The sequence below is a fragment of the Myxococcus dinghuensis genome (assembly GCF_024198235.1).
Lineage (GTDB): Bacteria > Myxococcota > Myxococcia > Myxococcales > Myxococcaceae > Myxococcus > Myxococcus dinghuensis.
In genome coordinates, this window is sequence record NZ_JAKCFB010000027.1 from 1 (window position 1) to 57,172 (window position 57,172).

General features: G+C 71.4%; 50 protein-coding genes (1 of these 50 cut by a window edge). 34 read left to right on the plus strand and 16 right to left on the minus strand.

Annotated features, from left to right (window positions below):
• Nucleotides 1-443 (plus strand): TIGR02266 family protein (locus LZ198_RS28740; protein WP_253975288.1); only part of this gene is annotated, 443 nt, incomplete at its 5' end.
• A 271-nt stretch (nt 444-714) separates the two neighbouring features.
• Nucleotides 715-2,346: a sensor histidine kinase gene (locus tag LZ198_RS28745; protein ID WP_253975289.1), complete on the plus strand. Its 1,632-nt coding sequence runs from the start codon at nt 715-717 to the stop codon at nt 2,344-2,346.
• Here the strand turns inward: LZ198_RS28745 and LZ198_RS28750 are convergent.
• Nucleotides 2,324-3,214 carry a ferredoxin reductase domain-containing protein gene (locus LZ198_RS28750; protein WP_253975290.1) on the minus strand — a complete coding sequence of 297 codons (891 nt, stop codon included), beginning with the start codon at nt 3,212-3,214 and terminating at the stop codon, nt 2,324-2,326. The two genes, LZ198_RS28745 and LZ198_RS28750, sit on opposite strands and share 23 nt — an antisense overlap.
• Before the next feature lie 315 nt (nt 3,215-3,529).
• On the opposite strand from LZ198_RS28750, the gene LZ198_RS28755 reads away from it, so the two are divergent.
• The 22 genes from LZ198_RS28755 (at nt 3,530) to LZ198_RS28860 (ending at nt 28,337) form a co-directional block, all read left to right on the plus strand.
• Nucleotides 3,530-4,279: a lysophospholipid acyltransferase family protein gene (locus LZ198_RS28755; RefSeq protein WP_253975291.1), complete on the plus strand. Its 750-nt coding sequence runs from the start codon at nt 3,530-3,532 to the stop codon at nt 4,277-4,279.
• Nucleotides 4,280-4,335: 56 nt separating this feature from the next.
• Complete coding sequence (locus tag LZ198_RS28760) at nt 4,336-5,472, plus strand: THUMP domain-containing class I SAM-dependent RNA methyltransferase (RefSeq protein ID WP_407667478.1); 1,137 nt, start codon at nt 4,336-4,338, stop codon at nt 5,470-5,472.
• Nucleotides 5,473-5,685: 213 nt separating this feature from the next.
• On the plus strand, nt 5,686-7,008 hold the full coding sequence (locus LZ198_RS28765) for a DUF418 domain-containing protein (RefSeq protein ID WP_253975292.1): 1,323 nt from the start codon (nt 5,686-5,688) through the stop codon (nt 7,006-7,008).
• A gap of 155 nt (nt 7,009-7,163) precedes the next feature.
• Nucleotides 7,164-7,907, plus strand: a complete 744-nt coding sequence (locus LZ198_RS28770) for an ABC transporter ATP-binding protein (RefSeq protein ID WP_253975293.1) — start codon at nt 7,164-7,166, stop codon at nt 7,905-7,907.
• Nucleotides 7,904-9,298 carry an ABC transporter permease gene (locus tag LZ198_RS28775; RefSeq protein ID WP_253975294.1) on the plus strand — a complete coding sequence of 465 codons (1,395 nt, stop codon included), beginning with the start codon at nt 7,904-7,906 and terminating at the stop codon, nt 9,296-9,298. The genes LZ198_RS28770 and LZ198_RS28775 overlap by 4 nt, the downstream gene beginning before the upstream one ends.
• The gene (locus LZ198_RS28780) at nt 9,291-10,073 is read left to right on the plus strand and encodes an outer membrane lipoprotein-sorting protein (protein WP_253975295.1); all 783 of its coding nucleotides are present in this window, start codon (nt 9,291-9,293) and stop codon (nt 10,071-10,073) included. The genes LZ198_RS28775 and LZ198_RS28780 overlap by 8 nt, the downstream gene beginning before the upstream one ends.
• An 8-nt stretch (nt 10,074-10,081) precedes the next feature.
• Nucleotides 10,082-11,728, plus strand: coding sequence for a hypothetical protein (locus tag LZ198_RS28785; protein WP_253975296.1), 1,647 nt, complete (start codon nt 10,082-10,084; stop codon nt 11,726-11,728).
• A 33-nt stretch (nt 11,729-11,761) separates the two neighbouring features.
• Nucleotides 11,762-12,688: a beta-ketoacyl-[acyl-carrier-protein] synthase family protein gene (locus LZ198_RS28790; protein WP_253975297.1), complete on the plus strand. Its 927-nt coding sequence runs from the start codon at nt 11,762-11,764 to the stop codon at nt 12,686-12,688.
• A complete protein-coding gene (locus LZ198_RS28795) occupies nt 12,685-13,347 on the plus strand; it encodes a GNAT family protein (RefSeq protein ID WP_253975298.1) in 663 nt (220 codons plus the stop codon). Before LZ198_RS28790 ends, LZ198_RS28795 begins: the two co-directional genes overlap by 4 nt.
• Entirely contained in the window at nt 13,340-14,329 is a 990-nt protein-coding gene (locus tag LZ198_RS28800; protein ID WP_253975299.1) for a beta-ketoacyl-[acyl-carrier-protein] synthase family protein, read from the plus strand. The genes LZ198_RS28795 and LZ198_RS28800 overlap by 8 nt, the downstream gene beginning before the upstream one ends.
• On the plus strand, nt 14,326-15,417 hold the full coding sequence (locus tag LZ198_RS28805; RefSeq protein ID WP_253975300.1) for a hypothetical protein: 1,092 nt from the start codon (nt 14,326-14,328) through the stop codon (nt 15,415-15,417). The genes LZ198_RS28800 and LZ198_RS28805 overlap by 4 nt, the downstream gene beginning before the upstream one ends.
• A complete protein-coding gene (locus LZ198_RS28810) occupies nt 15,414-16,667 on the plus strand; it encodes an ATP-grasp domain-containing protein (RefSeq protein ID WP_253975301.1) in 1,254 nt (417 codons plus the stop codon). Before LZ198_RS28805 ends, LZ198_RS28810 begins: the two co-directional genes overlap by 4 nt.
• Nucleotides 16,664-16,951 (plus strand): phosphopantetheine-binding protein, encoded by a 288-nt coding sequence (locus tag LZ198_RS28815; protein ID WP_253975302.1) that lies wholly within the window; start codon nt 16,664-16,666, stop codon nt 16,949-16,951. Before LZ198_RS28810 ends, LZ198_RS28815 begins: the two co-directional genes overlap by 4 nt.
• Nucleotides 16,941-18,056: a hypothetical protein gene (locus LZ198_RS28820; protein ID WP_253975303.1), complete on the plus strand. Its 1,116-nt coding sequence runs from the start codon at nt 16,941-16,943 to the stop codon at nt 18,054-18,056. The genes LZ198_RS28815 and LZ198_RS28820 overlap by 11 nt, the downstream gene beginning before the upstream one ends.
• Nucleotides 18,053-19,456: an MATE family efflux transporter gene (locus tag LZ198_RS28825; protein ID WP_253975304.1), complete on the plus strand. Its 1,404-nt coding sequence runs from the start codon at nt 18,053-18,055 to the stop codon at nt 19,454-19,456. The genes LZ198_RS28820 and LZ198_RS28825 overlap by 4 nt, the downstream gene beginning before the upstream one ends.
• Nucleotides 19,453-19,755, plus strand: a complete 303-nt coding sequence (locus LZ198_RS28830; RefSeq protein ID WP_253975305.1) for a pentapeptide repeat-containing protein — start codon at nt 19,453-19,455, stop codon at nt 19,753-19,755. Before LZ198_RS28825 ends, LZ198_RS28830 begins: the two co-directional genes overlap by 4 nt.
• Nucleotides 19,752-20,933 carry an acyl-CoA dehydrogenase family protein gene (locus LZ198_RS28835; RefSeq protein ID WP_253975306.1) on the plus strand — a complete coding sequence of 394 codons (1,182 nt, stop codon included), beginning with the start codon at nt 19,752-19,754 and terminating at the stop codon, nt 20,931-20,933. The genes LZ198_RS28830 and LZ198_RS28835 overlap by 4 nt, the downstream gene beginning before the upstream one ends.
• A 44-nt stretch (nt 20,934-20,977) precedes the next feature.
• Nucleotides 20,978-21,958, plus strand: coding sequence for an acyl-CoA dehydrogenase family protein (locus tag LZ198_RS28840; RefSeq protein ID WP_253975307.1), 981 nt, complete (start codon nt 20,978-20,980; stop codon nt 21,956-21,958).
• A gap of 18 nt (nt 21,959-21,976) precedes the next feature.
• On the plus strand, nt 21,977-23,632 hold the full coding sequence (locus LZ198_RS28845) for an acyl-CoA ligase (AMP-forming), exosortase A system-associated (protein WP_253975308.1): 1,656 nt from the start codon (nt 21,977-21,979) through the stop codon (nt 23,630-23,632).
• A gap of 42 nt (nt 23,633-23,674) precedes the next feature.
• On the plus strand, nt 23,675-24,925 hold the full coding sequence (locus tag LZ198_RS28850) for a pyridoxal-dependent decarboxylase, exosortase A system-associated (protein WP_253975309.1): 1,251 nt from the start codon (nt 23,675-23,677) through the stop codon (nt 24,923-24,925).
• A 125-nt stretch (nt 24,926-25,050) separates the two neighbouring features.
• Entirely contained in the window at nt 25,051-26,328 is a 1,278-nt protein-coding gene (locus LZ198_RS28855; RefSeq protein ID WP_253975310.1) for an APC family permease, read from the plus strand.
• Between the two features lie 83 nt (nt 26,329-26,411).
• On the plus strand, nt 26,412-28,337 hold the full coding sequence (locus LZ198_RS28860) for a pseudouridine synthase (protein WP_253975311.1): 1,926 nt from the start codon (nt 26,412-26,414) through the stop codon (nt 28,335-28,337).
• Nucleotides 28,338-28,349: 12 nt separating this feature from the next.
• On the opposite strand, the gene LZ198_RS28865 is transcribed toward LZ198_RS28860, so the two are convergent.
• From LZ198_RS28865 to LZ198_RS28875, 3 genes are all read right to left on the minus strand, one after another.
• Complete coding sequence (locus tag LZ198_RS28865) at nt 28,350-28,946, minus strand: 5' nucleotidase, NT5C type (protein ID WP_253975312.1); 597 nt, start codon at nt 28,944-28,946, stop codon at nt 28,350-28,352.
• A 48-nt stretch (nt 28,947-28,994) separates the two neighbouring features.
• A complete protein-coding gene (locus tag LZ198_RS28870; protein ID WP_256559990.1) occupies nt 28,995-29,792 on the minus strand; it encodes a class I SAM-dependent methyltransferase in 798 nt (265 codons plus the stop codon).
• Nucleotides 29,793-29,905: 113 nt separating this feature from the next.
• Nucleotides 29,906-30,469 (minus strand): NifU family protein, encoded by a 564-nt coding sequence (locus tag LZ198_RS28875; protein WP_253975314.1) that lies wholly within the window; start codon nt 30,467-30,469, stop codon nt 29,906-29,908.
• Between the two features lie 200 nt (nt 30,470-30,669).
• Here LZ198_RS28875 and LZ198_RS28880 point away from each other — a divergent pair, with 200 nt between their 5' ends.
• The 5 genes from LZ198_RS28880 to clpA all read left to right on the plus strand — a co-directional run bounded on the left by LZ198_RS28880 (nt 30,670) and on the right by clpA (nt 35,633).
• The gene (locus tag LZ198_RS28880; RefSeq protein ID WP_253975315.1) at nt 30,670-31,239 is read left to right on the plus strand and encodes a DUF2378 family protein; all 570 of its coding nucleotides are present in this window, start codon (nt 30,670-30,672) and stop codon (nt 31,237-31,239) included.
• 47 nt (nt 31,240-31,286) lie between these two features.
• Complete coding sequence (locus tag LZ198_RS28885) at nt 31,287-31,727, plus strand: hypothetical protein (RefSeq protein WP_253975316.1); 441 nt, start codon at nt 31,287-31,289, stop codon at nt 31,725-31,727.
• 74 nt (nt 31,728-31,801) lie between these two features.
• Complete coding sequence (locus LZ198_RS28890) at nt 31,802-32,962, plus strand: GNAT family N-acetyltransferase (protein ID WP_253975317.1); 1,161 nt, start codon at nt 31,802-31,804, stop codon at nt 32,960-32,962.
• A 43-nt stretch (nt 32,963-33,005) separates the two neighbouring features.
• A complete protein-coding gene (locus LZ198_RS28895) occupies nt 33,006-33,329 on the plus strand; it encodes an ATP-dependent Clp protease adaptor ClpS (RefSeq protein ID WP_234069039.1) in 324 nt (107 codons plus the stop codon).
• 3 nt (nt 33,330-33,332) lie between these two features.
• Nucleotides 33,333-35,633 (plus strand): ATP-dependent Clp protease ATP-binding subunit ClpA, encoded by a 2,301-nt coding sequence (gene clpA, locus LZ198_RS28900; protein WP_253975318.1) that lies wholly within the window; start codon nt 33,333-33,335, stop codon nt 35,631-35,633.
• 103 nt (nt 35,634-35,736) lie between these two features.
• On the opposite strand, the gene LZ198_RS28905 is transcribed toward clpA, so the two are convergent.
• The 8 genes from LZ198_RS28905 to fabI all read right to left on the minus strand — a co-directional run bounded on the left by LZ198_RS28905 (nt 35,737) and on the right by fabI (nt 44,679).
• Nucleotides 35,737-37,353, minus strand: coding sequence for a methyl-accepting chemotaxis protein (locus tag LZ198_RS28905; RefSeq protein ID WP_253975319.1), 1,617 nt, complete (start codon nt 37,351-37,353; stop codon nt 35,737-35,739).
• Nucleotides 37,354-37,426: 73 nt separating this feature from the next.
• Nucleotides 37,427-38,497: a chemotaxis protein CheB gene (locus tag LZ198_RS28910; RefSeq protein ID WP_253975320.1), complete on the minus strand. Its 1,071-nt coding sequence runs from the start codon at nt 38,495-38,497 to the stop codon at nt 37,427-37,429.
• Nucleotides 38,494-40,668: a hybrid sensor histidine kinase/response regulator gene (locus tag LZ198_RS28915; RefSeq protein WP_253975321.1), complete on the minus strand. Its 2,175-nt coding sequence runs from the start codon at nt 40,666-40,668 to the stop codon at nt 38,494-38,496. Before LZ198_RS28915 ends, LZ198_RS28910 begins: the two co-directional genes overlap by 4 nt.
• Nucleotides 40,658-41,203 carry a chemotaxis protein CheW gene (locus LZ198_RS28920; RefSeq protein ID WP_253975322.1) on the minus strand — a complete coding sequence of 182 codons (546 nt, stop codon included), beginning with the start codon at nt 41,201-41,203 and terminating at the stop codon, nt 40,658-40,660. Before LZ198_RS28920 ends, LZ198_RS28915 begins: the two co-directional genes overlap by 11 nt.
• Entirely contained in the window at nt 41,200-42,435 is a 1,236-nt protein-coding gene (locus LZ198_RS28925; protein WP_253975323.1) for a CheR family methyltransferase, read from the minus strand. The genes LZ198_RS28920 and LZ198_RS28925 overlap by 4 nt, the downstream gene beginning before the upstream one ends.
• Nucleotides 42,432-43,298 (minus strand): response regulator, encoded by an 867-nt coding sequence (locus LZ198_RS28930; RefSeq protein ID WP_253975324.1) that lies wholly within the window; start codon nt 43,296-43,298, stop codon nt 42,432-42,434. The genes LZ198_RS28925 and LZ198_RS28930 overlap by 4 nt, the downstream gene beginning before the upstream one ends.
• A gap of 4 nt (nt 43,299-43,302) precedes the next feature.
• Nucleotides 43,303-43,689 (minus strand): response regulator, encoded by a 387-nt coding sequence (locus LZ198_RS28935; protein ID WP_234069047.1) that lies wholly within the window; start codon nt 43,687-43,689, stop codon nt 43,303-43,305.
• Between the two features lie 162 nt (nt 43,690-43,851).
• On the minus strand, nt 43,852-44,679 hold the full coding sequence (fabI, locus tag LZ198_RS28940) for an enoyl-ACP reductase FabI (RefSeq protein WP_253975325.1): 828 nt from the start codon (nt 44,677-44,679) through the stop codon (nt 43,852-43,854).
• 251 nt (nt 44,680-44,930) lie between these two features.
• Here fabI and LZ198_RS28945 point away from each other — a divergent pair, with 251 nt between their 5' ends.
• From LZ198_RS28945 to LZ198_RS28955, 3 genes are all read left to right on the plus strand, one after another.
• Nucleotides 44,931-47,813, plus strand: coding sequence for a 2-oxoglutarate dehydrogenase E1 component (locus tag LZ198_RS28945; RefSeq protein ID WP_253975326.1), 2,883 nt, complete (start codon nt 44,931-44,933; stop codon nt 47,811-47,813).
• A complete protein-coding gene (odhB, locus tag LZ198_RS28950) occupies nt 47,803-49,014 on the plus strand; it encodes a 2-oxoglutarate dehydrogenase complex dihydrolipoyllysine-residue succinyltransferase (protein WP_253975327.1) in 1,212 nt (403 codons plus the stop codon). Before LZ198_RS28945 ends, odhB begins: the two co-directional genes overlap by 11 nt.
• Nucleotides 49,015-49,191: 177 nt before the next feature.
• Nucleotides 49,192-49,395 carry a cold-shock protein gene (locus LZ198_RS28955; RefSeq protein ID WP_141332297.1) on the plus strand — a complete coding sequence of 68 codons (204 nt, stop codon included), beginning with the start codon at nt 49,192-49,194 and terminating at the stop codon, nt 49,393-49,395.
• A gap of 92 nt (nt 49,396-49,487) precedes the next feature.
• Here the strand turns inward: LZ198_RS28955 and LZ198_RS28960 are convergent, their stop codons facing one another.
• Entirely contained in the window at nt 49,488-51,704 is a 2,217-nt protein-coding gene (locus LZ198_RS28960; protein WP_253975328.1) for a S9 family peptidase, read from the minus strand.
• A gap of 118 nt (nt 51,705-51,822) precedes the next feature.
• Here LZ198_RS28960 and LZ198_RS28965 point away from each other — a divergent pair, with 118 nt between their 5' ends.
• Nucleotides 51,823-52,599 (plus strand): UPF0489 family protein, encoded by a 777-nt coding sequence (locus tag LZ198_RS28965; RefSeq protein ID WP_253975329.1) that lies wholly within the window; start codon nt 51,823-51,825, stop codon nt 52,597-52,599.
• Between the two features lie 23 nt (nt 52,600-52,622).
• On the opposite strand, the gene LZ198_RS28970 is transcribed toward LZ198_RS28965, so the two are convergent.
• On the minus strand, nt 52,623-54,299 hold the full coding sequence (locus LZ198_RS28970; protein ID WP_253975385.1) for a BamA/TamA family outer membrane protein: 1,677 nt from the start codon (nt 54,297-54,299) through the stop codon (nt 52,623-52,625).
• Between the two features lie 719 nt (nt 54,300-55,018).
• Complete coding sequence (locus LZ198_RS28975; protein WP_253975330.1) at nt 55,019-56,251, minus strand: MFS transporter; 1,233 nt, start codon at nt 56,249-56,251, stop codon at nt 55,019-55,021.
• Between the two features lie 99 nt (nt 56,252-56,350).
• Between LZ198_RS28975 and LZ198_RS28980 the strand changes: the two genes are divergently transcribed.
• Entirely contained in the window at nt 56,351-56,821 is a 471-nt protein-coding gene (locus LZ198_RS28980) for a winged helix-turn-helix transcriptional regulator (RefSeq protein ID WP_253975331.1), read from the plus strand.
• Here the strand turns inward: LZ198_RS28980 and LZ198_RS28985 are convergent.
• A protein-coding gene (locus LZ198_RS28985) for an OsmC family protein (RefSeq protein ID WP_253975332.1) crosses the window boundary here: on the minus strand, nt 56,818-57,172 show its 3' portion. 92 nt of this gene lie beyond the right edge of the window; 355 of the gene's 447 nt are visible here — the last part of the coding sequence; its start codon lies beyond the right edge, outside the window — the gene reads right to left on this strand; it ends in the stop codon at nt 56,818-56,820. The two genes, LZ198_RS28980 and LZ198_RS28985, sit on opposite strands and share 4 nt — an antisense overlap.

The window sequence follows — 57,172 nt, forward strand, 5'->3', positions numbered from 1 at the left end:
CGCCGCCCGTGCAGCGCACGCACCAGCCGCCGCCGCCCGCGCCGCCGCCGCCCGCGCCCGTGGCGCGCAAGCCGCCCCCCGCGCCCACCTACTCCGCCGCGGAGTTCGTGGGCCTGGAGCGACGCCAGGACGACCGCATCCACGCGGACGTGAAGGTGTCGATGAAGAACACGGGCATCTTCACGGACCACCGCATCATCAACCTGTCCTCGGGCGGCCTCTTCATCGCCACGGACAAGCCGCTGCGGCTGGGCACCCTGGTGGAGCTGACGTTGCGCTTCGACGAGCCGCCGCGGGTGATGACCCTGCGCAGCTCCGTCATCTGGGAGAACTCCCTCGACGACGGCAAGAACCCGCGCGGCTACGGGTTGCGGCTCAGCAGCCTCCGCAAGGAGGAGCGGGACTTCATCCAGCAGTTCGTGAGCCGCAAGCCCCCGAAGTAGCCGTCGGGGGCGCGCCGGACGCGCCCCCAGGGAGACGCGTGCTACAGGAGCTGGCCGAGCAGGACGGCTCCGGTCATCACGAAGGTGGCCATCACCGCCACCACCGCCTTGAGCTCCAAGTCATCCTGGCCCATCACGTTCATGAAGTTCATCGCGCAGCCTCCTGAGAGCATGACACCCTCCGCCCCTTCCTACGGGGGTGGGGGGATCCGATTGCATCGCGCCCTCCGCCCCTCTGGGCCCCGCCCCGCAGCAGCCCTGGACGCCCCCCGTGCCCGCTGACGCCCCCGCCGCGCCACCCGACTACTGGCTGCTCGCCCGGCTCCCCACCCCCGCGTCGGTCATCCGGGGGGAGAAGGTGCTCCTGGCCAACGAGGCCATGGCCTCGCTGCTGGGCATCTCCCTCGAGGAGGTGTGCTCGACCCCCGTCTCGACGCTCATCGCCCGCTTCGTCCCGGAGGAGCGGGCCTGGGTGGAGACGTTCCACGAGACGCTCAACCAGGGCGGCCTGCGTCCGGAGCGGCCCCTGTGGCTGCGCCTGCGCCGCGCGGACGGCCAGCAGCGCGTGGTGACGGCGACGTACGCGCAAGGCGCCTCGCCGGAGGAGACGGTGGTGCTGATGAACGACGCGGAGGGCGAGGGCGCCGCGCGGCGCCTCACGCGCGCGCTGGGCGCCGCCGCCGCGGACATGTTGCACAGCCGTGACGAACGGCAGGTGCTGGAGACGGCGGTGGAGGCCGTGCACCAGCAAGGCTTCTTCGTGGCGGTGCTCCTCATCGACGGGGACAGCTTCCGCCACGGCCCCATGCGCCAGCAGGCCCGCGTCGTCGCGGAGGCCGAGCGGCAGTACGGCATGCCCCTGGCCGAGGTGCGCTTCCCGCGCGCCATGCTGCCGCACCTGGAGGAGGTGCTCTCCCAGGGCAAGGCGGCCTTCCACCAGGACGCGCTCGGGGTGGCCCACCGCATCCACTCCAGCCAGGTGTACGAGGACATCCGGCGCGCCTACCCGCCGGGCATCCGCGCGCTGGACGCGCCCATCCTCGTGGACGGGCAGCCCTTCGGCGTCCTCGCGGTGCAGGGCGAGGGGCTGACGCCCGCGGGCGCCGGCACGCTGGAGCTGTTCGCGCGGATGCTGGGCGGCGTGCTGGAGAACGTGCGCCACCACCACAGGGCGGAGGTGCGGCTGGAGGAGGTGTCACGGCTGCAGGAGGAGCTCGTCGCCACCGAACGGCTGACGGTGCTGGGCGAGGCCGCGGGCGTGGTGGCCCACGAGGTGCGCAACCCCCTGGGCGCCATCCTCAACTCGGTGGCGGTGCTGCGACGCGAGGCGCACCTGGGGCCCACCGGCCAGGCCGCAGTGGGCATGCTCGAGGAGGAGGTCATCCGCCTGGAGGACATCGTCCGGGACCTGCTGGACGTCGTGCGTCCGCTGGAGCTGCGGCCCCGCTGCGTCCACCTGGGCGAGCTGGTGCGCCGCGCGCTGGGCCAGCTCCACGGCCCGCCGGACGCGCCCACCCTGCGCTTCACCGTGGACGAGGCGCCGGACATGCCGGAGATGGAGGGCGACGAGACGCTGCTCCAGCTCGCCGCGACCCACCTGGTGCGCAACGCCGTGCAGGCCTCTCCCGCGGGGGGCCGCGTGAAGGTGAGCGTGGACACGGTGCCCGAGGGCGTGCGCCTGGTGGTGGAGGACGAGGGCCCGGGCATCCCGGACGTGGACCCTCGCCGCATCTTCGAGCCCTTCTTCCTCACCCGCGCCAATGGCCGCGGGCTGGGCCTGGCCATCGTCAAGCGCGTGGTGCTGGCGCATGGCGGGCAGGTGCGCGCCGGCGGGAGGCCCCGCCGCGGCGCGCGCTTCGAGGTGGTGCTGCCGCTGACGCCTACCCGTAGGTCTCCCGCTTGATGCGCTTGTCCTCGATGCCCAGCGCGTGCAGGTGGCCGAGCGTCGTCTCGATGAAGCGCGGCGTGGCGGGGGTGCGCGTCTCCAGGGCCTTGCGCCGGTCCCACGGCGTAATCGCGGGGCCACACGCGTAGACGAGGCACGCGCCCGGGTCCGGGATGAGCTCCTCCAGGAGGGACTGGTGCACGCGCCCCTTGCGCACGTGCGGGCCGAAGCGCCCCTCGTCCGTCTCGCGGGTGAGGGTGTGCACCACGCGCACCCGGTCCGGGTGCTGGTGCTCCAGCGCCTCCAGCTCCTCCCGGTAGAGCACGTCGCTCCACGTCTTGTTGGAGAAGAGGAAGGTGTGGCGCGGCTTCAGCCCCCGGTGGAGCGCGTCCTTGAGGATGGCGAAGTTGGGCACCGCGCCGGAGCCGGCGACCAGGTGGACGATGTGGTCGGTGCGCTGCTCCACGTCGTCCGGCAGGACGTACGGGCCCATGAAGCCCGTCACCTTGAGGCGCGCGCCGGTGAGCCGCCCGTGGACGAGGAAGGGCGACAGCAGCGGCGGGTAGCGGGTGAGGCCCGGGATGAACTCCTCGTCCTTCACGGTGATGGCCACGTGCCGCTCGTGGGGCGCGGAGGCCAGCGAGTACGAGCGCTGCGGCTCCTTGCGCCCCTTCTGCTCCTGCAGGTAGGCGGACAGGCGCCCGAGTGCGGAGAACTGGTGCGGGTCGATGTTGAGGAACTGCCCGGCCTTGTACTCGGGCGGGGCGTCTCCGAAGTCGAGGAACAGCGTCGCCGTGTCGTGCGTGTCCATCCGCACGCGGTCGACGGTGACCTCGTATTCCACGGGCTTCCTGCTGCGCGAGGGGGCGGCTTCAGCGGCGCTCATGCCCTCCCCATAGCGCAACCCGGGCTCCAAGCCGATGACCTGGCGCACGGCGTGGACGGCCGGCGCTCGACACCGACGCGTGACGGAGCCCGGCGCGCCCCACCCCGCAGTCGCCCCGGAGCGTTGGCTGCACGACGGGACGGCATGCGGGCGGGGAGCCCCCGCGACACGGGCGCTGACCTCGGCGCGTCATGGAACTACATCTTCTGGGGGCCAGTGGCGGCGCTCACGCCCTGGCGACAACCGGCCGGATGCCCCCTCCATCGGTCGGTCCATGCTCCCGGGTCGGCCCCTCGAGGTGGAGGAGATACTCGCGTGCTCCGCATTCTCTTCGCGCTGATGGACAGGTTGCCGGACAGTGCCCGTCGTCAGGTCGTGCGCATGCTGATGGACGGCGTCTGGGACGCGCTGGCGGACGAGGTGGTGGAGGGCAAGGGCCTGCTGCCGGACGGCCCCTGCCTCTTCATCTGCAACCACCTGTCGAACGCGGACGGCTTCACGCTGGACCGCGCCTTCCGGCCCCGGAGCCCCGTGTTCCTGGCGGGCGTGAAGCTGCAGAGCACGGTGATGACGCGGCTGGCGTCGGAGACGATGGAGACCATCGCCATCAAGCCCAACTCGCCCGACATCGAGGCGATGCGCCGCGCGGTGGAGACGCTCAAGGGTGGCCGCTCCGTGCTCATCTTCCCGGAGGGCGGGCGCAGCCGGACGGCCGCGCTGCAGCAGGCGAAGAAGGGCGTGGCGCTCATCGCCAAGCGCGCGGGCGTCCCGGTGGTGCCGGTGGCGCTGACGGGCACGGAGAAGCTGATGCCCATCAACGACCGGGACATGGGAGGCGAGCGGCTCTTCGAGGCCCACGTCCGCGTGCGCATGGGCCCGGCGTTCCGCATCGAGGACCTGGAGTCGGAGGTGGCCGGAGCGGAGGACCCGCGCCAGGCCCTGGTCGACGCGATGATGCGGCGGGTGGCCCGGCTGCTCCCCGTCTCCTACCAGGGCGTCTACGCGGAGCCCCCGCCCTCCCGCCTCCCCTTCGCCGCGGACCCGCCCGCGGTGCCCTCGCCGTGAGGGGACCCGCGCGCCGGCGTCACTGAGTCGTTGCGGTCGCCACCGGAGCGCGGACAATGGGGCGCCCCGTGATGACCACCCGCGCCGAAGAGCACCTCTACGTCTCCACCCTCCCCGGCCTCGAGCCCGCGCTGGAGCAGGAAGCCACCCTGCTCGGCTGGCGCCCCCGGCGCGTGGAGGGCGGCGTGGAGGTGTCCGGCCCGGCCGGGCTGCACCAGGAGGCCAACCTGCGGCTGCGCACCGCCAGCCGCGTGCTGTGGCGCGTGGGCACCTTCCACGCCACCGACGTCGCGTCGCTGACGCGGGGGCTGGCCGCGTTGAAGCTGTCGCACCTGTGGGCGGGCCGCGCGCCGCCGCGGCTCGCGGTGGTGCTCAAGCGCGCGGACGTGCCCCATCAGGACGTGGTGCTGACGGCCGCCGCCAGGGCCTGGAACCTGGCCTCGGTGGAGAAGGCGGGGCCGCTCGACGAGGAGGGCGGACCGGGCCTCACGCTGCTCGTCCGCGTCGAGGGAGACGCCTTCACCGTCAGCGCGGACACCAGCGGCGAGCCGCTGCACCGCCGGGGCTACCGCCAGGAGGTGAGCCGCGCGCCGCTGCGCGAGACGCTCGCCGCGGGAATCCTCCTGCTCGCCGGCTACGACGGGGTCGAGCCGCTGGTCGACCCGATGTGCGGCTCGGGCACGTTCCTGGTGGAGGGCGCCTGGATGTCCATGCGTCACGCGCCGGGGCTGCGCGAGGGCTTCGCCTTCGAGTCCTTCCCCGGCTTCGACGCGAACGCCTGGAGCACGCGCAAGAAGAAGGCGCAGGACGAGGCCCTGGCCACGCCCCGGTCCGCGCTGCGCGGGTTCGACATCAACGCGGGCTCGCTGGGCACGGCCCGGCGCAACGCGCGCCGCGCGGGCGTGACGCTCACGCTGGAGCGCCAGGACGTGCGCGCGCTGATGGCGCCCCCCGGAGGTCCGGGCCTGCTCGTGGCCAATCCGCCCTACGGCAAGCGCGTGGGCGAGGCCGAGGACCTGCCCGGCCTCTATCGCGCGCTCGGCACCACGCTCCGCCACGGCTTCCCGGGCTGGCGCGCCGCCCTCCTCGTGCCGGACGACGCGATGCTCATCAGGGCGCTCGCGCTGCCGGACGCGCGCGGCCTGCCGGTCCGCAACGGCGGCCTGCGCTGCCGGCTCCTTCTCACCCGCTGAAACAACGCGGGACTCGCCCCACACCTCTTGCTCCGGTGAAACACCCGTGAGCGCAACCCGAGAGGGAGCCAAGACCGGTCCCCCCGCGACTGGGGCGACCCGCACCCATGCGACAATTTCGATGTGTTTCGGGACAACCCAGACACGAAACCGTAAATCATGTCTTCCGTGGGGTTGTTGACGTTCGTGCGGAGACAGGTGTTTCCTGAACGCATGGCAAGCACCTCTTTGTCCGCGCCAGCCGAAGGCGTTGCCAGTCACGCCAGCCCGGTCGACGTCACCGAGCGGCTCACGCTCATCGACGCCTTGCGCGGCTTCGCCCTGTGCGGAGTCCTCGTCGCCAACAGCTTCGTCTGGTTCAGCGGTCGCGCGCTCATCCCCCCGGCGCGGGCGGAGGCGCTCGCGGGGCCACCGCTGGAGAAGGTGGTGAGCAATCTCTTCCAGCTCTTCGTGCACCAGAAGTTCCTGGCCATCTTCGCGTTCCTCTTCGGCCTGGGCTTCTCCATCCAGTTGACGCGCGCCGAGGCCCGCGGGGCCTCCATCGTCCCGCTCTACACGCGGCGCCTGCTGGTGCTGCTGGGCTTCGGGCTGGTCCACCTGTTCGCGCTGTGGTCGGGGGACATCCTCCACACGTACGCCATCGCGGGCTTCCTGCTGCTCGCCTTCCGCCAGCGCGACAACCGCACCCTCGTCCTGTGGGCGGTGGCGCTGTTGGGCGTGGCGCCGCTGCTCATCCCCGCCCTCCAGCGCTTCGTGCCGGTGTGGCTGCACGGGGAACAGGCGGCGGAGGTCCTCAAGGAGGCCGCCCAGACGGAGGAGGCCACCCAGCGCGCCGACCTGTTGGCCGCGCTCTCCAGCGACTCGTTCTGGACGTCCCAGTCGGGCAACGCGCGCTACAGCCTGGAGACGTTCTTCCGCTCCAACCGGGCGCTCGTCTTCAGCCTCATCGTGGGCCGCTTCCTGCTGGGCCTGCTCGCGGGGCGGTTGCGCGTCCTCCACGACGTGGAGCGCCACCGGAAGTGGCTGCGCCGGACGTGGGTGGGGGGGCTCGTCCTGGGCCTGCTCATCACCCTGCCGGGGCTGGTGGTGATGCGCCTGAAGAACGCGCGCATCTGGACGCCGCCGGACGACGTGGGGATGTTCCTGCTCAACAACCTCCAGGACGTGGGCTACCTGTTCCTGAGCGCCGCCTTCGTCTCCCTCTTCGCGCTCCTGTTCCAGCGCCCCTTCTGGCGGCGCGTGCTGGGGCTGCTCGCCCCGGTGGGCCGCATGGCCCTGAGCAACTACCTGGCGCAGACGCTGATCTGCATCGCCATCTATGACGGCTGGGGCCTGGGGCTCGTCGGCAACACCCCCGCGTCGCTGAGCGTCGCCATCGCCCTGGGCATCTTCGCGGCCCAGGTTGTCTTCAGCCACCTGTGGTTCAAATCCTTCCGCTTCGGCCCCGCCGAGTGGCTGTGGCGTGTCCTCACCTATGGCGGATTGCAGCCCATCCACCATGAGTCACACGAGACCACGGCGCCTGTATCGACTTGATGCAGATGTGACGTCATGGCGGCCCGCGTCAGGGGCGGTTGACCCAGCGAGCGGGCCTATGTCATATTTCAAACACAGGGCCTTTTTCCGGTATCGCGGGAAGTCCTCATCGCAAACCGACCCGCGGCTCGAGCGCCCCAAAGGTTCATCAGCCCATGGAGCAGCCACCTCCGTCCTCGACGGGCGTCGCCGCGCGTTTGCAGCAGGTGACGAAGCAATATCAACTCGGGAAGACCACGGTTCACGCGCTGCGTGGCATCGACCTGACGATAGCCATTGGCTCGTACACGGTGATTTGCGGCCCGTCCGGCAGCGGCAAGAGCACCGCGCTGCAACTGCTCGGATGTCTGGACATGCCGACGTCCGGGACGCTGGAGATCGCCGGGCAGGATGTCATTGCGCTGAGTGACGCGGCACGGACGACGTTCCGCGCGCAGCACCTGGGGTTCGTGTTCCAGAACTTCAACCTGCTCCCGGTCCTGACGGCGCTGGAGAACGTGGAGTATCCGTTGCAGCTCACCGTCCGCGACCCGGCGGAGCGGCGCGAGCGCGCCCGGGCCATGCTCACCGCGGTGGGGCTGGGGGACCTGCTGCACCGGCGTCCCGCGGAGCTGTCCGGTGGCCAGCGGCAACGCGTCGCCGTGGCGCGGGCCATGGTGAAGCGGCCCCGGCTGGTGCTGGCGGACGAGCCCACCGCCAACCTGGATCGCCGCACGGGCGCGGAGCTCATCGCGCTGATGCGCGCCATGCAGCGCGAGCACCAGACCACCTTCATCCTCTCCTCCCACGACCCCCAGATGATCGAGGACGCCGACGAGCGCATCCTCATCGAGGACGGCCGGGTCGTGGAGAGCACCCGTCGCCAGGCGCCCCTCGCGCCGGCCCAGGGGGTGTCATGAACATCGTCGCACTGGCTTCGCGCAACGTGTTGCGCAACGCGCGCCGCTCCGCCCTCACGGTGGTGGCGCTCGTCGTCGGCACCCTGGCCATCCTGGTGTTCGGCGGGTACGTCAACGACAACGTCCAGGGGTTGCAGACCATCACCGTGCGCCAGCACGGCCATCTGCAGCTCGTCCGCAAGGACTACCTCGACTTCGGCCGCGGGGACGTGGGGCGCTTCTCCATCCGCGACTACGAGACGCTGCTCGCCACGCTGCGGAGCGACCCCGTCCTCGCGCCCATGCTCGCCGTCGCCACGCCGGTGCTCAACGTGGAGGGCACGGCGGGCAACTTCTCCGCCGGGGCCTCCAGCAGCTTCTCCGGCAAGGGCGTCATCCCCTCCGAGTACCTGTCCCTGCTGGCGTGGGATGGGTTCGGCGTGCGCATCCCCCCGGGCCGGTCGGCGCTGAAGGCCGAGCTCCCGGACGGCGGCATCATCGGCTTCCGGATGGCGCAGCTGCTGGCCCTGTGCGGCCCGCTGGGGCTCAAGGACTGCAAGACGCTGCCCCCGCGCCGCGTCGCCAGCGCCCAGGAGGAGTCCCTCCCCGAGGACATCGCGGCGCTGGGCCTGGCCGAGCAGCCCACCGCTCCCGAGGGAGACGCCAAGGCTCCGGCGACCATCGAGCTGCTGGCCGCGTCGCCTGGCGGGCTGCCCAACGTGGTGCGCATGTCCGTCCTCCAGGCGGAGCGGCAGGTCATCCGGGACATCGACGCCATCTACGTGGCCATGCCGCTGTCCCTGGCGCAGCGGCTGGTGTTCGGCCCGGACGAGCACGCCGTCTCCGCCATCGTCATCCAGTTGAAGCGGACGGACCTGATGGAGGCCGCGCGCGCCCGGGTGAGCGAGCTGGTGAAGGGCTCCGGAGACCTGGAGGTGCTGACGTTCTTCCAGGTGAGCCCGGTCTACGAGCAGATCGTCGCCAGCTACACGTCCGTCTTCACCTTCATCGCGGTGCTGATGGGCTTCATCGCCCTGTTCTCCATCGCCAACGCCATCAACATGGCGGTGGGCGAGCGCATCGGAGAGATCGGGACGCTGCGCTCCCTGGGCTTCCAGCGGGGCACCATCCGGGGAATCTTCGTCCTCGAGGGCGCGCTGCTCGGCCTGTTCGGCACGCTCATCGGCGCGGGGGTGTCCATCCTCGTGCAGGTGGGGCTGCATGCCGGCCGCTTCACGTGGACGCCTCCGGGCCGCTCCTCGCCCATCCCGCTGCGCGTGGACGTGCTGGGCAACCCCACGCTGATCCTCGCGACGGTGGTCGGGCTGTCGCTGGTGGCCTGCCTGTCCGCGCTGTGGCCCGCGAACCGCGCGGCGCGGATGGAAGTCACGGAGGCGCTGCGCCATGCGTGAGGCCCTGCTGCGTGCCGCCACCGCGGCGCTGCTCGTCCTGGTCGCGACGCCTGCCCTGGCGGCGGAGTCCGCGCAGGAGCTGCTCGCGCGCGCCGACGCCGTCCGCAACCCCGACCGCGACTTCTCCGTCACCACCACGCTGACGGAGTACCGCGCGGGCAAGCGCGTCGACACCTCCACGCTCGTCGTCTACTCGAAGTTCGCGGCGGACAACGCGCAGTACAACAGCCTCATCCGCTACACCCAGCCCCGCCGCGACCTGGGCAAGCTCATCCTGCGCAACGGCATGGAGGTCTGGTTCTACGACCCCGCCAGCAAGGCGAGCGTCCGCGTGTCGCCCCAGGCCCGCTTGCTGGGACAGGCGTCCAACGGCGACGTGATGAACACGAACCTCGCCAAGGCCTACACCGCCGAGGCCGTGGGGCGCGAGACGCTCGAGGACGACACGAAGCAGAAGCGCACGTGCGTGAAGCTCAAGCTCGTCGCGCAGCGCAAGGACGTGGCCTACGCCCGGGTCGACTACTGGGTCGACGAGGAGAACGGCCGGCCCCTCAAGGCCCAGTTCTTCACCACCGAGGGACGGCTCCTGAAGACGGCCTTCTTCCGCAAGTTCGAGACGGCGCTGGAGCGCGAGCGTCCCACGGAGACCGTCATCATCGACGGGCTCGACACCCAGTGGATCACCGTCATGCGGGCGTCGAACTTCCAGTGGCGCGAGATTCCGAAGACCTGGCTCCAACGCGACTACCTGCCTCGCTTCCGAGGAGAAGAGTAGCCCTGGCCATGCGCGGCGACACCGTGACAACCGCGCGCCCGACGCGCACGCTGCGGACGCTCCCCTGCGTCGCGCTCCTCCTGCTCGCCACGCCCGGCGACGCGCAGGACACGGCCCGCACCGCCTCGCCCGCCACGAACGCGTCGCCAGCGTTCTCCTCGCTGAACGCGCAGCCCGCATTCTCCGCACCGAACGGCACGCAGGTGCCGCCCACCACGGACGGAGCTCCCGTGCTCTCATCCACGGGCGGCGTCCCTGAGCTTCCCTCCACAGACGGGGCACCTGAGCTGCCCGCCACGGACGGAATGCCTGAGCTGCCCGCGACGGACGCGATGCCCGAGCTGCCCGCGACGGACGGTATGCCGGAGCTGCCGGTGACGGACGCGATGCCCGAGCTCCCGCCTGGGCTCGACCTCCCGCCGGAGGTGCCGGACCTCCCCCCCGCCGACGAGGACGCGCCCATCGCCTGGGGGCTCGAGGCGCAGCTCTGGCTCCAGCGCCTCACCCAGCGCCCCACGCCCATCTCCGAGGACACCCGCGCCGCGCACGTCGGGCGCGTGGTGCTCGACTTCCGCCGGGAGTGGCAGCCGGGACGTCGTTGGACCGTGGGCCTGTCGAACCAGTGGCAGGGCACGCTCGGCCTGCGCGCCGGGGACGAGGGCCGCGACTTCGACAGCGCGCTCAACAACCTGCGCGAGCTGTGGGTCCGCTGGCAGGTGGGCGACGACGCCCATCCGCTCTTCTTCGACGTCGGACGCGTCAACATCCGCAATGGCGTGGGCAGCGGTTACAGTCCCACTGACTTTTTCAAAGCAGGCGCTGTCCGCCAACCTCTCTCGTTGGATCCAAACGCCTTCCGGCTGAACCGGCTGGGCACCGTGGTGGCGCTGGCGCAGTACCTCCACGAGAGCGGCGCGTGGACCGCCGCGCTCGTGCCGCCGCTGAGCACGCAGGACCCGATGCTGGAGGGTCCCTGGTATTCGCCGGCGCTCCACCGCACGAATCGGGACGCGGCCTTCTACGCGAAGTGGGCGCCCCAGGTGCGCGAGTGGCTGTCGCTCGACGTGCTCCTGCTCGCCCGCGTGGAGGAGCGTCCGCGACTCGGCGTCAACCTGTCCGCGCTGCTCGGGGATGCCTGGGTGTTCAACGCCGAGGGACTCGTCGGGGGCTGCCACCGGCTCGGAGGCCCCGACACACCCGACCTCGGCTACGGCTGGTGCACGCGGTGGGCCGCGAACGTGATGTGGACACTGCCGCTGGGCATCGAGCTGACGGTGGAGCAGCAGTTCGCCAGCGACGCGCTCGGCGCGGACGCATGGCGCCAATGGCGGGGCGTCGCCGACGCGCGGCTGCGGACACTGGCGGGCATGCGCGCGCAGCGCTCGTTCGAGCTGGAGCCGATGCTGCGCCACGGGTCCTTCGCGCGGCTCGCGTGGCGCGACGCCTTCGACGTCCGGGGCCTGGAGCTGTCGAGCTTCGTCCAGGTCAACAACCTCGATTGGAGCGGGCTCACACAGCAGGCGGTGTCCTGGAGCCCGTGGACCGACTGGTCCGTGGGCGGGCAGTTCCAGCAGTACTTCGGAGCACGAGACAGCGAGTACGGCTCGGCCTCGACCACGAGCCGGCTGAGCCTGTTCCTGAGCAGACGGCAGTGAGGTCGGCATGAGCGCGGACAGCGGAGCATCGAGATGATTGGGATTGCTGCGACGGCCTACGCCCTGGCGAAGACGGCGGACACGGTGGACGCGTGGTGCACCTCGCTCGCGGTGGACGAGGAGCGCCGACAGACGCTCCTGCGCAACGGCGCCAACCACTTCCACCGCGCCGAGCACGACGGGCTCGTCGACCTGGGGCGTGACGCCATCTCCCGCGCGCTCGCGGCGGGCGGCGTCGAGGCCCGGGAGGTGGACGCGCTCGTCGTCTGCCACACCTCGCCGCTCAGCTCGATGCCCATGCCGTACACCCTGGCGGGCACGCTGAGGAAGGCGTGCGGCCTGTCCCGTGCCTACGCGCTGGGCATCACCCAGCAGCAGTGTGTCTCCTCCCTGCACGCGCTGCGGGTGCTGGACGCGCTGTTCACCCGGCACACCGCGTGGCGCTCCGCGCTGGTGGTCACCGCGGACATGATCGTTCGCGAGGAGTACCGGCTGGTGGGCGACGCGGGCGTCCACTCCGACGCGGCCTCCGCCATCCTCGTGCGCCGGGACGCACCGGGACGCGTGCGCGGACTGCAAACCTACAACGACCCGCGCGTGGCGCAGGGCGTGCTGCCGGACTCGCTCTACCGGACGGACACGAACTACGTCTGGACGCTCATCTCCGTCATCCGGCGCGTGCTCAAGGCCGCGGCGGTGGAGCCCGGGGAGCTGGCCAGCCTCCTGCCCCACAACGTGAACCTCCAGGTCTGGCGGCAGGTGGTGGGCTCGCTGTCCCTGCCGGAGGACAGGCTCTACGACGGCAACTTCGGCCGCGTGGGCCACGCGTTCGGCTCGGACGCCATCATCAACATCTCCGACGCGGACGTGCTGCGCCGCCCGGGCCGTCACCTGGTGTTCTCCAGCGGGATCGGCGGCTGCTTCGGAGGCTTCATCCTCGACTCCGGCGGGGCGCCATGAACACGCCCCCGGTCCCTACCCTCCCGGGCACGCGGCTGCCCCGGATGGAGCTGCTGCGCTTCACGTCGGAGCACCTCGACGCGGTCGGCGCGTGGATGACCCCGCCGGGTGTGCGCTGCTGGCTGGACTTCGGCAACGGGCGACAGGAGCTGTCGCGCCGGGAGCTCTTCCTGCTGCTCACCAGTCCCCGCGTGTACGCCCGGCTGTTCCGGCTGCCCGGCGAGGGCGCCCCGCTGGGCCTCGTCTGCCTGAACAACATCGACGACCAGATGGGCGCGATGGAGGTGTGGGTCGTGCGCGACGGGACGGTGCGGCGCACGGTCCGCAACGACGTGGCGGGCGCCATCATCGGGGTGATGGCGTCGGGGTTCCTGGACCATGGCCGGCAGGTGGCCAACTCCTGGGTGGTGGCGTCGAACCGCGCGTCCATCTACCTGCACAACGTGGTGGGGATGCGCCGCTCCGGCGTCCAGCGCTCGCGCCACGTCGTCGACGGGCAACGCCAGGACCGCTGGACCTACGACATGACGCTCGCCGATTTCGGGGAGCTGTATCCCGACGTCGTCTCCGAGCAGGGCAGGACGTTCCGGGGCCTCCAGGCCGCGCCCACGCCCGCCCTCCCATCCACGCACGGCGCGCCGGAGGCCGCCCATGACTGAGCAGACATCCCCCACGCCGGTGGGCATCACGGACGCCGCCTACCACCTGCCGGGTCCCGCCATCGACATCGTCGAGTGGGCTTCCTCGCGAGGCGTCGACCCGCAGCTCGTGCAGGAGCTGCTCGCCAACGGGTGCCGCTACTTCCACGAGGGCCCCGAGCACTCCGACGCGGAGCTCATCGCCGGAGCCATCGACCAGCTCGCGGCGAGGGGCGCGCGCCTCTCCGACGTGCGCTACCTCGTGCACGCGCACACCCAGGCCTTCAGCATGCCGGCGCCCCCCAGCTCGCTGCTCACGGAGCTGGTGCGGCGCTACGGCATGTCGCCCCGCCTGTGCTTCTCCGTAGGCCACATCGCCTGCGCGGGCGTGGTGGGCGCGATGGACTGGGCCGCGCGGTTGCTCGCGGACGACGACGACGCCCGCTACGCGCTGGTCGTCACCTCCGACCGCGTCTTCGGCAAGGCGAAGCACCGCATCCGCCAGGACGCGGGCATCCAGAGCGACGGCGCGTCCGCGGTGCTGCTCGCGAAGGAGGACCTGCGCTGCCGCGTCGGAGCCGTCAGTTACAAGAACTTCGCCGAGCTCCACGAAGGGCCGAGCAATCCCAGGACGACGGAGATGATTGGCCGCTACACGTGGCTGCACACGAAGCTGCTCTTCGAGGAGCACAGCCAGGCCACGGGCATCCCCCTGCGGGAGTACGGCCAGTTGCTGCCCATCAACGCCGACCGGCACTACTGGGTGCAGATCGCCGACACGCTGGGCCTGCCCGACACCGCGTTCTTCCTGGAGAACATCCGCGAGCGCGGTCATGCCTGCTCGAACGACTTCGCGGTGAACCTCGTCGACCGGGGCTTCCCGCTGCTGGCCCAGGGGCGCGCGGTCGCCTCGTGCGGACAGTCCAACGTGGGCGCCTACGCGGTCATCACGCTGCTGCCCCCGTCCCACGGGGCGACGGCGCAGGGAGCGGGCACGCCATGAAGCACGTCCTCCGCATCGCCTCGCTGGGGGTCTTCATCCCCCCGAGCGCCGACCACACGAACCTGCTCGGGACCACGCTCCACACGGGCTACCGGCAGTTGCTCGACGCCGCGGGCTCGCGCTCGCGCCCGCCCACCGTGCGACGCGGCGGCACGCTCATCCTGGGCGAGCGCTACTCCGCGCCCACCGCCGCCGCCGAGAAGGAGCGCAGCAGCGAGCTGGCCTCGCGGGCCGTGGGGGACGTGCTCACCGCGGAGCCGTCCACCGCGCCCCATGTCCGCTCCATCCTCCATGCGCAGTGCTCGCTGGACCAGCAGGTGCTGGGCTCCGCCTGCCTGCGCGTCGAGCACGACCACTTCCGCCACGCGAAGCGGGCGATGAGCATCGGCCAGCTCGGCACCGCGGGCGTGCCGACGGTGTTCCAGCTCGCGGCCATGGACACCCGGGCGGGCCACCTCGCGTGTGTCTCCGCCTCCGACAAGTGGATCGCGCCGTTCTTCCGACGTGTCCCGGGGCTCGCCACCTACGCGGACGCCTCGGCCGCCAGCATCGTGGCCGCCAACGGCCTCGTGGCCGCGCCCATCGCCGAGGTCGAGGACCTCGTCGCCTCCTGCCGACCACCTGGGCACGACCTGTGGACGGCGCCCGCGCCGCAGCAACTCGAGCACGTGCGCGCCCACGCCGAGCAGTGCATCCACCAACTGCTCTCGCGGCACCCGGACGTGGAGCGCGCGGCGCTGTCGCTCGCGGGAGACACCTTCGAGCAGGACCTGAACACGCGGCTGGCCGAGGCCTCGGGAATCGGCGGGGTGCTCGAGGCCCCCGTCCCGGGCATCCACCTGTCGAGCGCCTCGCCCCTCGTGGCGCTGCGTTCCGCCATCGCGCAAGCCGTGAAGGCAGGCACATCCCGGCGGGTCGTCATCTGGACGGCGTCACCGGCGGGGCATGCCGGCGCGATGCTGGTCCGCTGCGCGCCGGACGCCGTCGCGACACCGACGGGCTGGACGAGCCGCCTCTCCTTCCCATCCACCGCGGACCACGGGGGCGTCGCCCACGCGGGTCAGGCCATTTCCGGGAGTGTGTCATGAGCAAGATGCTGATCCTCGCGCGGGGAGATGGACGCGCGTTCATCGGACTCCAGGGGCGGTCCATCCTCGAGGGGCTGCCCTTCCCCGTCGTCGTCTTCGTGGACAAGGCCAACGTGGAATACTTCCCGGGCGTGGACACGGAGGTCGTCCGCTGGCGCAACCCGGATGACATCAGCAAGGCCGCGGCAAAGCGCCACGCCGAGCACGGCATCTTCGCCGTCGCCACCCTGGACGAGCAGATGGTCGACCTGGCCGCGCGCCTGCGCACCGAGCTGGGCGTCGGCGGCGCCCGTCCCGAGGAGGCCCGGCGCTTCCGCGACAAGGTCCTGATGAAGAAGCTCCTGCGCGAGGCGGGCGTCCGCGTCCCCGAACACGCGAGCTGCGCGGACCGGGCCGCCGTCGAGGCGCTGCTGGCGAAGCACCGCCGGCTGGCCCTCAAGCCCGTGGACGGCCAGGGCTCACGAGACGTCTCCTTCGCCGCTTCGCCGGAGCAGCTCGACGCCTGGTACGCCAAGAACCTCCCGTCCGCGTCGTTCGAGGCGGAGGAGTTCATCGACGGCGTGCTCTACCACGTCAACGCCATCGTCCGGGACGGCGTGCCCCTGGTCACCGCGAGCGCACCGTACCTGCCGGGCATGGCCAACATCGACTTCGCCGCCGGCACGCCCTTCGTCAGCGTCATGCTCACCGAGGGTGAGCTGAAGGAGCGGCTCGAGGCGCTCTCCACGCGCGTGGTGGAGGTGCTGCGGCTCGGCAACGGCGTGACCCACATGGAGTGCTTCGTCACGGCCCAGGGGGAGATCGTCTTCCTGGAGATCGCCGCGCGGCCCGGTGGCGGCGGCATCGTCCTGATGATGGAGGGGCAGTACGGCGTCAACTACTCCCAGGCGCTGCTGTTGCTCGAGGGTGGACGTGGCGACCTCATCCCGCCCATCGGGATGAGGGCCGGCCAGACGCACGGGCTGATGGGCTTCCGCCAGCCGGTCGCCGGCTTCGTCAAGCGCGCGGCGACGCCCGACATGTTCAGCGAGCCGTGGATCCACCACGTGCGCATCGACCTGGAGCTGGAGAAGTTCCAGGCGCCCGCGTCGCACTGCACGGACTTCACCGGCCTGCTCATCTTCTCCTCCCGCGACACCGCGGAGTTCGACGCGCGCAGGACCGCCCTCTTCGAGCGGTACCACGCGGCCCTCGAAATCAAGCCGCTCCAAGCCAGTCCTCCCCCCAACCCGAAGGGACCGAACCCATGACAACCCAGGCAGACGCAGCGAGCACCCCCTCCGCGGACGACCTCGTCGACAAGCTCCGAGCCGTGGTCATCGAAGTGCTCAAGCTGGAGATTCCGCCGCAGGAGCTGGCCGGCAACACCAACCTGTACGAGCTGGGCCTCGAGTCACTGAACGTCGTGGTGCTGCTGTCCGCGCTGGAGAAGGCGTTCGACATCGTCATCGACGTGGAGGACCTGTCCGCGGACCTGTTCGGCCGCTGGGACGACCTGGTCGCGTTCGTGAGGGGCAAGGTTGATGCCCGCTGAAGCGCCTTTGACCCTCACCTGGGCGCGGGTGGTGAGGCCCCCCGACGTGGTCGACGTGCCCCAGTGGGCGCGCGCGGCCGAGGCCGAGTACGGCACGGCGGAGGTGTCTCCCGACCGCACCACGGCGGAGTTCCTCTATTCGCAGCTCGGACTCGACGCGAAGGAGCTCTGTGAGCGCGCCGCGGCCCACGCGCCGGAGGGTCGACGCTTCCGCATCTCCCGGTCGGCGACGCAGGCGGAGCTGACCCAGCAGGCCGTGCTCGCGCTCGCCGAGGCCCTGCCCCTGAAGGACATGGTGGCGCGCTGTGGGCTCGTCGTGTGTTCAGCCAGCTCGCTCGATTCGAGCAGCGTCTTCCATTCGATGATCGGCGGCGTGACGGGCGCGGTGGGCCTGTCGAAGGTGCCCTACTTCTCCGTGGCCCAGCTCCAGGGGGCTTCGCTCGCGGGCGCCATCGACATCGTGGACGCCATGCTGACGAAGCCGGGCAGCGGCGCCCTCTTCCTCGCCGTGGAGCGGTGGCCCGTCGCCTTCCCGCGCTACTGGGAGCCCGCCGTGCCGCTCGGCGACGGCGCGGTGGCGTTCTGGCTCACCCGGGGCGAGGGCCCGGGGCTGCGCTACGTGGGCGGCGCGGTGCGCAGCTTCGACCCGTTCGTCCGCGAGACGCCCGTCGAGGTCCGCCCCATCCCGCCCATCCAGATGCCCGGGCTCCCCGTGCTCCAGGCACCCGCCCGGGAGCCCGGACGCGCGGCGCCCACGCCGACCTTCGACACCGAGGCGATGCTCGACGCGGCGACGTCCGTGCTGCGCGACTTCCTCCAGGAGCAGGACGTGTCCGGCAAGGACCTCTCCGGCTGGGTCGCCTCGGGCCTGCGTCCGGACGTGGACCAGCGGCTGCGGGAGCGACTGGGCATCGAAGCGCCCGTCATCGCGCCGCCGGAGGATGACGGCTACTGGTGCGCCGCCGCCGCGCCCGCGCTGCTCGCGCGACTGGTGGATGGAGCGCAGAGTCCTGGTGGGCTGTTCCTCTCCTGGGGCATGTCCTACGGCGGCTCCGTGGGCACCCAGCTCTGGCGCGCGGTGAGCGCGACGGAGGGCCAGGGATGACCACGTCCGCGCCAGTGGAAGCGGGGGCTGCTCCCGCGGGAACCCTCTCCTCGGTCATCCGGGACCTGTCCGTGCTCGCGCTGAAGACGGTCGCGACCCAGGTGGTGCCGGTGTTCGCGAGCCTCTACGTCGCGAGCATCGTCGCGAAGGAGTCCGCGCTGTCGTTCTCCAGCTTCTCGCTGGTGAACGCCATCAACCTGACCATCTTCCTGGGTGTGTCCGGCTGCCTCCAGGCGCTCTACTTCGTGGCGGGCCGCGCGCTCGGGCGGAAGGAGCCGGGGATGTACGCGGCGGCCATCGTCGCGGGGCTCGCGCTGTCGTTCGTCTTCGGCGCGGTGATGACGGGCCTCAGCATCGCCATCGGTCCCATCCTGGGACTGCTCCGGCTGGACGCGGACGTGGCGGCGCTGGCGGGCCCGCTGGGCGTGACCGCGGCGCTGGGCATCCTCCCGTCGGTGTGGATGGTCGTCTATCGCGTCCACGCCTCGCTGCGGGAGAAGGCGGGGCTCGTCACCATCATCTACGTGCTGGGCGCGCTGGCCATCGTGGTGCTCGCCATGACGACCCAATCCCTCTGGCCCGATCGGCCGGGACGCGCCGCGTTGGGCGTGCTGGGCTCCGTGGCGGCGGCGAACTGGCTCATGCTGCTCCTGGCCCGGGTGTCGTGGCGTGCCTTGCCCGACCTGCGCTTCACGCCGGAGGTCCTCGCGGAGGCCCAGGTGAAGTGGCGCATCGCCCTGGGCATCGTCGTCGCGGTGGGCTGGCCCATCGGCGTCGTCATCCTCCTGGAGTGCCTGGCGCCCCTGGTCAGCTCGCTGCTCATCGGCCGCTACTGGGTGTCCGCCATGCCGGTGCATTCCGTCGTGCTGCTGTGCGTGTCGCTGGGGCAGGTCATCCCCATCGGCCTCGGGCAGGCGGCGGTGCAGCGGGTCGCCGTGCTGCACTCGGCGGGGGACGCGCTCAACCGCAACCGCGTGGCGGTGACGTCGCTGGTGGTGGGCGCGGTGCTGGGCGGGGCCGTCGTCGCGTTGTTCGCGGCGGCCTCCGCGTCGCTGGGCGCGCTGTTCCTGGGACCCGCGGCCTTCGAGCCCGGGACGCGCCTGCTGCTGGAGCAGCTGATGCTCCCGGGCGGGCTGCTGCTGGCCATCCAGGGAATCATCTTCATCGGCGCGGCCATCCTGCGTGGCGTGGGCCAGACCCGCGCGCCGCTCGTGCAGTGCCTCATCGGCTATTGCGTCATCGCCTCGGGAGGACAGGTCCTGCTCGGGCCGGTGCTCGGCCTGGGCGTCCAGGGCGTCTGGTGGGGGCTCATCCTCGGCTTTGGCGCCACCGCGTTGGCGGTGGTGTGGCGCTGCTTCACCGAACTCCGTTCCGACAACCCGAAGGTGCAACCGACATGAGTACCATCAACCTCAACGACGCCGTCCACAAGATCGAAGCCTCGGACTCCGACCTGGCCACCAGCACGTTCGAGGACGTGCGGCTGACGGGCAGCACCTTCGCGGAAGTGGCCCTGTCGCAGTCGAGCTTCACCAACGTCCTCTTCGACGGCAGCACCATCAAGCAGGCCAGCTTCGTGGGCGTGGCCATCACGGACTCCACCTACGACGGGATGACCATCGACGGCATCGACGTGAAGGCGCTCTTGGAGACGTACCGGGCCGCGCAGGGCACCGCCGGGCAGAAGAGCAGCCCATGAGGATCGACCCCGAGGCGGTGTTGGAGGAGATACGCCGAGACGACCCGGAGTCGTGGCCGCTGTTCGAGGCGATGCAGCGCCACATCCCACCCATCGCCGCCCGGGCCGACGCGGACGCGGAGATTCCCCCCGAGTTCTGGCCGCTGGTGCCGGTGGACCTCCAGAACCGGGTGAACATGCCGCCCCAGTACGGGGGCGTGGTGCTCACCGCCACGGCGGTGCGCCGGGCGGTGGTGTTCGAGCGCATCGGCCGGCTGTGTCCGGCGCTGCCCATCGGCCTGCCGGGGCCCGGCCTGTCCGCGCCGCCCGTGCTCGCGCTGGGCACGGAGGAGCAGAAGGTCGCGTACTTCAACCGCTTCCTCGGGCAGACGCGGCCCGTCTGGGGCGCGTTCGCCATCACCGAACCCCAAGGCGGCTCGGACGCCGCCGCCATGCGCACGGTGGCCACGCGCGACGGCACGGACTACGTGCTCAACGGCACCAAGTGCTTCATCACCAGCGGCGGGCGCGCGGACGTGGTCGTCGTGTTCGCGTCGCTGGACCCCAACAAGGGGCGGTTCGCCATCCGCGCCTTCGTGGTGCCTCGCGACACGCCCGGCTTCGCGGTGGACCGCTGCGAGGACATGATGGGCTTGCGCGCCAGCCAGCTCGCGACGCTGTCGTTCACCGACTGCCGCCTCCCCGCGTCGAGCATGCTCGGCCACACCGGCAAGCGGGGCCCGCACGTGGATGCGTTCACCGGCGCGCAGGCGTCGTGGGACTACATGCGCCCGGTGCTCTCCTCGCTCATCAACGGCGGATGCCTGGGCATGGTGGAGTACGCGGAGCAGTGCCTCGCGGAGGGCGAGGCGGAGCTTCCCCGGGCGAAGGTGGAGCAGGCGCGCGAGGAGCTGGGCGTGTTCCGTGCCCGCATCAGCTCGTCGCAGATGCTCGCGTTGCGCGCGGCGTGGAAGTTCGACGCGGGAGGGCGTGCGTCGACGGACGCGTCGCTCGCCAAGGCGTTCGCCTCCACCGTCTCCATGGAGCTGGCCCACAAGCTGGCGGCGATGTTCCCCGTGAAGGCGGCCACGGCGGGAGACCGCATCGAGAAGTTCTACCGGGACGCGAAGGCCTTCGACATCCTCGAGGGCACCGGCGACATGCAGCGGCTGATGATCGCCAGGGCCTACGAACACTGAGCGCGTCGGACACGACGTGTTGAATGTCTTTCGTGGAGACACACGTGACTTCTCTCGATTCCTCTCCTTCGCCCGTGGACTTCCGGTGTGCGCCCGTCGTCGAGCCCTTCCTGGGGGCCGCTCGGCCCATCGCGTCCGCCATCCGTGACATCGGCGGCGCGGAGGCCGTCTCGCACATCCAGCAACTGGAGCTCGCGAGCGTGCTGCCGGAGCTGGAGCGCCGCGCCGACGCACCGGTGCTGCTGTTCCATCTGGCCGAGCTGCTCGGGCACGCGAACCTGGCGGCGGCGTGGCAGGGCCTCTCCGGCATCCCGGCTCGCGCGGCGGAGCTCCCGGCCTCCGTCGACCTCGCGGCCCTCCCCGACGCAACCGGGACGCGGTGGACGGCGTGGCTGCCCGTGGTCGACGCGGCCCGGCCTCCTTCTTTGGCGCTCGCGGGACCGCGAGGATGGGCACCGCTGCCCGCCCAGGGCCTCACCCACTCCCGCGTGAGCGGCCTGCTGGGCTTTGCTCGAGGCGAGGTGCTCACCTGGAGCACGGAGCCCTCCGTGACACCGGAGGAACTCGGCGTGCAATCGCTGGCACCGGAGTCCTGGTCCGCGCTGGTCCGCGCGCAGCTCGCGCTCCTGTCGGGCCTGCTGGTGGGAGCGACGCGCAGGCTCGTGGACGAGGCGTACGCCTACGCGAAGACGCGGCAGTCCGCGGGCAAGAGCATCAACCAACATCAGGCCGTCGCGCTGCGCCTGGCGGACCTGGCGCTGCACCAGGAGGCGCTCTCGCTGTATCTGACGGCGCGGGTGGAGGAGTGCCGGCCACCCGGGATGCGCGGCGGCCCCGAGTCCCTCAGCGCCGGCTATGTCGTCGAGCTGGCCTTCCGCATCGCCCGCGATGCCGTGCAGACGGCGGCGGGGCACGGCTACGTCGAAGGCCTGCCCTTCCGGCGCCTGTTCGAGCAGGTCCGAACCCTCACCGTCATGCTCCAAGGGACGAAGGCCGCCGCCGAGCCCGTGTCCCCCGTTCCCTGACTCCACCGAGGTGCCCCCATGCCCGCGCCCTTCCTCCTCCACCACCTCATCGACCTGTCGGCCGGGAGAACCCCGGACGCGGAGAGCCTGAAGCACCGAGGGCACTCCCTCACGTACGCGCAGCTGGCATCACTCCAGGACCGCGTGGCGCGCGGGCTGGAGCTGCTCGGGCTCGAGCGCTCCTCGCGCGTCGGCATCTACCTGTCGAAGTGCCACGAGGGGGTCGCCACCGCGTTCGGCGCGACGAAGGCGGGGCACTGCTTCGTCCCCATCAACCCGGTCCTCAAGGCCGCCCAGGTCGAGCACATCCTCCGCGACTGCGACGTGCGGGTGCTCGTCACCTCGCGTGAGCGTTACCTGGCGCTGAAGGAGACGCTGCCGGACTGCCCGTCGCTGCGCCGGGTCGTCCTGACCGCCGAGAGCTGCCCTCCCCAGCCCGAGGACGCGAAGTACTCGCTCGGGACCTGGGCTGAGTTCGTCGCGGACGAGGCCCCGCCCACCTCGCCCCGCATGGCGGACGTGGACATGGCGGCCATCCTCTACACGTCGGGCAGCACGGGGAAGCCCAAGGGCGTGGTCATCAGCCACCGCAACCTCGTGTCGGGCGCGGCGAGCGTCTCCACCTATCTGGAGAACCGCGCGGATGACCGGCTGCTGGCGGTGCTGCCGCTGTCGTTCGACGCCGGCTTCTCGCAGCTCACGACGGCGTTCACCGTGGGCGGCAGCGCGGTCCTCCTGGACTACACGATGCCCATGGAGGTGTTGAAGACGCTCGCGCGTGAGCGCATCACCGGGCTGACGGCGGTGCCTCCGCTGTACATCCAGTTGGCGGAGCTGGACTGGCCGGAGAAGCTCGACGAGCACCTGCGCTACTTCGCGAACACGGGCGGGAAGATGCCGCGCGAGACGCTCGCGCGGTTGCGAGCCCGCGTCCCGGCGGCGAAGCCCTACCTCATGTACGGCCTGACGGAGGCGTTCCGCTCCAGCTTCTTGCCGCCAGCGGAGGTGGACCGACGCCCGGACTCCATCGGGCGCGCCATCCCCAACCAGGAGCTGCTGGTGCTGCGGCCGGATGGGACCCCGTGCGAGCCGAACGAGCCGGGCGAGCTGGTCCACCGAGGGTCGACGGTCAGCCTCGGGTACTGGAACGACCCGGAGAAGACCGCGGAGCGCTTCCGCCTGCTGCCCCGGCGCATCCAGGGGCTGGTGCTGCCGGAGATGGCGGTGTTCTCCGGCGACACGGTGCAGATGGACGAGGAGGGGTTCCTCTACTTCATCGGACGCAACGACGAGATGCTCAAGTCCTCGGGCTATCGCATCAGCCCGGTCGAAATCGAGGAGGCCCTCTACTCGACGGGCCTCGTGGCGGAAGCGGCCGCCGTGGGCCTGCCGGACGAGCGGCTGGGCCATCGCATCGCGGTCATCCTGCAACCCCGGGAGCCCGCGAGCTTCAGCGCCGACGTGCTCCTGCGCGCGCTCCAGAAGTCGGTGCCGCCGTACATGGTCCCCCACCGCGTGGAGGTCCGACAGGCGAGCCTGCCTCGCAACGGCAACGGGAAGATCGACCGCAAGAGCCTCCTGAAGGAGCTGCTCGACATGGAGGCGGCGGGTCCCGCGCTCGCCGTTCCACCGGAGGCCGCCGCGAGCGTGGCCAGCCAGAGCCGCGCCCACTGACGTCCCCCTTCCGCGTCACGCGGCCCAGGAGCCATCCGCACCATGAAAGCAGCCGACGCCGTATCGAGCCCCCCCTCCGAGAGCGGGACCTGGAGCGACTGGCCCCAGGACACGCGAGGAGAGTTCCTCGTGGGAGGACAGCCGCTGTCCCAGGTGGTCGACGCCGCGGGGGGAACGCCCTGCTATCTCTATGACCGGCAGCGGCTCACCGACCGGGTCCGCCGGCTGCGCGGGGCGCTGTCGCCCGCCGTGCGCATCCACTACGCCATCAAGGCCAACCCCATGCCGGCGCTGGTCTGCCACATGGCGCGGCTGGTGGATGGGTTGGACGTGGCCTCCTCGGGTGAGCTGCGCGTCGCGCTCGACTCCGGCATGGCGCCCGAGCACATCAGCTTCGCGGGCCCCGGCAAGGGCGAGCACGAGCTGAAGCAGGCACACGCGGCGGGCATCCTCGTCAACGTCGAGTCCTTCCGCGACGTGCGGCTCCTGGCCGCGCTGTCCCGGGCGACGGGCCGGCCCGCGCGCGTCGCCATCCGGGCGAACCTGCCGTTCTCGCTCCGGGCCTCTGGCATGAAGATGACCGGCGGAGCGCAGCAGTTCGGCGTCGACGCCGAGCAGGTGCCGGAGCTCGTCGCCGAAATCCAGCGCGCGGGGTTGACGCTGGAGGGCTTCCACCTGTTCGCCGGCTCCCAGAACCTGCGCGCGGACGCCATCATCGAGGCGCAAGCGCGCAGTTGCGAGCTGGCCCTGGAGTGGACGGAGAAGCTGAAGGTCCCCTTGCGCTCGCTGAACCTGGGTGGCGGGTTCGGAATTCCCCACACGCCGAGCGACAAGCCGCTGGAGGTGGGCCCGGTGCTGGAGCACCTGAACACGCTGGCCGGGCGCGTGCGCGCGGAGCGACCGGAGACGGAGGTGGTCATCGAGCTGGGGCGCTACCTCGTGGGCGAGGCCGGCCTGTACGTGTGCCGCGTGCTCGACCGGAAGCTGTCGCGGGAGCAGGTGTTCCTCGTGACGGACGGCGGCATGCACCAGCACCTCGCCGCTTCCGGGAACTTCGGACAGGTGATTCGCAAGAACTACCCCGTGGCCGTCAACGGCGCGCCGACGGAGGCGGAGGTCGCGAGCGTCGTCGGCCCGCTGTGCACGCCGCTGGACCTGCTGGCGGACAAGGCGCGCCTGGGCGCGGCGAAGGAAGGGGACCTCGTCGTGGTCTTCCAATCAGGCGCCTACGGGCGCACCGCCAGCCCGCGAGACTTCCTGGGCCACCCGGAGCCCCGGGAGGCGCTCGTCTAGCTTGGGGTGGGCGAGCACGGCTCCCGGTGAATTCGCGGATTCATCGCGCCTGTGCTCCAGTGGGACCCTCCTCCCACACCCCTCCCATGACCACCGGAACCGACTCGACTCCCCAAGACCTGGGCATGCGGCGCGCCGTGTCGCGCTGGGAACTCGTAGGTTTCTCCATCAACGACGTCATCGGCAGTGGCGTCTACCTGCTGCCGGCGGCGGCCGCCGCGAACCTGGGCTCGGCCAGCACGGGCGCCGTGGTGCTCGCGGGGCTGGCGGTGTTGCTGCTCGTGCTCTGCTTCGCGGAGGCGGCCAGCTACTTCGACAAGCCCGGCAGTGCCTATCTCTACACGCGCGAGGCGTTCGGCGAGCTGGTGGGCTTCCAGGTCGGCTGGATGACGTGGCTGGCGCGTGTCTCCTCCGTGGCCTCGCTGTCCGTGGGCTTCTCCCGCGCGCTGGGGTTCTTGTGGCCGGGCGCGAACGAGGGCCTGGGTCAGGGGTTGGCCATCGCGCTGCCGCTGCTCGCGTTGACCGCCATCAACGTCGTGGGGGTGAAGGGTGGCGCGCGCACCGCCGTGTTCCTCGCCATCACCAAGACGGTGCCGCTGCTGGTGTTCATCGCCGTCGGCGTCTTCTTCGTGTCCGTGCCGCTGGCGACCTCCGTGACGCCCAGGGATGGCGGCAACCTGGGGTCCGCGGTGCTGCTGCTGCTGTTCGCCTACGCCGGCTTCGAGAACACGGCGGCGCCGGCCGGTGAGTTCAAGAACCCACGCCGCGACGTGCCGTTCGCGCTCGTGGTGCAGATTGGCATCGTCACGCTCATCTACACGGCGGTGCAGTGGGTGGCGCTGGGGACGTTGCCCGGGGTCGTGGACGCGAAGACGCCGCTCGCGGACGCCGCCATGCGGTTCCTCGGAAGTGGAGGTGGGCTCCTCATGACGGTGGGTGGGGTGCTCTCCATCCTCGGGACCAACAGCAACACCGTGCTCGCCGGGCCGCGCTACCTGTACGCGCTGGCGCAGGATGGCTTCGGCCCCGCGGCGCTCGCGACGCTGCACCCGCGCTACCGCACGCCGACCGTCGCCATCCTCGCGCAGACGGCCATCGCGCTGCCGCTGGCGTTCTCAGGCTCGTTCGAGGTGCTCGCCACGCTGTCCGTGGTGGCGCGGCTGGCCACGTACTTCGGCACGGCCGTGGCGGTGCCGGTGCTGCGCCGCAAGCTCCAGCAGCCCGCGAACGCGTTCCGGATTCCCGGGGGGCCGGTGATTCCCCTCGCCGCCGCCTCGCTGTGCGTCGTCTTCGCGCTGAGCGCGGAGCAGAAGAACCTCTTCGCCGGGGCCATCGCGCTCGCGGTGGGGTTCGTGTTGTACCGGTTCCAGCGCAGGCCGGCTGGGAAGGCGGCGCTCGGATAGCGCGGGGAGGGCTCGGCTCCTGGGCCACCCCCGTCGCCCGGGTTTCGTGCTAGCGGTGGGACGTGGACGCGCGCGTCACGCCAATGGAGTCGGAGCGGGACCTCCCCGATGACGCGGGGAGCCTGCCGAGTCCGTTCGACGAGCTGGGCCCCTCGGCCTTGGCTCGACGGGCGGCGGAGGTGCTCCAGGCGGATTTGCGGACGGGCCACATCGCGCCCGGGCTCTCCACGTCGCTCCTGGATGACGCCGAGGGCGGCAAGATGTTCGGCGTGCTGGTGGTGCGGCGACCGGAGGGTGGGCTCGGGTTCTTGCGCGCCTTTTCCGGGATGCTCGCCGGACGCTGGGACGTGGAGGGGTACGTCCCGCCGCTGTTCGACCGCGAGCTGCGCGAGCGACTGGAGCCCGAGGGCGAAGTCACGGTGAAGTCCCTCACCGTGCGCACGGAGGCAGCGAGGACCGCGACCGAGTACGTGGCACTGCGCGCGGAGAGCGAGGCCCTCGCGGAACGACAGGGCCAGGAGCTGGTCGCGCTGAAACAGAAGCACGAAGCCCGGCGACAGGAGCGCCACGCGCGTCGGGCGGCGCTGAAGGAATCAACCACGACGCCCCTGCCGGGTGCGCCGCGAGCAGAGGGGCCGCCGGTCTCTGCCCACTCGATGGGGCCTCGCGCCATGGTCGAGCGAGGGGGTTCCGGCCGCGCAAGCCACGAGGACACCGAGGAGGCGAATCAGCAAGGCCCCCACCCTCGCCCCAGCAGCGACGCCCAGCAACTGCGCGCAGCCGAGCGCCAAGGCCTCGCCCCCGAGCAGAGAGGCCCCTCTGGCGTCATGACAACGGAGCGGCTCGAGGCCGACCCGTCACGAGAGGACGACGCCCGGCAACGGCTCGCTGCCGCGCTCCACTCCCTCGACCAGGAGAGTCGAGGCGACAAGGCCGAGCGGCGTCGATTGGACGCGGCCCACGCGGACGAGCGTCAGCGCATCCACCCCAGGCTCGCGCGGCTGGAGCGACGCCTCCGCGCGCTGGAGCGCCTGCGCCACGCGGTGAGCCGCGCCCTCATGCGCCGCATCCACGACACGTACGAAGTCCCCAACGCGCGTGGAGCGCGCCGCCTCCTCCGCACCCTGTTCACACCAGGAGAGCCACCGTCCGGCGCCGCCGACTGCGCCGCGCCCAAGCTGCTCGCCCACGCCTACGCCCTGGGCCTGCGTCCCGTCGCGCTCGCGGAGTTCTGGTGGGGCGCGCCACCTCCCGCCGGAGGCCGCGTCTCCGGCGCGTTCTATCCCGCATGCCGCGACAAGTGCGGCCCCCTGCTCCCGTTCATGCTGGAGGGCCTGCACGTCGCGCCCCCACGCATCTTCACGCCGCCTCCGCCGCCCGCGCGGGACCTGCGAGTCCTCTTCGAGGACGCGTCCCTCGTCATCGTCGACAAGCCGCACGGCCTGCTGTCGGTCCCCGGCCGCGAGGCATCCCTGTCCGACTCCGTGCTCACCCGGCTGCGCGCCCGCCATCCGCGCGCCACGGGGCCGCTGCTCGTCCACCGACTGGACCTGGACACCTCGGGCCTGCTCGTCGCCGCGCTCGATGCCCGGACCCACGCCGCGCTCCAGCGCCAGTTCGAGCAGCGCCAGGTCCACAAACGCTATGTCGCCTGGCTCGAGGGCCGCGTCGAAGCGGAGCACGGCCGCATCGACCTCCCCATCCGCGTGGACCTGGACGACCGGCCCCGCCAGATTCACGACCCCGTCCACGGCAAGCCCGCCGTGACGGAGTGGCGCGTCCTCGAGCGTCGGGGCGCGCGCACCCGCGTGGCCTTCTTCCCGCACACGGGCCGGACGCACCAACTGCGCGTCCATGCCTCCCATCCGCTCGGGCTCGGAGCCCCCATCGTCGGAGACCGCCTCTACGGCCGCGAGGACGAGCGCCTCATGCTCCACGCGGAGTCGCTCACCTTCGAGCATCCGGAGACGGGCCGCCCCGTCACCTTCGAGTGCCCGGCTCCGTTCTGACGCGGCCTGGCCCTATTCCGCGCGACTCGCGGCCCGCGCGGCGGCGAGCACCGCCTCGAGCCGGACCCGCACCTGCGACAGGTTCGTGCCGTCGTAGCGGACCGCGTTCGGATGGGAGAAGCCCTCGTTCCACGGCTGCGCGGGGACGATGACGAGCCCCCGGGGACGCCACGTGAGCCAGCGCAGGATGTACTCCGGCCAGTCGTCCACGAGCACCTTCCCGTAGACCAATCCCTTGTCCATGGTGACGGTGACACGCGCGTCCGGCACGTGCTGCTGGCACCACTGGAGCTTCTCCGCCCACGCGTTCGTCGAATGGATGGGCCCCTTCGTGAGCACGTGCAGCTCGAACTCCAGGGCCCGCAGCTCCGCGAGCACGTCGAAGCCCGCCTGCCAGCGCTCCAGCCGCGTCCACCAACCCGGCTGGCTCCGGATGAGGTCCTGACGCGCCCGCATCCACGGCGTGTCATCCAGCTCCGCCCCGAGCGGAGGCTCGGACGGGCCTCGCAGCCGCTCCAAGTCCCGGAGCATCGCCCCCTGGTAGTCGCAGAGCGTCCCGTCCATGTCGACCAGCGCCACCAGCTCCGACCGCTTCACCGTCTCCGCCATGGCACCGTTCTACTCCAGGGCCTCCGGAGGAACACCGGAGGCCCCGCGTCACTCCACGGAGGTCGACGGCTCCTCGGCGGCCACCGGGGCCTCGGGGAGCACCTCCGCGGGCGCGCCGGCGACGAGCGCCGCGGGCTTCACGCCCAGCTCTCGCGTCAGCTTCGGACTCACGCCCGTCTCCGCCAGCAGCCGCTCCAACTGCACGCGGGCCCGCCGGTTCTCCCGGTGCACCCGGCGCGCCAGGATGAGCTCGTTCTTCAGCGAGTGCTCCCAGCCCGTCAGCTCCGTCACCGTCACCTGGTAGCCGAACGACTCCAGCGTGAGCGCCCGGATGACGTTGGTCAGGTGCGAGCCGAACTCGCGCCGGTGCCACGCGTGCGCGTACAACAGCGGCATCGAGCCGTGCCCCGCCTGCCGCCGCTCCTTGAGCTGGGCGGCGACCTCCGCCTGACAGCAGGGCACCACCGCCACGTGGTCCGCGCCGTGACGGATGGCCGCGAGGAGCGCGTCGTCCGTCGCCGTGTCACACGCGTGCAGGGCCATCAACAGGTGGATGCGTTCGGGGTACTCGGCCGCGTCGATGTGCGCGGTCTGGAACCGCATGCGCGAGAAGCCCAGCCGCTCGGCGCGGACCTTCGCCCGCTCCGTCAGCTCCGGCCGCCCCTCCACGGAGAGCAGCGTGCCCGCCTCCGCGTCCTTCAGGTACAGCTCGTAGAGCACGAACCCGAGGTACGCGTTGCCGCTGCCCGCATCCACCATGACCGGGGACGGGTGACGCGCGCGCACGTCCTCGACGGCCGGACGCAACAGCCCCATCAGGTGGTTGACCTGCTTGAGCTTGCGCAGCGCGTCCGCGTTGAGGTGGCCCTCGCGCGTCAGCAGGTGCAGCTCGCGCAGGAGGGCCTGGGACTGGTCCGGCAGGAGCTCCCGCCGGACCTGGGATGCCTTGACGTTGCGCCTCAGACGGACACCACCTCGAGAACCTCCGGGATGATCTCCCGCAGGCGCGACTCGATGCCCATCTTCAGCGTCGCCGTGGACGACGGGCAGCCAGCGCAGGAGCCCTTCATGTGCAGGTAGACGATGCCCTCCTCGAAGCGATCCAGGGTGATGTCGCCACCATCCATGGCCACCGCCGGGCGGATCTCCGCGTCCAGGATTTCGCGGACGCGCGCCTCCACCGAACCCCCGGCCTCCACCGCCACCTGACGCGCCGCGGCCACCGCCGCCTCGTCCACCACCGGCTCATTGGCGGTCAGGTGCGTGTCCAGCGTCTCCATCACCTGGTCGTTCAGCTCGTCCCACTCGCCCTCGTCGCCCTTGGTCACCGTCACGAAGTTGGTGCCGATCATCACCGCCGTCACGCCGCGCACGTCCATCAGCTTGCGGGCCAGCGGAGACTTCGCCTGGGCATCCTCCGGGTTCGTGATACTGACCGCGCCACCCGCCAACAGCCTCCGGTCCACCACGTACTTCAGTGTGCTCGGGTTGGGGGTCCATTCCAGCTGGATGTTCACCGACATGCAGATCTCCTCGGTCCTCTCCTGTAAGGCGCTCGCGGCCCCATAGCAACCCGAGCCTCGGGGAATCAAACGGCCCCGCGCCACCCCGTCACGTCCCGCGCAGGCGCACGGCGTCAAAACCGAGAAGACCTGTAATTCGCGGTCATTTCCGAACTTCGGTAAGGTGGGCGGACCTCCGCTCCCAGGGGAACACCCCTTCCATGGCCATCACGCCTCTGCGCCGTCCCGTCGAGCAGCCCCCACCCCTTCCCCGCGTGAGCAGCAGCGTGCTGGAGGGGCTGTTCGTGCGGGGCCTGAAGGCGGACGACCGGCTCCTGAGGGAGCTGGAGGCCCTGGGCTACGACGTGCGCCGGCCGGAGGTGGACTACCCGATTCCGGTGTGGCAGCGGGCGGTGACGCTGGCGCGCGAGCACGTCTTCGCGACCCTGGGCGACGAGGAGGCCTACCGGCAGTTGGGGCGCACCGTGGTGGAGGGCTTCGCGCAGACGCTGCTGGGGCGGGTGGCGGCGGTGGCGCTGCCCATGATTGGCCCGGCGCGCGCCATCGAGCGCATCCCCCGTTACCTGGGGATGATGGGCCGCCCGGACATCGAGGTGACGACCACCTCCGTGGGGGAGCGGGGCCGTCGCCTGACGCTCACGGACCGCTACAACCGGCCGGACCTCATGGCCGGTGGCCTGGAGCGGATGATGGAGCTGGCCAACGCCCAACCACGAATCACCGTGGAGGAGCGCAGCCCCGAGGGCTACCGTCTGCTCGTGCGCTGGTAGCCCACCGCCCGGTGGGTCGCAGTCCCCCGCCTTGGACGGAGCACCGCATGTCCTACCCTCCCCGACTCGCCCATCTCGCCACCCGCGCCGTGGTGGTGGCGAAGCTCGCTCCGACGTATGCCCAGGCGCACCGGCTCGACGAGGAGGAGGCGGCGCAGCGGCTCTCGTCCGCCCTGTCCGGTCGGATGCTCGGCTCGCTGCTGGAGGCGACGTGGACCACCCTGCTCGGGTCGACGAAGCGTCTGAAGGAGGACGGTCTGCTGGAGAAGGTGGCCACCACGCTGTCGGACCGGCCCCTGCGGCCCGGACGCGTGGCGCCCCTCACGCCCGCATGGAGCGCGTTCCTCGTGCTCGCAGACCTGGAGGCCGGCATCGCCAGTGACGCGGCCCGCCGGGTCATGGAGACCGACGATGGACGACGTCGCGGCGCCGAGGGACTGGCGGAGGCTGGACGCTTCCTCGCCGCCGAGCTGACTCGCGGAAGGTAGCGGCCGGCCGGCCATGGCAAGGGGGGCCCAGCATCGTTATAGGCTGCCGCCCAGCCCCGCCGCGCACGATGCCGATGTCCACCTCGCCGCACACCACCCTGCGCATCCTCCCCTCCATCCACGAGGTCCCCAGGGCCGCGTGGGATGGGCTCGTGGACGAGGCGGCCGTGCCCTTCCTGGAGTGGGCCTTCCTGGCGGCGCTGGAGGACAGCGGCAGCGCGGTGCCCGAGCACGGCTGGCACCCGCGCCACCTGACGCTGTGGCGCGGCCCCACGCTGGTCGCCGCCGCCCCCGCCTACATCAAGGACGACAGCCAGGGGGAGTTCGTCTTCGACACGCACTGGGCCACCGCCGCCGAGCGCGCCGGCGTGCGCTACTACCCGAAGCTGGTGGTGGCCGTGCCCTTCACCCCGGCCACCGGCCGCCGCGTGCTGGTGGCCCCGGGCGAGGACCGCGCCGCGCTCGAGGCGGAGCTCTACGCGGGCGCGCTGGAGTTCGCCCGCGCCGAACAGCTCTCCGGCATCCACGTGCTGTACCCCACCGAGGAGGAGCTGCCGGTGCTGGAGGCGCGCGGCTTCGCCATGCGCCTGGGCGTGCAGTACCAGTGGCGCAACGCCGGCTACCGCACGCTGGAGGACTTCCTCGCCCGCTTCCACGCCAAGCGCCGCAACCAGGTCCGCCGCGAGCTGCGCGCCCCCCAGGAGCAGGGCATCCACGTGCGCACCCTGCGCGGCGACGCGCTGGCGGACGTGGACCCGGACACCGTCTACCGTCTGTACGCCTCCACGGTGGACAAATACCCGTGGGGTTCCCGCCTGCTGACGCGGGACTTCTTCGCGCGGATGCTGTCCTCGTTCCGCCACCGCTGCGAGCTGGTGGAGGCCCGGCGCGGGGAGTGCCTCGTCGCCGGCGCGTTCAACTTCCGCGCGGCCCACGTGCTGTACGGCCGTTATTGGGGGTGCTTCGAGGAGCACCCCTTCCTGCACTTCAACGTCTGCCTGTATCACCCCGTGGCGGAGGGCATCGCCGGGGGCCTGTCGCGCTTCGAGCCGGGAGCGGGGGGCGAGCACAAGCTCACCCGGGGTTTCGAGCCCCAGCTCACGTATAGTGCCCACCTGCTCCTCCACCCGGGCCTCGAGCGGGCCGTGCGTGGCTTCCTGGAGCACGAGCGGGCGGCCGTCCGGGGTGGACTGCCACAGTGGCGGGCGGAGACGGGTTTCAAGGGAGAGGCATGAAACGACCTGCTCCCCTGGTCATCAAAGGGAGTCCGAGAACCCCATGTCGCAGAAGCACGAGCATGATGGCTCCGTCGTCACGGAGACCGTTCCCAAGCAGAAGCTCAAGAAGCCCCCGCTCTACAAGGTGCTTCTCCACAACGACAACTACACCACCCGCGAGTTCGTGGTCGCCGTGCTGAAGGAGGTCTTCCACAAGTCGGAGTCGGATGCTGTGCAGATCATGCTGCACGTTCATTACAACGGAGTCGGAGTGGCCGGCGTCTATACGTTCGAGGTCGCCGAGACGAAGCTCAAGACGGTGGAAGCCGCCGCGCGGGACAATGGGTTCCCGCTGCGGCTCTCCATGGAACCCGAGGAAGGCTGAACCGTGGCAGGACCCCTCATCGCCAAAGAGTTGCAGGCCAGCTTCCGCAGCGCCATGGACGAGGCGCGGAAGATGAGCCACGAGTACCTGACGCTGGAGCACCTGCTCCTGGCGCTCACCAAGGATTCCCGCACGCGCGAGGTGCTGAAGGCCTGTGGCGCCGACGTGAAGCGGCTCCAGGAGCGGCTGTCCAACTTCCTGGAGGAGACGGTCGAACGCCTGCCCGAAGGGGTGGAGGCCGACCCCCAGCAGACCATCGGCGTGGAGCGGGTGCTCCACCGCGCCGCCATGCACGCCCTGTCCGCCGAGCAGAAGCTCATCGACGGGGGCGACGTGCTGGTGGCCCTCTTCCGCGAGGAGGAGAGCCACGCGCTCTACCTGCTCCAGCAGGAGGGCGTCAGCCGGCTGGACCTGCTCAACTTCATCTCCCACGGCATCACCAAGGACGAGGACGGGGGGGGTGACGAGGGCGAGGCCAGCGAGGGCAAGCACGCGCACGCCGGGGACGACGAGGAAGGCGAGTCGCCGCGCAAGAGCCCGCTGGAGGCGTACACCACCCAGCTCAACATCGAGGCCAAGGAGGGTCGCATCGACCCGCTCATCGGCCGCGACAAGGAGCTGGAGCGCACCATCCAGGTGCTCTGCCGCCGCCGCAAGAACAACCCGCTCTACGTGGGCGAGGCGGGCGTGGGCAAGACGGCCATCGCGGAGGGCCTGGCGCTGTACATCCACGAGGGCCGGGTGCCGGAGGCGCTGAAGAACGCCGTCGTGTACTCGCTGGACATGGGCTCGTTGCTCGCGGGCACCAAGTTCCGGGGCCAGTTCGAGGAGCGGCTCAAGGGCGTGCTCAAGGCGCTCCAGGAGCAGAAGGACGCCATCCTCTTCATCGACGAGATCCACACCATCGTCGGCGCGGGCGCCACCAGCGGCGGCTCCATGGACGCGTCCAACCTGCTCAAGCCGGCCCTGGCCAGCGGGCGGCTGCGCTGCATCGGCTCCACGACGTACCAGGAGTACAAGTCCGCGTTCGAGCGGGACCGGGCGCTGTCGCGGCGCTTCCAGAAGATCGACGTGGCCGAGCCCTCCATCGAGGACACGGTGCTCATCCTGGAGGGGCTCAAGAGCCGCTACGAGGAGCACCACGGGGTGAAGTACACGCCGGAGGCCATCCGCGCGGCGGCGGAGCTGGCCGCCAAGCACATCAACGACCGGTTCCTGCCGGACAAGGCCATCGACGTGGTGGACGAGACGGGCGCGGCCGAGCGGCTCAAGCCCGAGGGCGTGCGCACCAACACCGTCACCGGCGCGGACGTGGAGATGGTGGTGGCGAAGATGGCGCGCATCCCCGCCAAGAGCGTGTCCGCCAGCGAGGGCGTGCAGTTGCAGAACCTGGACAAGGAGCTGCAGGGCGTCATCTTCGGACAGGACAAGGCCATCCAGGACCTGGTCAGCGCCATCAAGCTGGCGCGCTCCGGCCTGCGCGCGCCGGAGAAGCCCATCGGCTCGTTCCTCTTCTCCGGCCCCACGGGCGTGGGCAAGACGGAGCTGGCCAAGCAGCTGGCCCAGGCGCTGGGCGTGGAGTTCCTGCGCTACGACATGAGCGAGTACTCGGAGAAGCACACGGTGAGCCGGCTCATCGGCGCGCCGCCGGGCTACGTCGGCTTCGACCAGGGCGGCCTGCTCACGGACGCGGTGCGCAAGCACCCGTACGCCGTGGTGGTGCTGGATGAAATCGAGAAGGCCCACCCGGACCTCTTCAACATCCTGCTCCAGGTGATGGACCACGCGACGCTGACGGACAACAACGGCCGCAAGGCCGACTTCCGCAACGTCGTGCTCATCCTCACCACCAACGCGGGCGCCATGGAGATGAGCACGAAGACCATCGGCTTCGGCGACGCGGTGAAGCCCGCGGAGTCCAACCGGGCGAAGAAGGCCATCGAGCGCACCTTCACGCCGGAGTTCCGCAACCGGCTGGACGGGTGGATCCTCTTCTCCGGCCTGCCGCCGGAGGTCATCCTCAAGGTCGTGGACAAGGAGGTCCGCCTCCTCCAGAAGATGCTCGACGAGAAGAAGGTCACCCTGGAGCTGACGCCCGCGGCGCGCGCCTGGCTGGCGGAGAACGGCTACGACCCGGCCTTCGGCGCCCGCCCCATGGCCCGGCTCGTGGACAACTCGCTGAAGAAGCCGCTCGCGGAGGCGCTGCTCTTCGGCGACCTGAGGAACGGCGGCGTCGCCCGCTACGACGTCGGCCCGGAGGGGCTCGTGCTGAAGACGGAGCCCGCGCCCCAGGCCCAGGCCTAGGCCCCGAGGGCCGCCGCCAGTCGCTGGACACGACGAGGCCCCGATTCCCCTCACGGGAGTCGGGGCCTCGGTGTTTCACGGGAGCGGCCCGGGCGCCGGGCGACTACTCGACGCGGTAGCTCTTCACCGCGCTGGAGAGCTGCTCGGAGATGATCTGCAGCGTGGTGGCCGCCTCGCCCGTGGAGCCGATGCGGGCCACCGTCTCGTCCATCATCTTCGAGAGGTCGTTCACCGCGAGGGTGATTTGGTTGATGCCCACGTTCTGCTGGCTCACCGCCGCGGCGATCTGCCGGACGGCCGCGGCGTTGTCCTGGACGATGGAGGACAGCTCCCGCAGGTTCTGCCCGCTGGTGCGCACCTGGGCGAGCCCCGCCTCCATGCGCTCGGCGCCGCGCTCCGTGATTCGCACCGCCGCCGTCACCGAGTTGGCGATGTCGTCCAACAGCTCCCGCACCCGCGTGGTCGCCTGGATGGACTGGTCCGCCAGCGCGCGAATCTCCCGCGCCACCACGCCGAAGCCCTTGCCGTGCTCGCCCGAGCGCACCGACTCGATGGCCGCGTTGAGCGCCAGCATGTTGGACTGGTCCGCCAGGTCCTTCACCGTCTGGGTGATGCCGCCAATCTGCTGCGTGCGCTCGCCCAGCTCGAGGATCTTCTGGGCGATCTCCCCCACCTGGACGCGGATGTCGTTGAGGCCCGCCATCGTCTGCTCGATGGCCGCCTCGCCCGAGCGCGCCAGCGCGTCCGCGCGCTCCGCCACCGACAGCACGCTCTCCGCCTTCTGCGCGGCCAGCATGGAGGTCTGCTTGATCTCCTGCGCCGTCACCTGCGTCTCCTGGAGCGCGGCGGCCTGGCGGGAGATGGTCTGCGCCTGGTCCGTGGAGGACGTGTTCAGGTGCTCGGTGGACTGGGTGAGGGCCAGGGCCGCCTGCTGGAGGTTGAGCGTCACCTCGCGCAGCCGGGCCACCATCTGCCCGAAGGAGTTGGACAGCCGCCCCACCTCGTCGCCGCTCTTCACCTGGATGGGCCGGGTGAGGTCGCCGGACTCGACGATGTGGCCCGCCACCTCCGTCAGCTCGCGCAGGGGCCGGACGATGCTGCGCCCGAAGGCCGCCGCCACCGCCACGCCCAGCGCCACCAGCAGCACGGCGAAGCCCGTCATGCGCCAGCGCAGGCCGCTCACCAGCGTGTCGATGTGGTCGCGGGAGATGCCCACGTGGACCGCGCCCAGCCGGCCCCCCGCCACCGGCGCCACCACGTTCATGGCGCGCAGCACCTGGCCCTCCGTCTCCACCTCCAGCACCGGGCCCCAGCCCGTCTCGGCGCTCACCTCGCCCTGGCCCGCGGTCGCCGCCTTCAGGCGCTCCGGGAAGGCGCCCTTGAGGCTGTGCGCCACCACGTTGCCGGCGACGTCCGTGAGGAAGACGTACGTCATGTCCTCGTTGGAGCTCGTGACGTCCATCATGGGCTGGAGGATGTTGGAGCCCGCCGTCACCGTCTGCTCGACGGCCACCGCGAGGCTGCGCGCCAGGAGCTGGCCCTCGCCCATGTGGCTGTCGACGAGGTCGCTCTCCAGCTGGCGCGTGGCCGTGGCGGTGAGGATGGCGGCCACGGTGGCGCTGACCAGCGTGGTGACGAGGACGAGCTTGGGGGCCAGCCCGAGCGACTGACGGAACTGTTGGCCGAGCTGCGTGGCGAAGGAGGCGTGGGGCAGGCTCACGGAATCACCCGGAGGACTTCGAGACGACGCGCGCGCGGGCACGACGCGCGGGCAAGGCAATCACGGGAAGGCATCATCGGCCAGGGCCTCCCTCACCGCGGGCGTTCGCGCGGTAGGACTGGGGCGTGCAGCTCTGGAGGATGAGCTCCGGCAGCGCGGAGAGGGGCACCCCCTGCTCCGTGGCGCGCAGCTCCAGCGCCGCGCGGGGCATGCCGTAGACCACGGACGTCGCCTCGTCCTGGGAGAAGGTGACGCCGCCGGCGTTGCGGATGGCCAAGAGGCCCCGCGCGCCGTCCTCGCCCATGCCGGTGAGCACCACGCCGCCGCTGCGGCGGCCGAACGCGGAGGCCAGCGAGGCCAGCAGCACGTCGCCGTTGGGGCACGGACCGCCCCGGCTGCGCTGCAGGCGCGCCATGCCCCCTGCGTCCACGAGCAGGTCGTGGCCGTCCAGGGGGAAGTACACCCGGCCCGGCTCCAGGCGCTCGCCGTCGCGGGCCACGTCCACCGCGAGCGACGTCACCTGGGACAGCCAGCGCACCATGCCCTGGGTGAAGCCCACGGTGATGTGCTGCGCGACCAGCAGCGGCACCGGCAGGTCCTTGGGCAGCTTCGACAGCAGGTCCGCCAGCGCCGGCGGGCCGCCCGTGGAGGCCACCACGCCGAAGACGTCCACCCGCGCGCCCGTGGGCGGCGGCGTCACGGAGCCCGCGCGCGCGCGGCGGGAGATGACGGGCACCTCCGCCATCAGGCACACCGAGTGGGCCAGGTCCCGGCCCCAGCGGCGCAGCTCCTCCACGTTGGTGACGTTGGGCTTGCCGATGAGCTCCAGCGCTCCGGCGCTCATCGCCTGGAAGCCCAGGTCCACGCCGCGCTCCTCGGCCACCGCGCTCACCACCAGCACGCGCGCGGGCGCCTGCTGCATGATGGCCGCGATGGCCGCCGGCCCGTCCAGGCCCGGCAGCAGCAGGTCCATGGTGATGACGTCCGGGCGCAACAGCCGCGCCAGTTGCACGGCGCGGTTGCCGTCCCCCGCCCGGCCGACGACCTCGATGCGAGGCTCCTCGGTCAGGAGCGCGGTCAGCGTGTTCGCCATGGTGGGCGAGTCGTCCACCACCAGCACGCGGATGGGTCGGCGGGTGTTCACGCGCGCCCTCCCCTACGACTCATCACGTCCAACACCTCCGCGAGCAACCGTCCAGCGGCGCACTCGCGCTTGCTCAAATATCCATCCGCGCCCGCCGCCAGGCCACGCTCGCGGGCCGGGGCGCTGTCGTGCGCGGAGACGAGGATGACGGGCAGCGTGGCCGTCTCCGGCTTCGCGCGCAGGCGCGCGATGAGCTGGGTGCCGTCCATCTCCTCCATGTCCAGGTCGCAGATGACGACGTCGTAGGTGTCCGTCGCCAGCCGCTCCAACGCCCGGGCGCCGCTGGCCGCCAGGTGCACGCTGAAGCCGCCGGCCTCCAGCATGGCCCGGTGCAGCGCGCGCGCGGTGAGCGAGTCGTCCACCACCAGCGCCCGCCGCTGCGCGGCCACCGTCAGCTGGCCGGACTCCGTCACCAGCCAGTCCGGCCGGCAGATGAGCAGCAGCTCGCCCCGGCTGAGCGTCGCCGCGCCCTGCCACGCCGGCACGTCCCGCACCTCCGACGGCAGGGGCCGGATGACCAGGTCCCGGTCCCCCACCACCGCGTCCACGCCCAGCGCCACGCGCTTGCCGCCGCTCTGCACGATGAGCAGCGGCTGGCCCTCCGCCGGCGGCGCCAGCGCGCGCAGGCCCAGCCGCGCGCCCACGTCCACCACCGGCAGGAGCTGCCCCTGGTATTCCAGGTGCGCCTTGCGCTTGCCGATGCGCAGCGAGTCCGCGCGCGCCAGTTGCGTCGCCTCCACCGCCAGCATGGGCAGGCCCACCAGCTGCTCCAGCGCGCGCACCACCAGGACGGGCGAGCTGCCCAGGTCCACCGGCAGCGTCATCACGAAGCGCGTGCCCTGGCCCGGCGTGCTGTTGACCTCGATGCGGCCCTGCATCGCCTCCACGGAGGCGCGCACCGCGTCCAGGCCCACGCCGCGCCCGGAGGTGTCCGTCACGTCCGTGCGCGTGCTGAAGCCCGGGCGGAAGATGAGGTCGCGGATCTGGTTCTCGTTGAAGCGCGACACCTCGTCCGAGGTGACGACGCCGCGCGACTCCGCCACCTTGCGCACCCGCGCCAGGTCGATGCCCGCGCCGTCGTCCGAGCACTCCAGGAACAGGAGGTTGCCCTGCTGCTCCACGCGCAGCGTGAGCGCGCCCTCGTGGTGCTTGCCGGCCCGCTCGCGCTCGGACGGCATCTCCAGGCCGTGGTCCACCGCGTTGCGCAAGAGGTGCACCAGCGCGCCCTGGAGCTTCTCCAACAGGCGCCGGTCCAGCGACAGCTCCGACCCCACCACCGACAGCCGCGCCTCCTTGCCCAACTGGCGCGACAGGTCGCGCACCATGCGCTGGAGCGGGTCCAGGATGGTGCGCACCGGGCGCGTGGTGATGGCCTTGAGGCCCTCCTCCAGCGCGTCCACGATGTCGCTCGTCTCCTCGCCGTCGGTGCGCAGCAGCCGCCCGGTGCCGGCCAGCAGCGTGCGCGCCTCCGCCGTCTCCGCCAGCAGCCCCTGCTTGGCGAGCACGCCCACCACGCGCTCCAGCTCGCGCCCCCGCTCCTCCACGCGCAGGCGGACCTCGCGCAGCCGCTCCACCTCGCGCATCAGCGCCGTCACCTGCCGCACGCTCACGCGCCAGCCGGCGTCCGCCGACTCCGGCAGCGACTCCTGCGCCAGCAGCGCGGCGGCCTCCGACGCCAGCGTGGCCTCCTCCACCGGCTCCGGGACGTGGCCGGCCGTGGCGGCCGGCGCCTGGGGGGGGGGGACCCTGGTCGCGACCGACTCCGGCGCGGGCCCGTCCGCCACCAGCTGGGCCAGGGCGGCGGCGGGGTCCGGCAGCGCGTCCCCGCGCCCGTCCGCGTGCGCCTGGGCGCGCAGCATGAAGAGGTCCAGGCCGTGCAGCAGCACGTCCACCACCGGCCGGGGCATCTTCTGGGGGTTGGCCTTCAGCGGCGCGAGCGCGTCCTCCAGCTTGTGGGCGATGTCGCCCAGGTCCTGCAGGCCCAGGCTGGCCGCGCTGCCCTTGAGGGTGTGGAGGTGGCGACCCAGCCGGACGTAGAGCCTGGTGAGCGCCGCGGGCTCCAGGCCCTCGCGCTCCAGCTCCAGCAGGTCCATGGTGACCTTCTGGATGACTTCCTGGGCCTCGACGGCGAAGCCCGCCACCAGCCCTTGCAGCATCGGGTCAACGGGCATTGCGGCCTCCCGTGGCGCGCATGGCGAACAGGCGCTTGAGGTCGATGAGGTGGATGAGCTGGCGGTCCTGGGTGAAGACCTCCATCACCGGCCCCTCGGCGCGCGTGCGCGCGGTCTCCACCGCGCTCATGGGCAGCGTGGTGGGCCGGGGGATGGCCTCGCAGTCCAGCGCGCACAGCTCGCCGTCGCCGCGGTCCACCACCAGCAGCACCGCCGGGTCCTGGCGCCAGCCGTGGCCTCCGAGCATGGACGCCAGGCTGAGCGCGGACACCACCTGGCCCTGGAAGCGCAGCACGCCCACGACGTGCGGGGCGGACAGCGGCACCGGCGTCACCATCTTCAGGGGCAGCGCCGCGCGCAGCATCTCCAGCGACAGCGCGTAGCGCTCCTCGCCCAGCGGGAACTCGGCGATCCAATGCACCGCCTCCTCGACGGTGGTCTCGCCCTGCTCCCGCAGCCGCGACGCGCGCCGCTCGAGCAGCTCCGCCGCCTCCTGCTCCTGAGCCTCCTCCATCGTCCGAGGAAGGATCTTCATTCCAGCGCCCCCAGGTTGAGGTAGGCGTCAGCCGACGCCTGATAGAACCGTGCCGGCAGCGCCTCCGGCCCGTCGACGAGATGGTCCGGCGGCAGCCGCTCCGCGCGCGAGCGCAACGCGCGCATCAGCGGCATCGCCGCCTCGCGCGCCCCGGAGCGCTCGCGCAGGAGCGCCAGCTCCAGCAGGCCCGGCAGGTAGTCCGGCGCCTGCCGCACCAGCGACTCCAGCATCGTGGACGCGCGCTCCACGTCCCCCTCCTCGATGCGCTCCAGCGCCTGCAGGTGCAGCCGCGCGGGCGTCGGGGGCGGCACCACCGCGGGGGCCTGCTCGGGCATCACCAGCTTGGGGCGGCGCACCGGGAGGATGGGCTTGAACTCCAGCGCGCGCTCGAGCGGCCGCGGCGCCGGGGCGGGCGCCACGTCCTCGCCCGGCCCCAGGCGGCGGAAGGTCTGCAGCTCCGGCGCGCCCTCGCGCACCACGCCCGCGGGCACCTTGTCCGCCTCGACCGCGCCCAGGAAGAGCAGCCCCCCGGGGTTGAGCGCGCGCACGAGCAGCGCGATGGCCGCCTCGCGCGCGGTCATGGAGAAGTACGTCAGCACGTTGCGGCAGAGGATGAAGTCGAACTGCCCGAAGCGCTCCGGCAGCGACGCCAGCAGGTTGTGCTGCGCGAACGAGGTGATGCGCCGCACGGCGGGGAGGATGGTCACCTGCCGCTCGCCGCTCTCCTGGTACAGCGGGAAGAGCCGCGGCGCGGACTCGCGCCGGGACCAGGTGCCGTAGGTGGCCCGCCGCGCCGTCTCCAGGCTGGCCTCGTGCAGGTCCGTGCCCATCACCTCCACCGGGTAGCCGTGCGGCACGGAGGCCAGCAGGCACGCGGCCAGCGAGTACGCCTCCTCCCCGCTGGCGCAGCCCGCGCTCCACCCTCGCAGCGCGAGCGCGCCCCGGCGCAGCGCCGTGGGCACGCCCACCTGCGCGATGCAGCGGAAGTGCTCCGCCTGGCGGAAGAAGTACGTCTCGCCCACCAGCGCCGCGCGCACCAGCGTGCCGGACAGCGGGGACTGGGGATACAGCAGCTCCCCGAGCAGGTCCGCCGGCGTGCGCCCGCGCGCCAGCTCCGTGCGCACCACGCGCTCCATGGCCTCGGGGGCGATGGCGTCGTCGCGGAAGCCGGTGATGGAAGACACCACTTCCCGCGCTCGGGTCAGAAGCCGCGGGTCGAGCTCCACGCTCATGCGCTCCGCCTGGCCTCCGCGGCCTCCAGCATCGCCGGCAGCTCCCGCAGGAGCCCCCGCGCGACGAACACCCGCGGCTCCAGGATGGGGAGCATCCGGCCTCCGGCGCGCAGCATGCCGATGAGCCCCTCGCGCAAGGGCCCGTGGTCCGCCCCACCCACCTGCTCGCGCCGGTCGATGTCCGCCGCCCCGTACTCCTCCGGGTCCTTCACCGTGTCCACCGACAGCGCCAGCGCCACCCCGTCCACCTGGATGACCACCAGCATGCGCTCCACGCGCGCCAGCTTGTGCTCGACGCTCAGCCGGCGCGCCACGTCCAGCACGCACAGCGCCTCGCCCCGGACCTCCACGTACTCGCGCAGGTACGACGGCGCGGTGGGCAGGGGCCGCGTCGCCGGGTGCAGCAGCACCTCGCGCACCGCGTCCAGCGGCACGGCGAACTCCAGCTCCCCCACCGTCACCCGCAGCACCAGGAGCGAGCCGGTGCGCGCGCGGCGGCGCGCGGTGGCCAGCGCGTCCCCCACCGCCACCAGCAGCTCGTCCGCGCGGAAGGGCTTGGCCAGGAACGTCTCCGCGCCCAGCCCCAGGCACGCCTCCGCGCGCGACTTCTCCGAGGAGATGATGATGACCGGGATGTCGGAGGTGGACGGGTCCGACTTCATCCGCTGGAGCACCTCGTCCCCGTCCATCTCCGGCATGGACAGGTCCAGGAGCACCGCGGCGGGCTTGAGCCGCGCCACCTTCTCCAGCGCCTCGCGGCCGTTGCTGGCCGTGTGGATGGTGTAGTGGCCGGAGAGGATGGCCCGCTCCAGCGCCAGGATGGCGTCGCTGTCGTCGACGAGCAGCAGGGACGGCAGGCTCACGGCGTCAGGCCTTGGACAGGAACTGACGGACGGTCTCCGTCAGCTCGTGATGGGACACCGGCTTCTGGATGAACGCGTTCGCGCCCGCCTCCGTGCCGCGCTGGCGCAGGTCCACGTTCTTCTCCGCCGTCAGGAGCAGGATGGGCACCGAGCGCAGCTGGGCGTTGCGGCTGGCGCGCACCTCCTTCACGAAGGTGATGCCGTCCATCCCCGGCATGTTGATGTCCGCGATGACCAGATTCACCGGCACGAGCTGAAGGATCTTCAGCGCGCGGGCGGCATCATCCGCCTCCAGCGTCTCCACCCGAAGGTTCATCAGGTAGATCTTGACGATGTTCCGAACGGTCGGGCTGTCGTCCACCAGCAAGACCTTGGTGCTGTTGGTGCTCACGGTGCCACGGCTCCTGCGCAGGAGTCCGCGACGCGCGGAAACAGCCTGCGAAACGTTCGAGAGTCTACCGTGAGGGCTCCCACGGGAGAAAGCGGGGGGGGCCTGCCCTTCGTCCTGGAGGGCAGGCAGGTGTCGGATGGACCCGGAAGGGGCGACGGGAGCCTACTCGGCCACCGGCTTGGCCCCGGACGGCTCGGCGGCCTCCGCCTGGAGGTCCACCGGGGGGGCGCCGATGGCGTGGTAGCCACCGTCCACGTGGATCATTTCGCCCGTGGTGGAGGGGAGCCAGTCCGAGAGCAGCGCGCAGGCCGTCCTCGACACCATGTCGTGGCTGTCCTTGGAGCTCCAGCCCAGTGGGGCCTGACGACCCCAGCCCTGCTCCAGGGCCTTGAATCCGGGGATTCCCTTGGCAGCCATGGTGGAGAGGGGGCCGGCGGCGAGCGCGTTGACGCGGATGCCCTTGGGCCCCAGGTCGCGGGCCAGGTAGCGCACGGTGGCCTCCAGCGCCGCCTTGCACACGCCCATCCAGTCGTAGATGGGCCAGGCCACCCGGTTGTCGAAGTCCAGGGTGACGATGGAGCCGCCCGCCGTCATCAGGGGCGCGCACGCCACGGCCAGCTCCTTGAGGGAGTACGCGGAGATGCGGAACGCGGTCTGCACGCTCTCCCAGGGCGTGTTGAGGAAGTTGCCCCCCAGCGCGTCGTCCGGCGCGTAGGCGATGCCGTGGAGCACCCCGTCCACCCGGCCCCAGCGCTGCTGGAGCGACTGCGTGAGCGCGGCGAAGTGGGCGGTGTTGGTGACGTCCAGCTCCAGCACCTCGATGCCCGGCTTGAGCCGCTTGGCGCTGCGCTCCGTCAGCGACTTCGCCCGGCCGAAGCCGGTGAGGATGATTTCCGCGCCCTGCGCGAGGGCGTGCTCGGCGATGCCGAACGCGAGGGACTGGGGGGTGAGCACCCCGGTGATGAGCAGCTTCTTGCCCTGGAGCAGCATGTGCGGCGGCCTCGTGACGGAGGAAGGGGGGAGGAAAGCGCGCTGTCTAGCACTCCTTTCAGCGAAAACGGGACGAATTGGCCGCGCGCCGTTGGGAGTCCCCCAATCCGCGTCCCCCGACTTTTACGGGGCTGGAAACACGGAAGGTGAAGCTGGGCTCAACATCGGCATTAATTGTGCCGCCGGGGCCCAACAAAGATGCCGCGAAAACCCCCCAACGGGGCGCCCTTCCAGTAAAAGACCACACCGCCATGGCGAACTTCCAGGACACGTTCCTTTCCGGCGCCAACATCGACTTCATCGAGGGGCTCTACGCCCGCTATCTCGAGGACCCCGCCAGCGTGGATGCGAGCTGGCGCGAGGTGTTCGAGCGAAACGATGGCGCCGGCCGTCCCATCTTCAACGCGAAGCTGCTGGAGGCGCCGGCACCGGCGGCTCCCCCCGCGGGCAAGAACGGGAAGGCCCCCGCGGCGGCGGCCACCGCCGCTCCCGCTCCCGTCGCCGCCCCCGCGGCCGCCGCGCCCTCGCTGGCGCTGGAGCTGCAGTCCAAGGTGGACCAGACGCTCTTCGCCTTCCGCCTGCGCGGCCACCTGCGCGCGAACCTGGATCCGCTGGGCCGCCCCCGCCCGCCGCTGGAGCACGTGGCGGACGTGGGCATGGTGGATGACGGCCACTTCTCCGCGCGCGAGCGCGAGCAGGAGGTGGAGAGCAGCGGCGTGTTCGCGCAGCAGCGCGTGAAGCTCGCGGACCTGCTGGCCCGCCTGCACCAGACCTACACCGGCAGCATCGGCGTGGAGTTCATGCAGATCCTCGACAGCCAGCGCCGCCGCTGGCTGATGCAGCGGATGGAGCACAGCGAGAACCACACCGCGTTCTCCGTCGAGGACCAGAAGCACCTGCTCACCAAGCTCTCCTACGCGGAGGGCTTCGAGAACTTCCTCCACACGAAGTACGTGGGCGCCAAGCGCTTCAGCCTCGACGGCGGCGAGGCGCTCATCCCCATGCTCGACGCCATCGCGGAGGTGGGCGCGGGGATGGGGCTGAAGGAGATCGTCATCGGCATGGCCCACCGCGGCCGCCTCAACGTGCTGACGAACATCCTGGGCAAGCAGCCCGGGCAGATCTTCAGCGAGTTCGACGGCCCCAAGGACCCCAAGGCGTACCTGGGCCGCGGCGACGTGAAGTACCACATGGGCTTCTCGTCGGACCACACCACGCGCCAGGGCAAGAACGTGCACCTGTCGCTGGCCTTCAACCCCAGCCACCTGGAGGCGGTGAACCCGGTGGTCGAGGGCCGCGTGCGCGCCAAGCAGGACCGCGGCGGGGACACCGAGCGCGTGGGCGTCATGCCCCTGCTCATCCACGGCGACGCGGCCTTCATGGGCCAGGGCGTCGTCGCGGAGACGCTCAACCTGTCCGGCCTCAAGGGCTACACCACCGGCGGCACGGTCCACGTCGTCATCAACAACCAGGTCGGCTTCACCACCGACCCGCACGACTCGCGCTCCTCCATCTACGCCACCGCCATCGCGCAGATGCTGGACATCCCCGTGTTCCACGTGAACGGCGATGACCCGGAGGCCTGCGTGCACGTGGCGCGGCTGGTGGCGGAGTACCGCCAGACGTTCCACAGCGACGTGGTCATCGACCTCATCTGCTACCGCCGCTACGGCCACAACGAGGGCGACGACCCCTCGTTCACGCAGCCGGAGATGTACGACATCATCCGCAAGCACCCGACCGTGCGCACGCTCTACGCGAAGACGCTGGCGGAGCAGAACCGCATCTCCGCGGACGAGTCGGAGGCCATCAAGCAGCGCTGCCTGCAGGAGTTCGACGCGGCGCTGGCGCGGGCGCGGCAGGAGAGCCTGTTCAAGGAGCCCAGCGCGCTGGAGGGCCTGTGGAAGCCCTACCAGGGCGGCTCGCTGAAGAGCGCGCCCCAGGTGTCCACGGGCGTGGAGAAGGCGCGGCTGCGGGAGATCCTCCAGAAGCTGTGCGAGGTCCCCGAGGGCTTCCACGTGCACCGCGACGTGGAGCGCACGGTCATCAAGAAGCGCCTGGGCATGCTCGACAGCGAGGAACTGCAGTGGAGCGAGGGCGAGTCGCTGGCCTACGCCACGCTGCTCGCGGAGGGCGCGTCGGTGCGCCTGTCCGGCCAGGACTGCGAGCGCGGCACCTTCAGCCACCGCCACTCCGTGCTGCACGACGTGCAGACGGGCGCGGAGTACACGCCGCTCAAGCAGTTCGCCACGGGCCGCGCGGGCTTCCACGTCGTCAACAGCGCCCTGTCGGAGATGGGGGTGCTGGGCTTCGAGTACGGCTACAGCCTGGACGTCCCGGACGGCCTGACGCTGTGGGAGGCCCAGTTCGGTGACTTCGCCAACGGCGCGCAGATCATCATCGACCAGTTCATCGCCGCGGCGGAGAGCAAGTGGCGGCGGCTGAGCGGCATCACCCTGCTGTTGCCGCACAGCTACGAGGGCCAGGGCCCCGAGCACTCCAGCGCCCGCCTCGAGCGCTTCCTGGACCTGTCCGCCGAGGACAACATCCAGGTGTGCTACCCCACCACGCCCGCGCAGATCTTCCACCTGCTGCGCCGTCAGGTGCGGCGCCCGGTGCGCAAGCCCCTGGTCATCATGTCGCCCAAGAGCCTGCTGCGCCGCCCGGAGGCGACGAGCAAGCTGGACGAGCTGGCCACCGGCGGCTTCCAGGAGGTCATCCTGGACAAGGTCGCCCCGGCCGGCGTGACGCGGCTGCTGCTGTGCAGCGGCAAGGTGTACTACGACCTCGTGAAGGCGCGGGACGAGCGCAAGGACGACAGCATCGCCATCGTCCGCGTGGAGCAGCTCTACCCGTTCCCCTTCGACGAGCTGGCGAACCTGGTCGCCAAGCTGCCCAAGCTGGCGGAGCTCTACTGGGTGCAGGAGGAGCCCCGCAACGCGGGCGCGTGGCACTACATGTTCCCGCGCCTGCACGACCTCGTCTCGTCGCGCTCGCAGCAGCCGGTGAAGTTGGGCTACATCGGGCGCGCGGAGGCCGCCAGCCCCGCAACCGGCTTCCCCAAGACTCACGAAATCGAGCAGCAGCTCATCATCGAGGAAGCCATCTTCCGAGGGACCAAGAATGGCCGTTGAACTGAAAGTACCCCCCCTGGGCGAGTCCATCACCGAGGCCGTCGTCGGCAAGTGGAACAAGAAGCCGGGCGACGCCGTCTCCGCGGACGAGCCCCTCGTCGTCCTGGAGACCGACAAGGTCACCATCGACGTGCCCGCGCCGTCCGCGGGCACCCTGGCCCAGGTCTCGTTCAAGGAGGGTGACAAGGTGCGCGTGGGCGACGTGCTCGGCCTCATCGAGGCCGGCGCTGGCGCCGCCAGGCCCGCCCAGGCCGCTCCCGCCCCCGCGGCGGCCCCCGCGCCCGTCGCCGCCGCCGCCCAGGAGTCCGCGGCCGACGCGCGCATCACCCCCACCGCCAAGAAGATGGCGGAGGAGAACAAGCTGGACGTCAGCCAGCTCAAGGGCAGCGGCGCCGGCGGCCGCATCACCAAGGAGGACGTGCTCGGTCAGCTCAACCGCCCGGCCTCCACGCCGGTGGCCCCGGCCGCCCCGGCGCAGCCCGCCGGCCCCCGCCCGAACGCGGCCCGCGAGGAGCGCGTGCGCATGACGCCCCTGCGCAAGCGCGTCGCCGAGCGGCTCGTCCAGGCGCAGTCCACCGCCGCCCTGCTCACCACCTTCAACGAGGTGGACATGGGCGAGGTCATGGCCCTGCGCAAGAAGTACAACGACAAGTTCCAGGCGAAGCACGGCGTGAAGCTGGGCTTCATGAGCTTCTTCGTCCGCGCCTCCATCGAGGCGCTCAAGGCCTTCCCCCAGGTCAACGCGGAGATCGACGGCGAGGACGTCATCTTCAAGCACTACTACGACATCGGCGTCGCCGTGAGCGGCAGCCGCGGTCTGGTGGTGCCCGTCGTGCGCAACGCGGACAAGCTGTCGCTGGCGGAGCTGGAGAAGGGCGTCGCCGACCTGGGCACCCGCGCCCGCACCGACAAGCTGGGCCTGGCCGACCTGCAGGGTGGCACCTTCACCATCACCAACGGCGGCATCTTCGGCTCCATGCTGTCCACGCCCATCATCAACCCGCCGCAGACGGGCATCCTGGGCATGCACAACATCGTCGAGCGCCCCGTCGCCCGTGACGGCCAGGTCGTCATCCGGCCCATCATGTACGTCGCCCTCACCTACGACCACCGGCTCATCGACGGCCGCGAGGCCGTGCAGTTCCTGGTGCGCGTGAAGGAGTGCATCGAGGACCCGGAGCGCCTGCTCCTCGACGTCTGACGCACTGCGGCTACCGGCCGGCGGGCAGGCCCGCGTTCATCGCAACTCGGGCTTTCCTGGCCGGCAACTGGACTTCCGGGCAGCCATTTCACTACAAAGCGGGACGTCTCCCGGTCGTCGGGGGGCGGGAAGAACGGGCGACTCTCACGCGTCGCCCCGCAAGACCAAGGAAGTGCAATGGCAACCGGTACCGTGAAGTGGTTCAACGACGCGAAGGGCTTTGGCTTCATCACCCAGGACGGGGGTGGTGAGGACGTTTTCTGCCACCACACCGCCATCAACATGGACGGATTCCGCACCCTGGCCGAAGGCCAGAAGGTGGAGTTCGAGGTCACCCGCGGCCCCAAGGGCCTGCAGGCACAGAACGTCCGCGCCGCTTGATGCGTCGTCGTGACTGGCCCTTCCTCGAGAAGGGCCGTTGAACGGAGGCCCGGTCCCTCGAGCACAGGGAGCCGGGCCTCTTGCTGTCCGGACTACAGGTTCTTCTTGAAGTGCTCCATGACGCGCTCCCACTGCCGCTCCTTCACGAGCGGGTCGGGCACCATGTGCGTCAGGCCGCTGAGCGGCAGCAGGTCGTGCGGCTTGCCCGCGCGGAACAGCGCGTCGCTGAGCTTGAGCGTGTGGAAGAAGTAGACGTTGTCGTCCGCGGTGCCGTGGATGAGCAGCAGCTTGCCGATGGGCGCCGTCTTCTTCGCGTAGGTGAGCAGCGACGACACCTCGTACGCCTCCGGGTGCTCCTGGGGGACGCCCAGGTAGCGCTCGGTGTAGTGCGTGTCGTAGTCGAGCCAGTCCACCACCGGGGCGCCGGCCACCGCGGCCTTGAAGACGTCCGGGCGCTTGAGGGCGGCGAGCGCGGCCATGTAGCCGCCGAAGCTCCACCCCTCGATGCCCACGCGGTTCAGGTCCACCTCCGGCACCACCTTGGCCAGCTCCTGGATGGCGGTGACCTGGTCGTCCAGCGCGACGGTGGCGAAGTCGTGCTTCACCTCGCGCTCCCACGCGGCGCCGCGCAGCGGGGTGCCGCGCCCGTCGAACTTCACGACGAGGAAGCCCTGGTCCGCCATCCACTGCGTCATCAGGTGCGCGGCCATGCTGTGGTGCACCACCGTGGTGGTGGGGCCGGCGTACACCTCGACGATGACGGGCAGCTTCTTGCCGGGCTTGAAGTCACGCGGGCGGGTGATGGAGGCCCAGAAGCCCTTGGGGCCCACCTGGCGCACCTCCACGTTGGGGACGAAGGGCGGCTCCTGCGCCACCTCCGGCAGCTCTCCCAGCTTCGTGCCGTCCGTGCGCAGCACCTGGGTGCGCGCCATGGACTTCAGGCTGGAGGCGTTGACGACGACGAGCCCGCCGTCCTTGGACGCGAAGCCGTTCTCCAGGCCCTCCGCCGCGTTGCCCGTGGCCACGCGCTCCGGCGCGCCGTTCGGCTTCACGCGCCACAGCGCGCTCTGCGTGGGGTTGGGGCCGCCGTTGAAGTACAGCGTGCCGTCCTTCTGGACGTAGCGCGCCAGGCCGCGGAAGCCCGCGTCGGGCTTCACCAGGCTGCGCTCGAGCGAGCCGTCCGCCTTGCGCAGCTCCACCTCCGGGCCGCCGTTGCGCTCGGTGTACCAGAGGAAGCCCGAGCCATCCTCCTTCCACAGCGGGAAGTCCTGCTCCAGGTTGAGCCAGGCAGGGTCCTTCTCCGCCAGCAGCTCGCGCGTCTTGCCCGTGGCGGTGTCCACGGCGAGCAGCTGCTGCTCGGTCTGGTTGCGGTTCTGCACCAGGATGGTGAGCGGCCCGCCGCCCTTGGGCCAGGTGACGGTGGCGAGGTACGGGTACTTCGCCGCGTCCCACTGCACCCACGTCGTCTTCGCGCCCGCCAGCGAGGTGACGCCCAGGCGCACCTTCGCGTTGTTCTTGCCGGGGCGCGGATAGGCGAACTCCTCGCCGCCGCGCTCGGGGTGCATCACGTCGACGATGGTGAGCTTCTCCACCTCGGAGGTGTCCGACTCCGTGAACGCGAAGCTCTTCGCGTCCGGGCTCCACCAGTAGCCGGTGAAGCGGCCCATCTCCTCCTGGGCGACGAACTCGGCCACGCCGTGCGTCTTCGTCGGCGTGCCGCCCTTCGTCACCCGCTGCTCCTTGTTGGCGGCGACGTCGATGCGGTACAGGTCGTTGTCCCGGACGTAGGCCACCTGCTTGCCGTCCGGGGAGAAGCGCGGATCCAACGTGCCCGCGCCCGTCTTCAGCTCCGTCACCTTCCCGCTGGCGCGCTCCACGACGTAGAGCCGGCCGGACAGCGGCACCAGCAGGCGCGAGCCGTCCTCGGACACCTGGTAGGTGGTGAAGCCCCGGGCGCTGACGCGCATGCGCTCGCGGCGGGCCTTCTCCTCGGGGGTGAGCGTCTCCTCGGAGCCCTTGAGGATGGCCTCCGGGGTGAGCACCTCCTGCGTCTGACCGGTGGCCACGTCGAACGCGTACAGCGTCTGCACGTTGGACGTGGGCTGGGTGCGCAGGAAGAGGACCTGCTTCTCATCCGGGGTGATGCGCACGCCCACGGGGCGGCCGCTGGAGAAGTTTCGCGTCTCCGCGAGCTGTCGCAGGAAGGTGTCTTGCTTGCGCTCCGAGGGGGACATGGGGAGGGGCTTCTGCTCCTGGGCGAAGGCGGACGCGCTCACGAACAGAAGCGCGGCGGTGAGGACCTGGCGCATGCGTAGTCGAGTTCCCGCCGGCGGCGGGACTCCTTTCATGGAAAGGTGCGGAGCAGCCTACACTCGGCCACGCCGCGGGCTCGGGCCAACACCGACCGCGGGGGAGGATTCCCGAGGTATGGAGATGGAAGACGACGCCCTGCGACACCTGCGCCTGGCGGGGGTCATCCGCGTGGGGTTGGGAGGAGGCAGGGGGCCGAGCGACGCCTACGTCTTCGACCCCCACCGGCTCGCCCTCCCCGCCTGGGCCTTCGCGCTGGGCCCGGACGGGCCCCCGGCCCTGCTGGTGACGCTGGACCGGCACCTGGACGTGGTGGTGCCCCGACACCCGGAGGCCGTGCCGGACCGCTCGGCGGGACTGCGGGTGCTGGACGAGTACACCCGCTGGTCGCTCGACGTGCGCAACTACGACCACATCCTCGCGGCCATGGAGGCGGGGCTGGTGGGGGACGCACTGCTCGTGGCGCGGGCCCGGCCCCGGGGCGCCTTCACGGGCGACACGTACGTGGACACGCGGGGCCGGTCCCACCGGCTGGTGGTGGTGCCCACCGTGGACCGCGCCGCGGAGGCGTGGAACCACCCCGCCCCGGGGGACGCGGTGCGGGACGTGCTGGAGGGCGCCTCGCGGGTGCTGCTGGACGTGGACCTGGACTGCTTCACGTCGCTGAGCGACGCGGACCCGACCACGGTGCTGCCCTGGCCTCGCCCCATCATCCGCGAGTTCCTGCTGCCGGACGGCTCCGGCCCCTTCTGGGACGCGGTGCTGGAGCGCACGGTGGCGCTCACCCTGGCCCGCGAGCCCCACCATTGCGGCGGGCTGCTCGCGTCCGGTGAGCTGTTCCGCGACGCGGCGGAGGTGCTGTTCCGCGAGCTGTTGCGCGTCGAGCCTCCGTGAGGAGCCCGCGGGGGCGCGAGCGGCTACAGCGGCGAGTCGAGGAAGCCGGGGCGCAGGTCCGTGACCTGGCCGCCCGCGAGCGAGAAGCGGCTGCCGATGGGCGGCCGGTCGCCGTTGAGCACGTAGCCGAAGTCGAGCCGGAACGGCACGACGTTGAACTGGGGGAACAGCACGCGCAGGCCCACGCCCACGGACGTCACCATGTCCGGCTGGTCGTCGAACGCGCTGCCCGAGTCGACGAACAGCACGCCGCCCACGTGCACCGTCTTGATGACCACGGGCGCGGTCCGGTACTCCACGTTGAACAGCAGCATGCGCTTGCCGGAGTACTCGTCCGCGGGCGCGCCGCGCAGGCCGTTGCCACCGCCGAGCAGCGTGATGCGGTCGAACAGGTCGTCGATGTTCACGTCGAGCACGCCGCGCGCGACGAACCGGCCCCCGAGCACCTTGGGTGACACCTGCGCCAGCTCCGCCGCCCAGTGGCGGTTGGTCCACGTCGCGCCCCTGCCCAGTTGGCGACGGATGGCGCCCGCCGCGGACACGGTGGTGAGCGCCTCGCCCAGCCGCAGCCGGTAGCGCGCGGCGAGGCCCAGCTCCGCGAAGTGGGCGTTCTCGTCGAACACGGGCGGGGCGTAGCGCAGCGTCGCGGAGAGCCAGTGCCCCATCTGGTAGTCCTCCGACAGCGCGTACGAGTCCACGTCGCGGAGCACCTCGTAGCGGGCCTCGAACGCACGCAGGAAGAGGGACGCGTAGCCCGCGTCCTCCGCGCGCGGCAGGTAGTTGCGACGGAACCAGGCGAGCTGCTCCTCGGTGAGCATCGACGAGGAGGGAGGCGTGTACGAATAGCGGTAGGCGCCCAGCGAGCTGCCCACGTTCCACTTGTAGCGCAGGCCGAACGAGCGCGTGTACGAGGCCGAGCCCGCGACCTCCTCGGTCCGGTAGACGTACGGCACCGGCTCGCCGTCGGGGAACGGCAACTGCCAGATGTCCGCGCCGCGGTAGACGCGATTGGTCTCCACGTTCCACGCGACGGAGGTGCTCATGCTCCACGGCGTCGACAGCGAGTACAGCGGGCGGCTGACGGAGAGACTTCCTCGCGAGCCCTCGGCCTTGCCGCTCTCGCGACCGATGATGAGCGCGGCGGACTCGCTCAGGGACCAGCGACTGCCCAGCACCCGCGGGTCGGTGTAGCTCTGCCCCAGGCTGAGCGTGTCCAGCCGCAGGATGAAGTCCACCGCGAGCTTCTTGCCCCGGCCCAGGAAGTTCTGCTCCGTGCCCTGCAATCGCAGGTACTGGAGCAGCGAGCCGACCGCGGAGAAGTCGCTGTTGAGCCGCAGCGACCACAGGTCCTTGGTGACGACGAGCAGCGCCACCGTCCCCGGCTCCGCGCCCTTCAACGGGACCAGCCGCACCACGGAGAACAGCCGCAGCCCGCGCAGGTTGCGCGCCGTCTCCTCCGCCAGCCGCTTCGAGTAGGGCTTGCCCTGCGCGAGCAGCACCTCGCGACGGACGACCTCGTCGCGCGTGCGCACGTGGAAGAGGTTGAGGAAGTTCGGATACGGGTCGCTCTCGGCCACCACGTCCTCGGTATCCACGAGGACCTCCACCAGGGGCCTGCCCTCGGGGGACGGCTCGACCTCGCGACCGTGACGGGCGAGCGCCTCCACGACGAGCGCTTCCTCGTAGTTCTCCTGCGACAAGCCGGGCGTCCGCCCCGACGCGGCGACCTCGCTGCCCGGGGCCTCGGGAGGCGCGCCATCCTGCGCGGGCGATGGAGTCGCGCCTTCCGTGGGTCCACCCACGGGCGAGGTCGGCGGCACGTCGTCCCGCGACGCGCCCTCCCCTTCCTGCGCCTCCACGGCGCCATCCGCCACGACCTCGCGCTCGGCTGGTTCGGCGGCGCCCTCCTGGGACGTTCGCGCCAGCGCGAGGAGCGGACGTGGTGGCCTCACCGAAACACCCGCCGTCGTCCCCGAGGTCAGGCGACCGACCACCTCCGGCGACGCGACCGACACGGGCGCCGTCCCGGGAAGTGACGCGGTGAGGGGAACGACGACGATGAGGACGAGCAGCGGGAGCGCCACGCCCCCATCCTGGCATGCGGCGTCTTCCCGGGGAGCATCTTCATCACCGGAAGCCCGGATTGCCGAGTCCGGGGGGCGGCCGTCATCCCCACCCCAGGGCCCCGGAGGCCCGCGAGTCTCGCGCGGCCCAGGAGCTCCACGGCCCGCGTCGCGCTCGGGGCTCCCCGCTCCCCGTACATGCCCCCCCTCGACGAGGGACTGTGGGGACGCCATGCCCCCGGAGCCAGCGAACATGCCCGTCGCGCGTTCTGCCTCCCCCCTGGTCCAGGACGACGCCCCGCGCGCCGCCACATGGGCCACGCCCCTCGGCCCTCGGGCATCCCCCGCCGACGACGTCACCCCACCGCGGACCGCGCTCTCGCCACCGAGACACGCGTCAGCCCCCAGAACACGAGCGCCACGAGCGCGAGGCCCGCCCCCTGCGCGCACACGCCGGCCCACCCCGCATGTGCGTAGACCCACGTCGCGCCCAGGGAGCCCGCGCCGCTGCCGATGGAATAGAAGACCATGTAGCCCGCGACGAGCCGGCTGCGCGCCTCGGGGCGCACCGCGTAGAGCTCGCTCTGGTTGGTGACGTGCAGCGCCTGGACGGCGAGGTCCAGCGCGACGATGCCCAGCCCCAACGCCCACAGCGACCGCGGCGTCAGCAGCACCGCCCCCCACGACACCAGCAGGATGAGCAGCGCCGCGGTGGTGGTCCGGTTCCCGAGCCCCCGGTCCGCGAGCCGCCCGGCGCGCGAGGCGGCCAACGCCCCCGCCAGCCCCGCGAGGCCGAACAAGCCAATCTGCGAGTGGGACAGCGAGAACGGCGGCGCGCCGAGCAGCAGCGCGAGCGGCGTCCACAGCGTGGCGAACGAGGCGAACATCAGCAGCGCCAGCACCGCGCGCACGCGGAGGACCGGCTCCTCCACGAACAACGAGAGCACCGAGCGCAACAGCGCCGCATAGGACAACCGCGTGCGCAGCCGCTCGTGGGGGAGCACCCGCCCCAGCGCCAGCGCCACCACCAGCGTCGCCGCCGAGGAGAAGACATAGACGGAGCGCCACCCCGCCAGGTCCGCCAGCACGCCCGCCACCGTGCGCGCCATGAGGATGCCAATCACCACGCCGCTGGTCACCATGCCCACGACCCGCCCCCGCTCGGAGGGCGCGGCGAGCGTCGCGGCGAACGCGACCAGCACCTGCGTCACCACCGCCAGCAGCCCCACCGCCGCCATGCCCACGAGCAACACCGCGCTGGAGGGCGCGAACCCCACCACCGCCAACGCCCCCACCGACAGGAACATCTGCCCCGTGACGAGCCGGCGGCGCTCCACCAGGTCCCCCAACGGCACCAACAACAGGAGCCCCAGCGCATAGCCCGCCTGCGTCACCGTCACCACGACGCCCACCGTCGCCGGGCGCAACCCCAGCTCCAGCGCCATCGCGTCCAGCAGCGGCTGCGCGTAGTAGACGTTCGCCACCGCCAGCCCACACGCCACCGCGAACAGCCCCGCCACCGCCCGCGACAACGGCTGCGCGCCCACCGCCCCCACCGACACCCCCCCCGCCCCGCTCGGATGCCCCATGCACCGCCTGCCCGGAAATTGGTTTCAAAATGAAACCACCCAGGATTAACGAAGGAGGTCTAGAGTCGCAACCCGGCCCCAGGGCCACGAGAGCGGGACATGGCCAAGCGAGCGAGCCACGACAAGGCGGAGTGCCCCGTCGCGAGGACGGTGGACATCATCGGGGACGAGTGGTCGCTGCTCATCCTCCGCGACGCCTTCGACGGGCTGCGCCGCTTCGGCGAGTTCCAGAAGAACCTGGGCCTGGCGAAGAACATCCTCGCCACGCGGCTGCGCCACCTCGTCGCCCACGGCATCCTGGAGCACGCCCCCGCATCGGACGGCAGCGCGTTCCACGAGTACGTCCTGACGGACAAGGGACGCGACCTGTTCCACGTCCTCGTGGGCCTGAGACAATGGGGCGAGCACCACTGCTTCCAACCGGGCGAGCCCCACTCCGTCCTGGTGGACGCGCAGAAGGGCCAGCCGGTGAGGCCGCTGGAGGTCCACGCCCACGACGGCCGCCGGCTCGACGCCACGGACGCCGTCGTGAAGAAGGTCTCCGAACAGAAGCCCCGCGCGAAGCGCTAGCCCGCGAGCACCTCGATGGTGGGCACCATCTCCACCTCGGCCTTGAGGCTCTGGCCGATGAAACAATACTTGTGCGCCTTGAAGAACATCTCGCGCACCTTCTCCACGTCCGTGCCGGGCGCGACGCGGATGCGCGGCGACAGCCGGATGCGCCCCACGCGCTTCACCTTCTCCACCGTCTCGAGGAACACCGTCACCTCGTCCTCGTACGCGCGCACGTCCAGCCGCAGCTTGCGCGCCAGCGCCAGGAACGTGAGCAGGTGGCAGTTGGCCAGCGAGGCGCCGAGCAGGTCCTCGGGATTCCAGCGCGAGTCATCCCCGCCATAGCCCGACGCCGCGCTCACCAGCAGC

Bases quoted from the DNA above. Each gene is read 5' to 3' on its own strand.
- LZ198_RS28750 (WP_253975290.1), bottom strand. From the start codon at position 3,214: ATGAGCGCCGCTGAAGCCGCCCCCTCGCGCAGCAGGAAGCCCGTGGAA.
- LZ198_RS28760 (WP_407667478.1), top strand. From the start codon at position 4,336: ATGGGGCGCCCCGTGATGACCACCCGCGCCGAAGAGCACCTCTACGTC.
- LZ198_RS28765 (WP_253975292.1), top strand. From the start codon at position 5,686: ATGGCAAGCACCTCTTTGTCCGCGCCAGCCGAAGGCGTTGCCAGTCAC.
- LZ198_RS28770 (WP_253975293.1), top strand. From the start codon at position 7,164: ATGGAGCAGCCACCTCCGTCCTCGACGGGCGTCGCCGCGCGTTTGCAG.
- LZ198_RS28775 (WP_253975294.1), top strand. From the start codon at position 7,904: ATGAACATCGTCGCACTGGCTTCGCGCAACGTGTTGCGCAACGCGCGC.
- LZ198_RS28780 (WP_253975295.1), top strand. From the start codon at position 9,291: ATGCGTGAGGCCCTGCTGCGTGCCGCCACCGCGGCGCTGCTCGTCCTG.
- LZ198_RS28785 (WP_253975296.1), top strand. From the start codon at position 10,082: ATGCGCGGCGACACCGTGACAACCGCGCGCCCGACGCGCACGCTGCGG.
- LZ198_RS28790 (WP_253975297.1), top strand. From the start codon at position 11,762: ATGATTGGGATTGCTGCGACGGCCTACGCCCTGGCGAAGACGGCGGAC.
- LZ198_RS28795 (WP_253975298.1), top strand. From the start codon at position 12,685: ATGAACACGCCCCCGGTCCCTACCCTCCCGGGCACGCGGCTGCCCCGG.
- LZ198_RS28800 (WP_253975299.1), top strand. From the start codon at position 13,340: ATGACTGAGCAGACATCCCCCACGCCGGTGGGCATCACGGACGCCGCC.
- LZ198_RS28805 (WP_253975300.1), top strand. From the start codon at position 14,326: ATGAAGCACGTCCTCCGCATCGCCTCGCTGGGGGTCTTCATCCCCCCG.
- LZ198_RS28810 (WP_253975301.1), top strand. From the start codon at position 15,414: ATGAGCAAGATGCTGATCCTCGCGCGGGGAGATGGACGCGCGTTCATC.
- LZ198_RS28815 (WP_253975302.1), top strand. From the start codon at position 16,664: ATGACAACCCAGGCAGACGCAGCGAGCACCCCCTCCGCGGACGACCTC.
- LZ198_RS28820 (WP_253975303.1), top strand. From the start codon at position 16,941: ATGCCCGCTGAAGCGCCTTTGACCCTCACCTGGGCGCGGGTGGTGAGG.
- LZ198_RS28825 (WP_253975304.1), top strand. From the start codon at position 18,053: ATGACCACGTCCGCGCCAGTGGAAGCGGGGGCTGCTCCCGCGGGAACC.
- LZ198_RS28830 (WP_253975305.1), top strand. From the start codon at position 19,453: ATGAGTACCATCAACCTCAACGACGCCGTCCACAAGATCGAAGCCTCG.
- LZ198_RS28835 (WP_253975306.1), top strand. From the start codon at position 19,752: ATGAGGATCGACCCCGAGGCGGTGTTGGAGGAGATACGCCGAGACGAC.
- LZ198_RS28845 (WP_253975308.1), top strand. From the start codon at position 21,977: ATGCCCGCGCCCTTCCTCCTCCACCACCTCATCGACCTGTCGGCCGGG.
- LZ198_RS28850 (WP_253975309.1), top strand. From the start codon at position 23,675: ATGAAAGCAGCCGACGCCGTATCGAGCCCCCCCTCCGAGAGCGGGACC.
- LZ198_RS28855 (WP_253975310.1), top strand. From the start codon at position 25,051: ATGCGGCGCGCCGTGTCGCGCTGGGAACTCGTAGGTTTCTCCATCAAC.
- LZ198_RS28860 (WP_253975311.1), top strand. From the start codon at position 26,412: ATGGAGTCGGAGCGGGACCTCCCCGATGACGCGGGGAGCCTGCCGAGT.
- LZ198_RS28865 (WP_253975312.1), bottom strand. From the start codon at position 28,946: ATGGCGGAGACGGTGAAGCGGTCGGAGCTGGTGGCGCTGGTCGACATG.
- LZ198_RS28875 (WP_253975314.1), bottom strand. From the start codon at position 30,469: ATGTCGGTGAACATCCAGCTGGAATGGACCCCCAACCCGAGCACACTG.
- LZ198_RS28880 (WP_253975315.1), top strand. From the start codon at position 30,670: ATGGCCATCACGCCTCTGCGCCGTCCCGTCGAGCAGCCCCCACCCCTT.
- LZ198_RS28885 (WP_253975316.1), top strand. From the start codon at position 31,287: ATGTCCTACCCTCCCCGACTCGCCCATCTCGCCACCCGCGCCGTGGTG.
- LZ198_RS28890 (WP_253975317.1), top strand. From the start codon at position 31,802: ATGTCCACCTCGCCGCACACCACCCTGCGCATCCTCCCCTCCATCCAC.
- LZ198_RS28895 (WP_234069039.1), top strand. From the start codon at position 33,006: ATGTCGCAGAAGCACGAGCATGATGGCTCCGTCGTCACGGAGACCGTT.
- LZ198_RS28915 (WP_253975321.1), bottom strand. From the start codon at position 40,668: ATGCCCGTTGACCCGATGCTGCAAGGGCTGGTGGCGGGCTTCGCCGTC.
- LZ198_RS28920 (WP_253975322.1), bottom strand. From the start codon at position 41,203: ATGAAGATCCTTCCTCGGACGATGGAGGAGGCTCAGGAGCAGGAGGCG.
- LZ198_RS28925 (WP_253975323.1), bottom strand. From the start codon at position 42,435: ATGAGCGTGGAGCTCGACCCGCGGCTTCTGACCCGAGCGCGGGAAGTG.
- fabI (WP_253975325.1), bottom strand. From the start codon at position 44,679: ATGCTGCTCCAGGGCAAGAAGCTGCTCATCACCGGGGTGCTCACCCCC.
- LZ198_RS28945 (WP_253975326.1), top strand. From the start codon at position 44,931: ATGGCGAACTTCCAGGACACGTTCCTTTCCGGCGCCAACATCGACTTC.
- odhB (WP_253975327.1), top strand. From the start codon at position 47,803: ATGGCCGTTGAACTGAAAGTACCCCCCCTGGGCGAGTCCATCACCGAG.
- LZ198_RS28955 (WP_141332297.1), top strand. From the start codon at position 49,192: ATGGCAACCGGTACCGTGAAGTGGTTCAACGACGCGAAGGGCTTTGGC.
- LZ198_RS28960 (WP_253975328.1), bottom strand. From the start codon at position 51,704: ATGCGCCAGGTCCTCACCGCCGCGCTTCTGTTCGTGAGCGCGTCCGCC.
- LZ198_RS28965 (WP_253975329.1), top strand. From the start codon at position 51,823: ATGGAGATGGAAGACGACGCCCTGCGACACCTGCGCCTGGCGGGGGTC.
- LZ198_RS28975 (WP_253975330.1), bottom strand. From the start codon at position 56,251: ATGGGGCATCCGAGCGGGGCGGGGGGGGTGTCGGTGGGGGCGGTGGGC.
- LZ198_RS28980 (WP_253975331.1), top strand. From the start codon at position 56,351: ATGGCCAAGCGAGCGAGCCACGACAAGGCGGAGTGCCCCGTCGCGAGG.